The sequence below is a fragment of the Psychrobacter immobilis genome, assembly GCF_904846175.1.
GTDB lineage: Bacteria > Pseudomonadota > Gammaproteobacteria > Pseudomonadales > Moraxellaceae > Psychrobacter > Psychrobacter immobilis_E.
This window is the reverse complement of the sequence record NZ_CAJGZM010000007.1, coordinates 1-57,671: the sequence shown is the minus strand read 5'-3', so window position 1 is coordinate 57,671 and position 57,671 is coordinate 1. Positions and strand designations below refer to the sequence as shown.

Annotated in this window: 42 protein-coding genes and 1 tRNA gene (1 of these 43 running past the window's edge); 19 read left to right on the top strand and 24 right to left on the bottom strand. The window is 42.9% G+C overall.

Annotated elements, in window-relative coordinates; all coding sequences use genetic code 11:
• From JMW39_RS09940 to JMW39_RS09930, 3 genes are all read right to left on the bottom strand, one after another.
• Positions 1-164: the 5' end (the start) of an ABC transporter permease gene (locus tag JMW39_RS09940; protein ID WP_201546394.1), read on the bottom strand. It extends 610 nt beyond the left edge of the window; only the first 164 of its 774 coding nucleotides appear in the window; the start codon lies at positions 162-164; its stop codon lies beyond the left edge, outside the window.
• Between the two features lie 44 nt (positions 165-208).
• Complete coding sequence (locus JMW39_RS09935; protein ID WP_201546332.1) at positions 209-1,171, bottom strand: ABC transporter ATP-binding protein; 963 nt, start codon at positions 1,169-1,171, stop codon at positions 209-211.
• A 389-nt stretch (positions 1,172-1,560) separates the two neighbouring features.
• Positions 1,561-2,235, bottom strand: a complete 675-nt coding sequence (locus tag JMW39_RS09930; protein WP_201546331.1) for a c-type cytochrome — start codon at positions 2,233-2,235, stop codon at positions 1,561-1,563.
• A gap of 360 nt (positions 2,236-2,595) precedes the next feature.
• Between JMW39_RS09930 and JMW39_RS09925 the strand changes: the two genes are divergently transcribed.
• A tRNA-Arg gene (locus JMW39_RS09925) sits at positions 2,596-2,672 on the top strand.
• 163 nt (positions 2,673-2,835) lie between these two features.
• Here JMW39_RS09925 and JMW39_RS09920 read toward each other — a convergent pair.
• Positions 2,836-3,201: a hypothetical protein gene (locus JMW39_RS09920; protein WP_201546330.1), complete on the bottom strand. Its 366-nt coding sequence runs from the start codon at positions 3,199-3,201 to the stop codon at positions 2,836-2,838.
• Positions 3,202-3,236: 35 nt separating this feature from the next.
• Between JMW39_RS09920 and JMW39_RS09915 the strand changes: the two genes are divergently transcribed.
• Positions 3,237-4,037, top strand: coding sequence for an SIR2 family NAD-dependent protein deacylase (locus JMW39_RS09915; RefSeq protein WP_201546329.1), 801 nt, complete (start codon positions 3,237-3,239; stop codon positions 4,035-4,037).
• 112 nt (positions 4,038-4,149) lie between these two features.
• Here JMW39_RS09915 and JMW39_RS09910 read toward each other — a convergent pair whose 3' ends face one another.
• The 4 genes from JMW39_RS09910 to JMW39_RS09895 form a co-directional block, all read right to left on the bottom strand.
• Positions 4,150-5,148, bottom strand: a complete 999-nt coding sequence (locus JMW39_RS09910; protein WP_201546328.1) for an adenosine deaminase — start codon at positions 5,146-5,148, stop codon at positions 4,150-4,152.
• A gap of 279 nt (positions 5,149-5,427) precedes the next feature.
• On the bottom strand, positions 5,428-5,952 hold the full coding sequence (locus JMW39_RS09905) for a TPM domain-containing protein (protein ID WP_201546327.1): 525 nt from the start codon (positions 5,950-5,952) through the stop codon (positions 5,428-5,430).
• Positions 5,953-6,029: 77 nt separating this feature from the next.
• Entirely contained in the window at positions 6,030-7,214 is a 1,185-nt protein-coding gene (locus tag JMW39_RS09900; protein ID WP_201546326.1) for a TPM domain-containing protein, read from the bottom strand.
• Between the two features lie 138 nt (positions 7,215-7,352).
• A complete protein-coding gene (locus JMW39_RS09895; protein ID WP_201546325.1) occupies positions 7,353-7,985 on the bottom strand; it encodes a LemA family protein in 633 nt (210 codons plus the stop codon).
• A gap of 939 nt (positions 7,986-8,924) precedes the next feature.
• On the opposite strand from JMW39_RS09895, the gene JMW39_RS09890 reads away from it, so the two are divergent.
• Entirely contained in the window at positions 8,925-10,475 is a 1,551-nt protein-coding gene (locus JMW39_RS09890; protein WP_201546324.1) for an alanine/glycine:cation symporter family protein, read from the top strand.
• A gap of 231 nt (positions 10,476-10,706) precedes the next feature.
• Here the strand turns inward: JMW39_RS09890 and JMW39_RS09885 are convergent, their stop codons facing one another.
• Positions 10,707-11,315 carry a fasciclin domain-containing protein gene (locus tag JMW39_RS09885; RefSeq protein ID WP_201546323.1) on the bottom strand — a complete coding sequence of 203 codons (609 nt, stop codon included), beginning with the start codon at positions 11,313-11,315 and terminating at the stop codon, positions 10,707-10,709.
• Positions 11,316-11,700: 385 nt separating this feature from the next.
• Positions 11,701-12,255, bottom strand: a complete 555-nt coding sequence (locus JMW39_RS09880) for a fasciclin domain-containing protein (protein WP_201546322.1) — start codon at positions 12,253-12,255, stop codon at positions 11,701-11,703.
• 694 nt (positions 12,256-12,949) lie between these two features.
• On the opposite strand from JMW39_RS09880, the gene metH reads away from it, so the two are divergent.
• The gene (metH, locus tag JMW39_RS09875) at positions 12,950-16,783 is read left to right on the top strand and encodes a methionine synthase (RefSeq protein ID WP_201546321.1); all 3,834 of its coding nucleotides are present in this window, start codon (positions 12,950-12,952) and stop codon (positions 16,781-16,783) included.
• Between the two features lie 166 nt (positions 16,784-16,949).
• On the top strand, positions 16,950-18,599 hold the full coding sequence (locus JMW39_RS09870) for a DUF262 domain-containing protein (protein ID WP_201546320.1): 1,650 nt from the start codon (positions 16,950-16,952) through the stop codon (positions 18,597-18,599).
• A 95-nt stretch (positions 18,600-18,694) separates the two neighbouring features.
• Here the strand turns inward: JMW39_RS09870 and JMW39_RS09865 are convergent, their stop codons facing one another.
• From JMW39_RS09865 to JMW39_RS09855, 3 genes are read right to left on the bottom strand one after another with little or no spacing between them, the layout of a single operon-like run.
• On the bottom strand, positions 18,695-18,835 hold the full coding sequence (locus tag JMW39_RS09865) for a DUF2256 domain-containing protein (protein WP_201546319.1): 141 nt from the start codon (positions 18,833-18,835) through the stop codon (positions 18,695-18,697).
• Positions 18,836-18,874: 39 nt separating this feature from the next.
• Positions 18,875-19,045 carry a DUF2256 domain-containing protein gene (locus tag JMW39_RS09860; protein ID WP_201546318.1) on the bottom strand — a complete coding sequence of 57 codons (171 nt, stop codon included), beginning with the start codon at positions 19,043-19,045 and terminating at the stop codon, positions 18,875-18,877.
• Between the two features lie 55 nt (positions 19,046-19,100).
• The gene (locus JMW39_RS09855) at positions 19,101-25,289 is read right to left on the bottom strand and encodes a DNA repair ATPase (protein ID WP_201546317.1); all 6,189 of its coding nucleotides are present in this window, start codon (positions 25,287-25,289) and stop codon (positions 19,101-19,103) included.
• A 175-nt stretch (positions 25,290-25,464) separates the two neighbouring features.
• Between JMW39_RS09855 and JMW39_RS13335 the strand changes: the two genes are divergently transcribed.
• On the top strand, positions 25,465-25,587 hold the full coding sequence (locus tag JMW39_RS13335; RefSeq protein WP_265088453.1) for a hypothetical protein: 123 nt from the start codon (positions 25,465-25,467) through the stop codon (positions 25,585-25,587).
• Positions 25,588-25,623: 36 nt separating this feature from the next.
• On the opposite strand, the gene JMW39_RS09850 is transcribed toward JMW39_RS13335, so the two are convergent.
• The 6 genes from JMW39_RS09850 to JMW39_RS09825 all read right to left on the bottom strand — a co-directional run bounded on the left by JMW39_RS09850 (position 25,624) and on the right by JMW39_RS09825 (position 33,308).
• Positions 25,624-27,681 carry a flotillin family protein gene (locus tag JMW39_RS09850; protein ID WP_227679481.1) on the bottom strand — a complete coding sequence of 686 codons (2,058 nt, stop codon included), beginning with the start codon at positions 27,679-27,681 and terminating at the stop codon, positions 25,624-25,626.
• A 159-nt stretch (positions 27,682-27,840) separates the two neighbouring features.
• Positions 27,841-28,497 (bottom strand): OB-fold-containig protein, encoded by a 657-nt coding sequence (locus JMW39_RS09845; RefSeq protein WP_201546316.1) that lies wholly within the window; start codon positions 28,495-28,497, stop codon positions 27,841-27,843.
• Between the two features lie 343 nt (positions 28,498-28,840).
• Positions 28,841-29,833: a PD40 domain-containing protein gene (locus JMW39_RS09840; RefSeq protein WP_201546315.1), complete on the bottom strand. Its 993-nt coding sequence runs from the start codon at positions 29,831-29,833 to the stop codon at positions 28,841-28,843.
• Positions 29,834-30,086: 253 nt separating this feature from the next.
• Positions 30,087-30,581: an META domain-containing protein gene (locus JMW39_RS09835; protein WP_201546314.1), complete on the bottom strand. Its 495-nt coding sequence runs from the start codon at positions 30,579-30,581 to the stop codon at positions 30,087-30,089.
• A 377-nt stretch (positions 30,582-30,958) separates the two neighbouring features.
• Complete coding sequence (locus JMW39_RS09830; protein WP_201546313.1) at positions 30,959-32,065, bottom strand: lipase secretion chaperone; 1,107 nt, start codon at positions 32,063-32,065, stop codon at positions 30,959-30,961.
• Positions 32,066-32,237: 172 nt separating this feature from the next.
• Complete coding sequence (locus tag JMW39_RS09825) at positions 32,238-33,308, bottom strand: lipase family alpha/beta hydrolase (protein ID WP_201546312.1); 1,071 nt, start codon at positions 33,306-33,308, stop codon at positions 32,238-32,240.
• Positions 33,309-33,742: 434 nt separating this feature from the next.
• Here JMW39_RS09825 and map point away from each other — a divergent pair, with 434 nt between their 5' ends.
• A complete protein-coding gene (gene map, locus JMW39_RS09820) occupies positions 33,743-34,534 on the top strand; it encodes a type I methionyl aminopeptidase (protein ID WP_413786230.1) in 792 nt (263 codons plus the stop codon).
• A 172-nt stretch (positions 34,535-34,706) separates the two neighbouring features.
• Entirely contained in the window at positions 34,707-37,427 is a 2,721-nt protein-coding gene (gene glnD / locus JMW39_RS09815) for a [protein-PII] uridylyltransferase (RefSeq protein ID WP_201546310.1), read from the top strand.
• A gap of 192 nt (positions 37,428-37,619) precedes the next feature.
• Here glnD and JMW39_RS09810 read toward each other — a convergent pair whose 3' ends face one another.
• Positions 37,620-38,288, bottom strand: coding sequence for a hypothetical protein (locus JMW39_RS09810; RefSeq protein WP_201546309.1), 669 nt, complete (start codon positions 38,286-38,288; stop codon positions 37,620-37,622).
• Between the two features lie 312 nt (positions 38,289-38,600).
• Between JMW39_RS09810 and dapC the strand changes: the two genes are divergently transcribed.
• The 6 genes from dapC to JMW39_RS09780 all read left to right on the top strand — a co-directional run bounded on the left by dapC (position 38,601) and on the right by JMW39_RS09780 (position 46,445).
• A complete protein-coding gene (gene dapC / locus JMW39_RS09805) occupies positions 38,601-39,875 on the top strand; it encodes a succinyldiaminopimelate transaminase (RefSeq protein WP_201546308.1) in 1,275 nt (424 codons plus the stop codon).
• 271 nt (positions 39,876-40,146) lie between these two features.
• A complete protein-coding gene (locus tag JMW39_RS09800; protein ID WP_201546307.1) occupies positions 40,147-42,240 on the top strand; it encodes a DUF294 nucleotidyltransferase-like domain-containing protein in 2,094 nt (697 codons plus the stop codon).
• Between the two features lie 97 nt (positions 42,241-42,337).
• On the top strand, positions 42,338-42,949 hold the full coding sequence (locus tag JMW39_RS09795) for a 3'-5' exonuclease (protein ID WP_201546306.1): 612 nt from the start codon (positions 42,338-42,340) through the stop codon (positions 42,947-42,949).
• 65 nt (positions 42,950-43,014) lie between these two features.
• Complete coding sequence (locus tag JMW39_RS09790) at positions 43,015-45,123, top strand: D-alanyl-D-alanine carboxypeptidase/D-alanyl-D-alanine-endopeptidase (RefSeq protein WP_201546305.1); 2,109 nt, start codon at positions 43,015-43,017, stop codon at positions 45,121-45,123.
• A gap of 80 nt (positions 45,124-45,203) precedes the next feature.
• Entirely contained in the window at positions 45,204-45,734 is a 531-nt protein-coding gene (locus JMW39_RS09785) for an ABZJ_00895 family protein (protein WP_201546304.1), read from the top strand.
• A 150-nt stretch (positions 45,735-45,884) separates the two neighbouring features.
• Positions 45,885-46,445, top strand: coding sequence for a DUF421 domain-containing protein (locus JMW39_RS09780; RefSeq protein WP_201546303.1), 561 nt, complete (start codon positions 45,885-45,887; stop codon positions 46,443-46,445).
• A gap of 115 nt (positions 46,446-46,560) precedes the next feature.
• Here JMW39_RS09780 and JMW39_RS09775 read toward each other — a convergent pair whose 3' ends face one another.
• Positions 46,561-47,007: a DUF2147 domain-containing protein gene (locus JMW39_RS09775; RefSeq protein WP_201546302.1), complete on the bottom strand. Its 447-nt coding sequence runs from the start codon at positions 47,005-47,007 to the stop codon at positions 46,561-46,563.
• Positions 47,008-47,256: 249 nt separating this feature from the next.
• Between JMW39_RS09775 and rlmH the strand changes: the two genes are divergently transcribed.
• Together rlmH and JMW39_RS09765 are read left to right on the top strand one after the other, a co-directional pair.
• Positions 47,257-47,745: a 23S rRNA (pseudouridine(1915)-N(3))-methyltransferase RlmH gene (gene rlmH / locus JMW39_RS09770; RefSeq protein WP_201546301.1), complete on the top strand. Its 489-nt coding sequence runs from the start codon at positions 47,257-47,259 to the stop codon at positions 47,743-47,745.
• A 98-nt stretch (positions 47,746-47,843) separates the two neighbouring features.
• Positions 47,844-48,767 carry a DODA-type extradiol aromatic ring-opening family dioxygenase gene (locus JMW39_RS09765; RefSeq protein ID WP_201546300.1) on the top strand — a complete coding sequence of 308 codons (924 nt, stop codon included), beginning with the start codon at positions 47,844-47,846 and terminating at the stop codon, positions 48,765-48,767.
• An 87-nt stretch (positions 48,768-48,854) separates the two neighbouring features.
• Here the strand turns inward: JMW39_RS09765 and JMW39_RS09760 are convergent, their stop codons facing one another.
• On the bottom strand, positions 48,855-50,348 hold the full coding sequence (locus JMW39_RS09760) for an amidase (protein ID WP_201546299.1): 1,494 nt from the start codon (positions 50,346-50,348) through the stop codon (positions 48,855-48,857).
• Positions 50,349-50,608: 260 nt separating this feature from the next.
• Positions 50,609-53,905 carry a DNA translocase FtsK gene (locus JMW39_RS09755; RefSeq protein WP_201546298.1) on the bottom strand — a complete coding sequence of 1,099 codons (3,297 nt, stop codon included), beginning with the start codon at positions 53,903-53,905 and terminating at the stop codon, positions 50,609-50,611.
• Between the two features lie 547 nt (positions 53,906-54,452).
• Here JMW39_RS09755 and trxB point away from each other — a divergent pair.
• The 3 genes from trxB (at position 54,453) to JMW39_RS09740 (ending at position 56,926) form a co-directional block, all read left to right on the top strand.
• Positions 54,453-55,475, top strand: coding sequence for a thioredoxin-disulfide reductase (trxB, locus tag JMW39_RS09750; protein ID WP_201546297.1), 1,023 nt, complete (start codon positions 54,453-54,455; stop codon positions 55,473-55,475).
• A complete protein-coding gene (gene aat, locus JMW39_RS09745; RefSeq protein WP_201546296.1) occupies positions 55,476-56,312 on the top strand; it encodes a leucyl/phenylalanyl-tRNA--protein transferase in 837 nt (278 codons plus the stop codon).
• 176 nt (positions 56,313-56,488) lie between these two features.
• A complete protein-coding gene (locus JMW39_RS09740; protein WP_201546295.1) occupies positions 56,489-56,926 on the top strand; it encodes a MerR family transcriptional regulator in 438 nt (145 codons plus the stop codon).
• Positions 56,927-56,953: 27 nt separating this feature from the next.
• Here JMW39_RS09740 and rimI read toward each other — a convergent pair whose 3' ends face one another.
• Complete coding sequence (rimI, locus tag JMW39_RS09735) at positions 56,954-57,442, bottom strand: ribosomal protein S18-alanine N-acetyltransferase (RefSeq protein WP_227679480.1); 489 nt, start codon at positions 57,440-57,442, stop codon at positions 56,954-56,956.
• Positions 57,443-57,671 lie beyond the last annotated feature (229 nt).

The window sequence follows — 57,671 nt, the reverse complement described above, 5'->3', positions numbered from 1 at the left end:
CCCATGTCCCCCACTCGCGAGCCAATCATCTTACCAAAGATGATAAAATATAAAGCCATGGTAATGACCGGTGGCAATAAGGTTTGTGGCCAGATACGCAGAATGCGACGAATCTCTTTTACCAAGATAGTTTGAAAAGCAATCCACTTTTTGGCGCTAGACATCGTCTTATTAGGATCGATAGTAATTTCATGAGTGACGTCCTGTTTCATAATCCTGCCTCCTTCATACTGTCCTCATTCTGAATATTTTTATCCACTAGGCGCATAAATAACTCTTCTAGGCGGTTAGACTTATTGCGCATGCTCGCAACCTTAATATCAAGTTTGGTCAGTTGCTCAAAAACACAATTGAGCGTCTCTCCTTCACTCAACGTCACTTCGACCGTCAGCTCATCGGGCTGGGTAATCTTTGTTACCTTATCAATGAGTAAAGGCTGGGTAAGCGGTTTAGTCAAATCCAACACAAAAGTCTCAACCGACAGCTGCGCCAGTAAATCTTTCATCTCAGTATTAATCCGAATCTCACCATGATCTAAAATAGCAATGCGCTTACAGAGCTGCTCCGCTTCTTCTAGATAATGCGTAGTCAGAATAATCGTGGTTTTTTCTTCGATATTAATTTGCTGCATGAATTCCCACATCGAGCGCCGCAGTTCAATATCTACGCCAGCAGTAGGCTCATCAAGAATTAATAATTTGGGCTTATGAATCAGCGCACGCGCAATCATCAGGCGGCGCTTCATACCACCTGATAGCTCACGCGATTTACTATCACGCTTATCCCAAAGACCCAATGCTTTTAGTAAGCGCTCAGCACGTGGCTTTGACTCTTTGGCAGGTATACCAAAGTAACCCGCCTGCGTTATCAGAATATCTTCTACTTTTTCAAACTGATTAAAATTGAACTCTTGCGGCACCACACCTAAGTATTGCTTGGCAACTGAAGGATTGGCTAATAGGTCAACACCAAAAATGTTTACACTACCGCTGGTTGGCCTAAATAACGAACTAATAATCCCAATCATCGTCGATTTACCAGCACCGTTTGGCCCTAGTAACGCAAAAAATCCACCTTGTGGCACCGTTAAACTGACATCTTTTAATGCCGAAAACCCGTTATCATAAGTTTTGGATAAGTTCTGGATAGATAGCGCTGGTACTTCAGACATGAATACCTCTTTATTAGTAATTTATCTATAAAAGAATATAAAAATTGAGTTGAGCAAATTAATTTTTCTCATCATTGCTCTCGTGTCTTGATGTGAGGCTAGTGCCGGCAAATTTCAACGCTAGTATGGCATAACGACTACATAACCATAATATTAACGATATTAATAATATCAATCATCAGCCATAAAAAAACGCCTACCTCATTAAATGAAATAGGCGCTTTATAAGCTGACTATATATAAACGCTATTTAAAACATTTATATTTGAAAACAAGCTAAAGAATATTACGTTGAGTTTAAACTGCTGAAAAGAATAATGATATGAAAACAGAACAAGAGACGATAACTATTTTATCGTCTCTTGTTCTGCTATATATTAATTGGCTAATTAGCTCGCTTCACCAACCATATAATCAACTGCGCTTTGTACTTCTTCGTCAGGGATATCCGCGCCGCCCTTAGCAGGCATGGCATTGAAGCCGTTAATAGCATGGGTATACAAAGTCTCTTTACCTTTTGCGATACGAGGTCCCCAAGCACCAGCATCACCTAACATAGGCGATCCAAGTAAGCCTGACGCGTGACAAGTTTGACATACAGCACTATAAACGGCTTTACCATCACGAGGACCATCGCCCGCTGCTGGACCAGCAGAACGTGCGGTCACGTCACAGACTTCATCGTCTTCAAAGCATACTTTAGCGACAGGCTGGATACGGGCAATCAAGTTAGGATACAAAGCAATCAGCTTTTGTACTTGCGGCGTATCCTCTGGAATTGGCTCTTCAGCAGCAGGTGCTGCAGCGGCCATTGCTTCAGCTGGCGCATCTGTAGCGGTTGCGTCTGCTTGCGCAGTTTCATCAGTAGCTGTAGCGCTATCTGTGGTATCTGCAGCCGCTTGGGTATCGTCACCCAGCTTTTGCGGTGCATTTTCGACAACGTCTTGCCCTTCTGCGACGTCAGATACGGTTACAGGCGTGTCTACAACACTTTCGGCTTGGCTCACAGCGATACTAGCGATTCCTAGAATGGCAGCTGCCGATAACATAACTACTTTTCTCATTCGTCACGTTCTCTTATTGCGTATACAAGGGCCAACACGGCTTAGACATTCTGTCTGTCCTCCTTTGATAACCAAACAGTTATCAATAGCAAACAGCCATCCTGCATGCAGGCGCGCTTGTAATCGGTGATTATAAATATGCATTCTCCCTGACATTATAAGGGAAAAGACAGGTAGATTGCCATGCCTGTTTACCGACTATGGTGTTTTTTCTTAAAAAACCTCAATAGCGGCCTTCATTCATTGGCTTTATGGCTTTTATTTGTTAGACTAAGCGGTCTTAATTTTACACGCCTTGTAGTTCTAACTGCGACTGATTATATTCAGTGTTAATTGGTTTGGCGGTAGTCGATAAATTATGCGCTCGTAGCTCAGTTGGATAGAGTATCGGTCTCCGAAGCCGAGGGTCGTGGGTTCGATTCCCGCCGAGCGCACCAATCACCATAATCAGTACTCTTTTACGTTTTTCTAGTCCTACTCATCATCTCTATAACACTTTAACAGCAACGCTTGGCGTTCTTAATTGCTGCCTATAACCGTGCGCTAACATCTATGGAATGTTGTACATAGAGTTGTTAAATTTACTCAATTTATCTAACCCTATTCTGCATCTTGTAAATTTGCCGTTAATTGGGCGCGGCTAGGTACACGGTGGTAATTAATCACGGGTACGTCACCCAAACGGCGCTGACCGGCGGCAATCTTTTTATCAATCGTAATCATAGCAATTTTTTTATCTTGCTTACTGATAAGCAAATGATTGGTTTTACGGTTGACACGATAGTCAGGAAAATACTGCTGCACCAGAGCTGAGGTTTTTTGCAGCGCATCATTTATCGGTGTTTTCGTGCGTTGTGACTTTAGACTGTGCTTATCAGTAGCTTTAGGTGCGCGCGCTTTTGCTAAAAACCATAGTCCAACAACCACCGCGAGCAATATGACAAGCCACCACATTCCATCTATCATAGAAGTCTATATCCATTGTTAATAAGGGTTAGGTCATGTTAGCAGAATTATCAGCAGCGTTAATAGCAGAAGTCGAACGTGCTGCCAAACTACTTGGCACAAAACAGCGTATTTGTATTTTAACAGGCGCAGGGATTTCGGCAGAAAGCGGTATTCCCACTTTTAGAGATAAACAAACCGGCCTATGGGAAAATTATGGTGCTGAAGACTTGGCAACGCCTGAAGCTTTTGCACGTGGCCCAAAGCTGGTTTGGGGATGGTATCAATGGCGCAGACAAGTGGTTGCTGATAAAAAACCAAACCCTGCTCATGAAGCCTTAGCGCAGTGGCAGTACCATAGTCAATCAACTGGCCAGCATGTAACGCTTATTACCCAAAATGTCGATGATTTGCATGAACAAGCTGGCAGTACGGCAACCCATCTGCATGGACATCTATGGCGTAATCGTTGTAGCCAATGCGATGCGCCCTATCAAAATCAATCTAGAGGCTCATATAGCAGCGCTGACACTATGGATTATAGTGACGCACTGATTAGCTGCTCGCATTGTGATGGTTATATCAGACCGGATATCGTGTGGTTTGGCGAAGCGTTACCTGTGCAAGCATGGCAGACGGCAGAACAAGCAGCGGCTCATTGTGATGTCTTTATCAGTATTGGCACATCAAGTCTCGTCTATCCTGCTGCTGGGCTGGCGCAATTAGCAAAGGATAATGGTGCCAAAATTATCGAGATAAACCCAAATCCGACACCCAATACTATCGTTGATATTACCTTAGCGGAAAAAGCAGGAATAATCATGCCGCTACTAATCCAAAAAATCACTGCGCTATAATCGTTTCCTCCTAAAAATAATAGTAGCTAGCAAAAAAAAGGCTTAACGATTTATAACCGTTAAGCCTTTATAATTAAAAATGTATGTAATCAGCGCTTTATTCAGTCAGTGCTTATTGCAGCGCCAGATCAACTCTTGCTAAGTACGCTTCTTTTAATTCATCATCTATAAATGAAGATCTAAAAGAGTTTTTTACCAAAGTAATGATATCGTTTTCCGTTAGCGGCAGATTCTCAACTAAATTGATAAAGTTTTGATTGATATAGCCTTTGAAATAAGCAGGATCGTCGGAGTTGACACTGACATTAAGACCATAATCTAGCAGCGCTTTGATATTATGCGCTTGATAGCTGTCAAAAACTTTGAGTTCGATATTAGAGTTCGGGCAAACCGTCAGCGGCATTTGCTCCTTTCTTAGACGTTGCATCAATGCGGCACTTTTTATCGATTGCACGCCGTGATCGATTCGATTGATATCCAACAAATCTAACGCTTCATAAATATACGAAAAATCTGCTTCTTCGCCAGCATGAGCGACCAGCTTAAAGCCTGCTTCTTTAGCCTTTTTAAAGACCTCTTTAAACTTGGCAGGAGGGTTACCCAACTCCGAAGAATCCAGACCAACCCCGATAATGTCGTCTTTAAACGCTAGCGCTTGCTCTAAAGTCGCAAACGCCTCTTCTTGCGATAAATGGCGCAAAAAACACATGATAATACAAGAAGTAATGCCATATTGTGCTTTAGCATCAGCGAGCGCTTCTTTGATACCCGTAATAACCGTTTCAAAAGGCACGCCTCTTGCGGTATGCGTTTGCGGATCAAAAAATATTTCTGTATGAATGACATTGTCTTGCACACACTTCAGAATGTATTCCCACGTCAAATCGTAGAAATCGTCTTTGGTCATCAGGACATTGGCGCCCGCATAGTAGATATCTAAAAAAGTTTGCAGATTGGTAAAATTATAGGCGCGGCGTACGTCTTCGATATCATTATAAGGGATGGCGATATTATTCTTTTTTGCCAATCTAAACATCAGTTCTGGCTCTAATGAGCCTTCAATATGCAAATGTAGCTCTGCTTTTGGCAGTTTCTTTATTAATTCAATCATAGTGTTCCAGTGAGGGCATTTATTAAGCGCTTCATTTGTCGGCACGCTCTATTTTTAGAGGCAGTATTATATTTCAATAAATCATGAAACCCTATAGACAAACACCAAACTCTTTCCTTTATGCTAGTTACAAATACACTTTCATAAAGATTATTAGGGCGTGTCCTCAATTCAATCGATGGACATCTAAATGGGCTAAAAATGAGGACACGCCCTGGATAAAAACCATTCAAAATATAAATATCAGAACACTATTTTAAAATCACAACTTTAAAGCCGCTATTTTAAAAATACCACGGTATCAGACAGCTCATTACCGGCGGGATCATGTTCAAGATGATAGTACTGACGCAATAACTGACCTACCTCGTCCAGTAGCTCTAATAAACTCTCTTCCGTTTTTTGATTGGCGATACCTGAGACTGCTTTTTCACACATAGCGCTCCACACGGTTGGACTCACGTGCGTGCTGATACCACGATCAGCGACTATTTCTAGCTTATGCTCGCAGATATTGACGTAAATCAAAACGCCAGTATTTTCTTCAGTATCCCAAACGCGATATTCACTAAACAAATCAATTGCCCGATCGCGACAGTCATAATGATAGGCATCTTGGATAGGTAAGTGATTTTCTATAATTAAAAACACCTCGCCGCGATGCCCGCGCTCAGCGAGCGTCACCTGCTCTGTCAACCGAGCTTTAGCCGCGGGCGTTAGCCATTTGCTATGTAGCATAGGGACAAACAGTACTTGACGCCACCAACGAGCAAAACTTGCCTGCGACGAATTGCTTTTTACCATTATATTATTTCCTCAAGTACGCCATTGCTGGCAGTCATCTAATGTCTGAACCTGACTTTCCCTTATCAAAACCGCCTTTACCAAGAACCGCCCGCGCCGCCGCCGCCAAAGCCGCCGCCACCTCCACCGAAGCCGCCGCCACCAAAACCACCGCCGCCGAAGCCGCCACTACCACCGCCCATACCTGGTAAGAACACCATACCACCACCGCCGCCGCGTCCTCCACGCCCGCCACCTGAGCCGCGCGAAATTAAAAACAGCCATAAAAATATCGCCATAATTAAAGTCATAAAGAAACCGCCGCCCAAGGCCAGCGAGCCTACAAAGAAGCCGCCAGCGGTCAAAATAGAGCCAAATATACGCCCAAAGATACTGGTAATAAAGCTGCCAAATATCATCGCCATCACGAATAAAAACACTGGTGATGGACTGTCACCAATGTCATTTTGGCTTTGACTACGTTCGGCTGCTTGCGCATCGGCACGCGCTAAAACTTCAGGATCAGCGGTCAAACGTGTTTGCAGAGCGCCAACGCCCGCCAATATCCCAGCGCCGTAATTATTTTGCTTAAATAGCGGCGTAATATCTTCACGAATAATGCGGTTAACCGCAGAATCGGGCAACACCCCTTCTAACCCATAACCCGTTAAAATATACATATCGCGATCATTAACGGCGACCACCATTAGCAAACCATCGTCGATATCTTTATTACCTAGCTGCCATTTTTCTGCAACCTTTAGCGCATAATCAAAGATTGGTACGCCATTGGTCGTCGGTACAATAACAACTGCGGCTTGCGCCAAGCCTTGCTGATAGATACTTCTTAGCTGCGCTTCTAAACGTTGTTTTTCTTGCGGGTTTAAGATATTGGCTTGGTCAATAACGGGTGAATTTAATATGAGTTTATCGGCATCGACACTTTGGGCGCTTGATTGTACCGGTGGTCGATTAGAGTTTGGCGAGGTAGTCGTATTATTATTAGAATTAGTAGCATTGGGATTAATAGCATCATTGCCAAGGATAGCTTCATTAATCGCTTCGTTACCTAAGACGGCATCGTTAATGGCTTCGTTAGACTCGGCAGCTTTTGCAATAGCCACCAAATCCTCGACACTACGACTTTGCATATCTGAGGCGCTATCGCTAGCAACCGCAATATTATTATTAACATCGGCATTGGGAGCAGCATGCAACACAGAGCTACTACTAATGCCTAATGTGAATAATAATGCGGATAAGAGTGCTTTTGAATGATTCATCTAATCTATACCACCTCAAATAACATCTGGACTAAATTAATGGCTGCAAAACCAAGCTAACGGCAAAGCGACGGATATGAAAGCGTTCAATAGAAAAACTCACTATAAACACTCATTTTTATCCGCCACGATTTTACTTTACTGAGCTGTCTTCGTATTGTCATCACCAAAGTTTACGCTTGGTGCAGTCGAGATTTCTTTCTCATTGGCAACGCTAAAGTTTGGCTTTGGCGACATACCAAATACTTTGGCGGTAATATTGGTTGGGAACTGGCGCACTGTGGTGTTATAGCCTTGAACTTCTTGGATATAACGGTTACGCGCGACGGCGATACGGTTTTCCGTACCTTCAAGCTGAGCTTGTAAGTCTTGGAACAACGCATCTGACTTTAGGTCAGGATAACGCTCAGACACTGCCATAAGGCGTGATAACGCGCCAGTCATCTGGTCTTGGGCGGCAGCGTAACGCTCCATCGCTTCTGGGTCATTGAGCAGCTCTGGGGTGATGGTGATGCCGCCAGCTTGTGAGCGCGCGGCAGCAACTTGGGTAAAGACCTCTTGTTCTTGCTTAGCATATTGCTGTACGACTTTGACTAAGTTTGGTACTAAGTCCGAGCGGCGCTGATATTGGTTGACAACTTCTGACCACGAAGCGGTGACCTGCTCATCTTGCGCCTGTAGATTATTATAACCACAGCCGCTCAAACCAACGGTAGAAGTAGCTAATACGGCTGATAGCAACATAGGTTTTACAAAAGATTTACGCGTCATCGTTGACTCTCCTAAAATGATAAATAACAAATAAGACGTTTTTTTAATGGCTTTTTTAATCCGACACATTTATATAAACTTATATTTTGTACGCTACAAATGTGTCGCTTACTATACATTGTGCTAATAATGGCGCTATCAGGTTACTTTTACAATTCATCGTTACCAAAACACAACCGCAAAGCGCGGATTTTAGGAAAGTCATTAGCGCATTTTTAAAGATTTATTGATGGATAAATCTTGACGAAGTCTGAACAATCCATCAAAAAACCGGTAAAACATTGGGTTAGATACGAGAGTCTATCGGTCTTTATCATAATTTAAAAGCGACCGAGCACTGAGTTATGAACGTCCTGATAAAGAAAATTCTAGTAATTAGCTAAAAAATATGGCAAATTGCAGTTACGTAGCTGTACGGTTTGAATACATTTGGTAGTGGACTTATAACCTTTTTGATACTAGCAAGTCTTCAATGCCTTATTAAAAAGGCCTGATAGACGCATGCAGGTTGCTTTATTACCCTACTACTATGCAAGTGTAGTCAGCTGATATGACTCATAAAAAGTTAAGTACCATCCTCTCAATGACTGAGGTGATGGCTATTTATATGAACTATAACCGCCTGTTTTATCCGCTGGTCTATTTATAACTGCTCTGCCTTATAATCAATATGTCGCTTATGACATTTATTATGATGTATAGATAAGCGGTTGCCTACGATTAATAAGGCTAATAATACAAGCGGATAAAAACAGACAACCACAGTCCATTCTTGGTGGCTAAGCACGTATGAAACTTAAACAAGACGAAAGATTAACGACTATGTTTAAGTGCATGCAGATTATTTGAGGGGTTTGCTTTAATAAGGATATTAAATAGCAAACTTACTTTTAGCATCATCATATATAGCCACTTTGAGACAGTACTAGGAATATACATATGGAAGGTTTAGTCAATTTAGTAAACGGAATTATCTGGAGCCCAGCACTGATTTATTTATGCTTGGGTGCAGGTTTATTTTATTCCATCATGACGCGCTTTGTACAAGTACGTTTATTTGGTGAGATGATCAGCTTATTGTTTAAAGGTAAGTCGAGTGCACAGGGTATTTCATCATTTCAGGCACTTGCCGTATCCTTAGCAGGTCGTGTGGGCATGGGGAATATCGCAGGGGTAGCCGCAGCTATCGGCTTCGGTGGTCCTGGTGCCGTATTTTGGATGTGGATTGTGGCGTTTTTAGGCGCATCTACTGCTTATGTCGAATCAACCCTGGCGCAGATTTATAAAGAGAAAGACGTCATCACTGGCGAATATCGCGGTGGTCCTGCCTATTACTTTGAACGTGCGCTTGGTCAAAAATGGTACGGTATACTTTTCGCAATCGCTTCTATTTTATCATGTGGTATGTTCTTACCTGGTGTACAGGCGAATGGCGTTATTAGTGCTTTTGCCCAAGTCATGGGTGAAGGAACTATCATGAATGTGGCAGGATTAGAAGTCGGCTCTATGCGTTTGGTCGGTCTCGCTATCATTTTGGTCATCTTAGGTATCATCATCTTCGGTGGTATCAAACGTATTGCAACCTTTACTGAGTACGCCGTTCCATTTATGGCAATCGGTTATATTTTGTTAGCTTTAATTATCATGTTCAGTAACTTCAGTTTGATCCCAGATGTATTTGGTTTGATCATCGGTGATGCCTTTACTGCGCAAGCTGGTTTTGGTGCCGCCATTGGTTGGGGTGTAAAACGTGGTATTTACTCTAACGAAGCTGGTCAAGGTACAGGTCCTCACGCTGCTGCTGCTGCTGAAGTTGAGCATCCATCACAGCAAGGTTTGGTACAAGCATTCTCAGTTTACGTTGATACGTTACTGGTTTGTTCTGCTACCGCATTTATGATTTTGTCTACTGGCATGTATAACATTCAAGGTACTTTACCAGATGGTCAGTTCATTCTACAAAATGTAGCTGCTGCTACTGAAATTAACTCACCAGCCTTTACCCAAATGGCAATGCAATCGGTATACGGTACTTTTGGTAATATCTTTATCGCAATCGCTGTGTTCTTCTTTGCTTTTACCACCATCTTGGCTTACTACTATATAGCTGAAGTTAACGTTACTTATCTAACACGCTTTATCGGTCGCGGTGCTCATAAAACAGGTCTTTTCTTAGCTAAAGTCTTAATCATGGTGATGGTTGCCTACGGTGGTCTTAACTCAGCAGGCTATGTTTGGGCTATTGGTGATATCGGTGTTGGTCTTATGGCTTGGCTCAATATCGTTGGTATTTTGGTCATCTTCTTCGTGGCGCGTCCAACGCTTACCATGCTTAGAGATTACGAAGCACAACGTAAAGCTGGCGTGAAACACTATACTTTTGATCCAGCAAAATTTGGTATCAAAAACGCCACGTATTGGGAAGAGCGTCATCTAAAACAACAACAAAGAATGGCAGCACAAGATCCACTACATAAAGAGCGTCTATAACCTACTCGACTGTAGTGTTATCTAAGCAGCATTAATAACATTGATATTATTGCATTGATAACATCGATAAAAACAAAAAGCCCGAGGCTAGAGTCTCGGGCTTTTTTATGGGCGTAAATGACTCATAAAGATAGCGATATATTTTGCGATAAGTTAGTAGTCACAAAAAAGCCTAGCTCAGTGGCTAGGCTTTTTATATTGTTAACTGTCAATATTTTTGATGATTAAGCCTTATTTAGGCAATAAGACCGTATCGATTACATGGACCACACCATTGGTTGCCATCATATCAGTTCCAGTGATGTTTGCTGTATTACCGCTTGCGTCAGTAATAACATTGGCATCGCTAATCATGATGGTTTGACCATTGACCGTTTCAATAGCGGTGTTATAAGGAATGTCAGCGGCTTTCACTACCATAGGAACAACATGGTATGGGAGGACGCTTTTTAGCAAATCAGTATTAGCCAATAATTCTTCTTTGGTAACGTTCAATTTAGTCAATACAGCAGCAAACGCTTCGTCGGTAGGTGCAAAGACAGTATATGTGCCTGCGTCCATCATCATACCGTCAAGACCAGCCGCTTTCAACGCAGCAGTTAGTATTGATAAATCCGGGTTTGCAGCAGCCATTTCAGCAATACTTTGGGTCGCTGCAGCTTCAGGCATAGGTGCTGCATCAGCTTCTGCGACTGCTTCAGGAGCAACTTCTGGCTCTACGACCACATCAGTGGTTGCTGCTGGCTCAACTGGCTCAGTAACAGCTTCTTTATCGTTACAGGCTGCTAACGACATAGCAGCGGTAACAACGGCGATAGATAACAAATTCTTTTTTAACATAGGGCATTCCTTTGAGGTAACTGGTTTATGGATGGAGCTGTTTAGGTTTAAAGCTTTATGAAAGGACAGTCTTGGTAAACGAGTAACACATTAATTACTATGGTTCAACGCCTATCATCTTAGCTGATTATTTTTTACTTAGTGCTTACTTAGGTAGCAACACTGTATCGATCACGTATAGCACACCGGCGCTAGCTTAAAAAATCATTAGTTTACAGACCAGTCTTGGCTTATAGGCTATTAATGGCTTATATACTATATGACCTTGAATACTACCTAAGTGAGTAAGGTATAAAATGCTTTATAACAGTTATGCTATTTATTCTTGTGCTGTTTATTTATTCAACAGCTTTAAGTAAAAGCACCTTATTTAGGCAATAGTCCTTTATTTAGGCAACAGCACTCTATCAATCACATGTACCACGCCATTACTCGCTGCAATATCTGTTTTTAGAATCTTGGTTGTACGACCATTTTCATCCAGTAATCTGCCTTGTGGCGTGATCACTAGCGTGTCATTACTAAGCATGGTGTAATTACCAGGTCTGACGTGTTTTTGATAAACAGGCGTATTACCTTTTAGCACATGATAAGTCAGGATTTTGGTCAATAATGGCTTATTAGCAAACAGCTCAGCTTTGCTCATGCCCGTTTCTTGCAATACCTGTACAAAGGCTGCGTTGGTTGGCGCAAGTACGGTATAGCTGGCACTGGTATCAGATAACGCGCCTGCCAAATCAGCGGCGACCACTGCTTCAACCAATAGAGAAAAATCAGGGTTGCTCTGGGCAATTTGTACTACGTTCATACTGGCCATAGGTTGGCTTTGCATTGGCGCTTTTGTGACCGGAATTTTGGTTGGCATCATATTATTACAAGCGCTAAGACCTACAATTGAAAGTGCTAAGGTACCAAGAGTGGCGATTTTGATCAGTTTCATAACATTGTCCTTAATGATTAAATGACTACAATTTATTGATTTTTTATCACGGCCTTACGGTCAGATTGTCTTTCCTTAGAACCCTTGCTTATACCGTTCTCCATTTCTAATTGTTAATCACTCACAAATAAAAATCATTAACAGTTACTAATAAGCATTGCTTATGAAACGTCAATCCTTCTGAATTTAAATTAACATATAGCAAGACATTATAAATTTACGTTTACGCTACTTTTTGTAGCGTACGTGTAAACTAAAGTGGTTTAATAAACCATTAGCGCCAGTAGTGGCTTTTAACAATGCAAATCAAAGCTTTAGGTAATAATCAGTTGAAATGATATTCATTTGTACCAAGTCGCGTTATGCAATAGAATTTGAGGTGATAACGAGGCTTTTAATGCAACACTAACTTAGTGCAACGATGATCGGTCATGGCAATAAATTGCTAAAATTTTTCAATGCTATGCCGTCAGTTATATTGCCAAAGCAGAATAAGCACAATCCCGCGGGTAATAGCTGTTTCGTGCTAGAATAATCCAGATTTGATGATGAATTTTTAAGCCAACTTTTTATGAATCGTCTTGTTTTACATGCCCTATTCTATGAGTAAGCTAACTTACCAAGCTAACCCTAAAAATCTTGAACGACTTTACCTCTTTCCTTTTATTATCTTCACTCTATAAGCAGCGCTCCTATGACTCAAAACACCACCACATCACAGACCTGTTCTCATGCTCATAGTCATACCAATGTAGCTAGTGCCAATATAACCAATGCAGCAAACACGGCTAGTGACTTTATTTTGACGCCGCCTGAGGTGTTTCCTTATAAAGCGCAGCAACTCACCGCGCGCGCTCGTATTACCGAGCAAATGGCGTCACGGATTATGATGTTAGATGGCGCGATGGGCACGCACATTCAGAATTATAAGTTGGAAGAGGCGGATTATCGCGGCGAGCGTTTTGCTGACATTGAACAAGATGTACGCGGTAATAATGATTTGCTGGTACTCACGCAGCCGCATATGATCAAAGAGATTCATATTGCCCATCTTGAAGCGGGTGCGGATATCATTGAGACCAATAGTTTTAACGGTACGCGGCTGTCGATGGCAGACTATGATATGCAGTACCTCGTGCCTGAGCTAAATAAAACGGCTGCTAAAATCGCACGTGAAGCTGCTGATGAATTTACCGCCAAGACCCCAGAAAAGCCCCGCTTTGTCGCAGGCGTCATAGGACCGACATCGCGTACTTGCTCATTATCTCCTGACGTCAATAACCCCGCTTTTCGTAATATTACCTTTGATGAGCTGGTGCTTAATTATCGTGAAGCGACGCTGGCATTAATAGAAGGCGGCGTTGATATCCTGTTAATCGAGACCATCTTTGATACGCTAAATGCCAAGGCAGCAATCTTTGCGGTAACGGGCGTTTTTGACGATATTGGTTTTGAATTACCGATTATGATTTCGGGTACGATTACCGATGCGTCAGGTCGAACCTTATCAGGTCAAACAGCTGAAGCCTTTTATAACTCGATTCGCCATGCCAAACCCCTATCCGTTGGCTTTAACTGTGCATTAGGTGCTGATGCGCTACGTCCGCATATCCAAACATTATCTAATATTGCCAATACTTATGTTTCCGCGCATCCAAATGCTGGTCTACCCAATGAGTTTGGCGAGTACGATGAATCTGCCAGAGAAACTACCGCACTGTTAGAAGGCTTTGCCAAAGCAGGTATCTTAAATATCGTTGGTGGTTGCTGTGGTACAACGCCTGAGCACATTCGCCAAATCGCTAATATGGTGGCCAATTATCCACCACGCGTGATTCCTGAGATCCCACCTGCCTGCCGCTTATCAGGACTTGAACCTTTTACCATTAATAAAGACAGTTTATTCGTGAACGTCGGTGAACGTACCAACGTGACGGGTTCAAAGAAATTCTTACGTTTAATCAAAACAGAAGCCTATACCGAAGCACTCGATGTCGCCCGTGACCAAGTCGAAGGGGGCGCGCAAATCGTCGATATCAACATGGATGAGGGCATGCTTGACTCCAAGCAAGCGATGATTCACTTCGTTAATTTGGTCTCGGGCGAGCCAGATATCAGCCGTGTGCCATTGATGCTAGACTCGTCAAAATGGGACATTATCGAAGAAGGACTTAAACGTACGCAAGGTAAATGTGTCGTCAACTCAATCTCATTAAAAGAAGGTCATGCCGAGTTCGTTGAGCGTGCCAAACTCTGTATGCGCTATGGTGCGGCTGTTATTGTCATGGCATTTGATGAAGATGGACAGGCGGATACCTTTGAGCGTAAAACTCAGATTTGCAAACGTAGCTATGATGTCTTGGTTAATGAAGTCGGCTTCCCTTCTGAAGATATCATTTTTGATCCAAACATCTTTGCGGTTGCGACCGGTATCACTGAGCATAATAACTACGGTGCGGACTTTATCAATGCCACCAAATGGATTACCGATAACTTGCCCAATGCCATGGTATCGGGCGGCGTTTCTAACGTGTCCTTTAGTTTCCGTGGTAACCCAATTCGTGAAGCCATCAACTCTGTATTCCTTTATCATGCGATTCAAAATGGCTTAACCATGGGTATTGTTAACCCTGCCATGCTTGAACTGTATGACGATATTCCAAAAGAAGCACGCGACGCCATCGAGGATGTGATGCTCAACCGCAACCAAGGCGAGAGTGGTCAAGATGCCACCGAACGCCTGATGACCATCGCTGAAAGCTATCAAGATGGTGGGAAGAAAAAAGACAGTACTGTCGATATGTCATGGCGCGAAGGCACGGTAGAAGAGCGGATTGCCCATGCTTTAGTGAAAGGTATTACCACCTTTATCGAAGCCGATACCAAAGAAGCGTGGGAGAAATATCCGCGTCCGTTAGAGGTTATCGAAGGACCGTTGATGGATGGTATGAATATTGTCGGCGACTTATTTGGTGCCGGTAAAATGTTCTTACCGCAAGTGGTGAAATCTGCGCGCGTCATGAAGCAATCGGTTGCTTGGTTAAACCCGTATATCGAAGCGGAAAAAGTCGAGGGCGAAAAGAAAGGTAAAATCCTCATGGCGACGGTCAAAGGTGACGTTCATGATATCGGTAAAAATATCGTCGGCGTGGTACTTGGCTGTAACGGCTACGACATCGTCGATCTGGGTGTCATGGTACCGTGTGAAAAAATCCTTGATACCGCAATCAAAGAGGAAGTCGATATCATCGGGCTATCAGGTCTGATTACCCCAAGCCTCGATGAGATGGTCTATGTCGCCAAGCAAATGCAAGAGCGCGGCATGACTTTGCCACTGATGATTGGCGGGGCAACGACCTCTAAAGCGCATACCGCGGTCAAAGTCGAGCCGCAGTATCAAAACAATGCTGTCATTTATGTAGCGGACGCTTCACGCTCAGTCGGTGTAGTCACTAAGCTGCTGTCTAAAGAGCACCGTCAAGGTCTTATCGATGAGACGCGCGAAGAATACATCAAGGTACGTGAACGCCTTGCTAAGCGTCAACCGAAAGCGGCAAAAATATCTTATGCTGAGTCGATAGAGCTTGGTTTTAAAGATGATTGGGACAACTATGTACCGCCAGTACCAAATAAACTTGGGCAGGTAATACTAGATGATTATCCCATCACTAACCTACTACCTTATATAGACTGGACACCGTTCTTTATCTCTTGGGGTCTGGCAGGTAAATATCCAAAAATCTTGCAAGATGACGTGGTTGGTGAAGCGGCACGTGATTTATTTGATAATGCGAATGAATTGATGCAAAAGATGATTTATGAGAAATTAATCGTTGCTAAAGGTGTCTTCAAACTCATGCCAGCTCGTCGTACTGGTGCCGATACCGTCACTGTCTATAACAAAGCTCCGACTGAGGACGGCACAGCAGAATATCAATTTGAGCATCTGCGCCAACAAAGCGATAAAGCCAGCGGCAAGCCAAACTTTAGCTTAGCGGACTTTATCTCGCCATCAGAGACACATACCGATTATTTGGGCGGTTTTACGGTTTCGATCGTTGGGACAGAAGCGCTCGCTGAACAATATAAAGCCGCTGGTGATGACTACAATGCCATTATGGTACAGGCATTATCTGACCGTCTAGCTGAAGCATTTGCTGAGCATTTGCATGAGCTGATTCGTAAAGAATATTGGGGCTATCAGGCTGAAGAGAGCTTAACCAATGATGAAATGATTAAAGAAAAATATGTCGGTATCCGTCCAGCGCCTGGCTACCCTGCTTGCCCTGAGCATACGGAAAAAGGCAAACTGTTCGAATGGATTGGTACAGGCGATGCTATCGGTACGATATTGACCGAAAGCTATGCGATGTGGCCTGCGTCTTCGGTCAGCGGCTTCTACTACTCGCATCCTAAAAGTGAGTACTTCAACGTCGGTAAAATAAGCACCGATCAGTTAGAAAGCTATGCGGAGCGTAAAGGCTGGGATATGAAAACGGCTGAGAAGTGGTTGAATCCGAATTTGTAGGTCAATACTAACTTCTTACGCTTTTTATAAGTAAAAGAAGTACGCAGATAAGTCAATTATTTTTTTAAAAGGTGCGAGCATTTTGCTTTGCACCTTTTCTCTTGTGAAATATATTACTTAATGACACTATTGCAGTCTACTCCATGACATAAAGGTATCTATCATAATGTATAACAATGCATTGGAAAACCCAAGAACCATTAGACAACTTTTCCAAAACTTAGAAGAAATCAGAATACCAGCATATCAACGCGCATATAGTTGGGAGCAGAAACATTGTGAACAATTTTTTGAAGACCTTATGGAGCAGAATGGCAAAAGCTATTATTTAGGTCAACTGTTATTTGAAAAAGATGAGAGTAAATTTTTTATTATTGATGGACAACAGCGTCTTACTACTACCCTACTATTTCTTTCTGCCCTAAGCAAAGTGAAATCTTTAAGAGATGAAGATGTTACCACTATTAAAGACACCTACTTAACTGATGTTTTTAGAACGATTGAAGATGATCAGGTTATATTCAAGAAAGTAACCCAAAAACATCTAGTATCAAAAATTGATAACACTGAAACCCTTTCTCAAAAGCGAATTATTGACGCATTTGTATTATTTGAAACTAAATTAAATATTTTAAATACTGATAGGTTATCCCAATTACAGTACTCTCTTGAAACTGCCGTTATAAATACGTTTTATATCTCAAGTAAAGTTGAAGCAACGCAACTTTTTGAATACCAAAATAATCGAGGTAAATCTTTATCTACATTTGAAATAATCAAAGCTTATTTAATGCATCAGCTTTATATCTATAGCCCGGATGATAATGAAGCAAATAACGCAGTAAAAGACATCCAAAATAATATTTCTAAAATCTATAGATATATTGAATCTGTAGAAGGTTATTTTAGCGAAAGTGAACTTCTTAATAATTATTGCCTTTTGTTTTATGGAATCCAAGGTACAACCGAAGACATCAAGAAACAACTATCTAAACAAGCTGAAAGAGTAGCTTGGATTCAGTTATTCTTCGAAAATTTTGTAGAATTCACTCATAGTGCTAAGAGTATAGTTACAAATAAAGATGACAATACGTTAGCTAATCTTTTCTTACTTGGTAATGCTGCCAACTGGAAGATTATTACTCTAGCCTTATATTATAAAGGTGACAACTCGGGTGATAAATATCGAGATATATTAAAACTACTCGAAGTTCTATGTTTTAAGTTAAAGCTAGGTGACTATCGTACTGATAGACTTCCTACTTTTGCCAGACATTACTTTAAAGACATAAATGACTATAAACTTAACTCTCTTTACGACGAAATAAAGCAGGCTGCTGAAGTAGGCTTTAAGTGGTATTGGAACGATAATGATAGATTCAAGAATATAATTGATAACTATTTTGATAATAATAAAATGCATTATAGTGGAAATAGAATTAAGTTTGTATTATGGCAATATGAAAATCATCTACGCTTACTGAATCGTTCAGGGTCATTAATAGATAAAGCGCTATTTGATGATTATACAATTGAACATATTAACCCTCAAAACCCTAGACAAAAAGAACATTCAGAGTTATTCAAAGAAAACTATCTACATCTATCGGGAAATTTGGCTTTATTGACAAAAAGTCAAAACAGCCAGTTTACTAATAAGTCTTTCGAAGATAAAAGAGATTTATTCCAAAATACTGCCTTGACTAGCTATACCGAGATCAGAAATAACTCTCAATGGGAAGAAAGTGAAATTCTAAATCGTCATGAAAATATCTCTAACTTTGCTAAAGCCTATTTTGATACATCAAAACTATAACTGACTTAAGAGTAACAGCACCGCCGCCACCGTCTTCCTCCTCTAGCAATATTAGATTAGAAAGCGTGACGGTTTTCTATTGTTCTAATTTCATCTTAATCCTTTTTAGTCCGCCGACACTTCTCAGAACAATAAATTACCTGCTCCCAATCCTTTTCCCACTTTTTACGCCAGCTAAACAGACGCTGACAGACGGGGCAGATTTTTTGCGGTAGGTTTACTTTTTTATGTGCCATCGTCTGCTCCCTTCTATATCTCTACTTCACTATTAACGTTTATCTATCTTCTTTTTTATGATCCAACCCTTCATACTTTTTCACGCGGCGACATTGGTCTGAGCAATAAACCATACTCTCCCAGTTTTTATCTAGCTTTTTAGTCCAACTAAACTCACGCTCACAGACTGGACAGAGTTTTTTTCGAACATTCTTTTTCTTGTGCGCCATATTTTTCTCAGTGGTTTATTTTATACATCGATAGTTTACCTCTATTACCAACGCCCTAGTCATAATCATCAAATATTTTATTCAGCCGATTGAGGCTATTTACGATCAGCTTACCTGATTGATCGGTGCTGCTATCGATTGCTAGCTTTTCATCCATGCGCATATTGAGTGGTGCAAGCGCCTCTTTGAGCGCATTTACCATGAGTGCCATCTGTGTTGTAATGTCAGGCACATCGATAGCTGGCGTTTGCTTCGCTATGTTCTCCTCATGCTTAAGCAGGCTTTCCGTTAAGCTATTAGACAAGCTATCAGCCATTTTATGTGCCAGTTGCTCGACGGCATCCACCAACTGCACCATCAGCTGTTTTTGCATCTCTTGGTTTTGCTTGAGCTGCTCGCCTTCCGCCTTTTCAGCATTGTGATCATGCTTATAGATTTGCATCAGCTGATTCATGCTCTTCTCAAAGCCATTATCAATGCTGTCGCTGACGGCTTTAGCATTACTGACAAAGCTATCGGCGAGGATTTTTTGTAATTCTAGTTGCGCGTCTAGCTGAGTCTTTAACTGCGCTTGCTGTCCTGCTTGTCGTAAGCGAGCGATTTGCTCTGGATTGTTTTGGGTTAAATATTTCTCAAACTGGCTGCTGATGGCATTGAAACCACTGGCTAGATCAACCAACTGAGCGACAATGCGCGCGCCTGTATCACCGTCTTCGCCGCCCATGGCTTTGTTACGTAAGAAGTCAGCCTTGATTTGCACCCAACGTTCTTTTTCTGCTGCCGTTAAGACACCACGCATCTCGGCAAGCTTGAGTAAGTTACTCTCAGCGCCTTGGGTTAATAACTGCGATTCACCTAGATAATGATCGTCGATTAGTTGATTCAGCTCTTCTTGATTCATGACCGCCGACAATTTCTCAGTCATCTTATTCATATTACGATAACTACCTTGCAGCTTAAATATCGGCTCAACGCGGTATTTATCATCTTGCGAGGCGGACGCAATATAGGCTTGATTGACGTCGAGAATAACTTTTTGCACGGTAAACATATGGCGCAAAATAGCGATAATCTCGTTAATCTCCGAGGTGCTATACGGATAAGTCAGCTCGCTGCTTTGCGCTTGGGCAAGGTTGGCATTGTCAGTTTTCGCCATTTTAATGAGGCGGTGCACATCGCTCAAATCGCGGTTGGCAAGTGGTGCTAATACTGCGTTTGAGGTGAGCGAGTTTTCGATATAACTGAGGGCAAATATCTCTTCCATGCCGCTCATGATATCGCCTAAATTATAGATATCGGCACGGTTGGCGAGCATATCAGGGACTTTGAACGCCTCACCACTTTCGGTATAGGGGTTACCCGCCATGACGACGCAGAACTTTTTGCCGCGCATATCATAGGTTTTAGTTTTGCCTTGCCAAACGCCATCGATACGGCGCGTACCATCACCGAGCGATATAAATTTCTGCAAGAATTCTGCATGGGTATGCTGGATATCGTCGAGATAGAGCATGACGTTATTGCCCATCTCAAAAGCTAAGTTAATTTTATTCAACTCTTCTCGTGCGGTGGCATTGGGTGCTTTTTCGGGATCTAATGAAGTCACGTCATGACCGAGGGAGGGACAATTAATTTTCATAAAGATGAGGCCAAGACGATTGGCGACGTATTCCATTAAGGTGGTTTTACCGTAACCTGGTGGCGATATCATCATGAGGATACCCATCAAGTCGGTACGTTTATCATCGCCAACCGTGCCCATCTGTTTGGCAAGGTTATCGCCAATCAAAGGTAAATAACTTTCATTAATCAAACGGTTACGCACAAATGAGGATAAGGGACGAGGCATAAACTCATCAAGTCGCAATGTTTCTTTTGAGTCATGCAAAATCTCTGAGCGCACGGCTAAGTAACGCTTATAAGCACGAATGACTTGGGTATCATGATGATGCAAACGGCTTAAGAAATCATCGACGGCAAAGGTCAAGGTTTGCTGCTGGATACGGGTATGATCGCCCAGTAAATGCTTGACCTGACTCTCAAGCGACACCTTACCTGTGCGACGCTCGAAACTTTGCACTTGATTGAGTGGGTTATTGAGGCTAGTTAACGAGGGCGCTGAAAACGAAGTGCTTGTTGCGCCTGACTCTATGAGGCGTTGCACTAACTCCTCACGCTGGGTGTCATTAAATTGAGTGAGTAAGATCGCAATCGCTTCGGGCAAGTAATGGCGACCACTCTCCAACTGCTGTTGGCGTAAGGTTTCTTTTTCTTCAATACTCGTCAGCTGTTCTTCACTAAGTGCATTATCGCCACTTGACTCACTCTGACTGTCAGCCGTTTTGGTATTGCCATACATTTGATCGAGCAGCGCGTGGAACCATGTAGCGAGCAATTCATAAGCCGATTTTGGCTGCAAACCAAGCTTGCCAACTGAGGACTGTAATTGCTCAAAGCTTGCATTATTTGACACGTTTCCTGATGAGCTATTGAGTGTTTTACTCAACTGCGCGCATAATTGCTGGGCTTGTTGGCTGGTTTGCCACTCGATGTTGCTATTGGGCACAGTGACTTGCCCCATGACGCTGACCAAGTATTCACTGGCAAGCTGGACATGGCTTTGCTGAAAAATGTTAGTGTTATGAACATCACTAGTATTTAAATCTAGTTCTGAGTCTGATGGCTTATCAGCATTGCTATTACTGTTATTACTACTAATCCTGTCATCATGATAAGCACTCACAAAGTGACGCATCACATGGGTCATATCTTCGACCAATAGCGCTTTTGCACTGTCACTACCTAACGTGCGGCGTAGTTGCTCGGCAGTGATGGCTCTATCCGTCCAGTTATTGACTCGCGTCAGCACCGAATCATTAAGCCAAGTGTCATAACCAAATTGCTGTAGGCCGTCTAAACCGAGCGCTTGTACTAGGCTCAATTGCCAATAGAATAACTGCGCCAATGCGCGGACTTGCGGGGTATAAATCAGGAGCCCAGCTTCACGAAGCGTGGGTAGTATTTGCATTAACAACCGCGTGGCATCATGGTCATGAATGCCCTTCTCATAACCGAGCTGATAGCGCGGTGTGGCATAAGCTTTGACCAATTTGGGTAGCGGGCTGTCATCGTCAATCTCGCCATTGCTGTCTAAGGTCAGCAAAGTCTCATCATAAGCTTGATATAACCGCGCTTCCGTCAATCCATCTTGGCTGTTTTTAGCACTCTCAATGATGCTATACGCTAAATACTCGGCACGATACACGGTGTCAGACTCGGAGGCGATATTCACATCCCAATACGGGCGCAAGGCGTTTAGCTCAGTATTATTGAGTACTTCATAATAATCGGTGCCCGTTAGATGTAAATTGAGAATGCGCTTGCCATCTGACTGCTGACGACTGAGCAACGTTAAATCTAAAGGCTGGGTATTGACTGAAAAGCGGTGCTTGCCCAATTTAATAATCTGACCGCCATCTTCGAATAAGTCAGACTTATCTTTTAGACTCTTATAACTCTCTATTTGTATGGCTTTTAGGCGGGCATCAATATCATCTGCTTTGACACTAAAGCCCATCGCTTGCAAGTCTTTGGCGATAGCACGTACTTTTTGTACCAGACCGTCTGCCGCAAAATAGGTGTTTAATGCCTCCTCATCGACAAAACCTGTCACGCCTGTACTTTGGGTACGTTTTTTAATGCTCTCAAGCATTCGTAATGCGCCATCACCTAAGTTCTGGGCTTTACGATTACGAGTATCAAGCAGTTGCTGCTTATGATTTTCAAAGGTTTCGTAAATCTCTTCACGCTTGGCTACGATATCCACTAAAAATTGATCACCACTACCGCTCTCTGGATCAGCGAACTGACTTTCCAATTCTTCTAACTGTACCAATAGCTTTGCCATTTGCTCGTCTGATTTCTCAGGCGTATTAGCAATCGATAAAGCGTTAGCAATCGACTGACCAAACAGCTTAAACTGCGCACCAAACTGCGCAACTGCTTCGGCAGAGCCTAAGTTTTTGCGCTTATGATTGAGCTTGGCTTTGCTTTGATTGAGACTCGAATAAATGGTCGATATGTCATCGATAATTTGGGTGCGTACCGTGGCATCAGCAACATCTAACGTGCCTAATAGCTCAGTCAACAGATCTAAGCCTTGCGCCGTATCATCAATTTTTTTGAGTACTGGCTTTAGCTCAGCATTGGTCTCGGCCGTGTTTAAGCGCTCACTGACATCTACTAATATAGCTTCGTAGCTTGATAGCGCTTTTTCCCCGCTTAAAAATAGGACGGTTTTTTCGGCAAGCTCGCTTTCTGCCTCTTCTAACTGTCTCCGCAATGCCTTTAGCTTATCGCTATCTAAATAACGCAAGTCCTCCAAGCTGACCAAGCGGCCTTTTTGTCGTCTTAACGCCGACAGCTGCTCCACATAATCACCGGCAGACTCAAAAGTAGTCACACGTATTTGCCGTAATATCTCATTTTGCTGAGTGTCGGCATCACTTAAAGCGGTTTGGGTTTGCTTTTGGATGCTTTGTACTTTTGCAAACTCATCAATGACTAATTCAGCTGTCGCCGTTACTTCCTTGATACTACTGGCGACGTCGTTAAGCTCAGGATCGGACAACCAGTAATAACTATCAAATAGGCGGCTGGTATTATCCGCTAGCTCTTCATAGAGCTTTTGTGACACGCTTTGATTATCAATCAGGCGGGTGATACTATAAAGGTCGGAAATACCACGTACCAATTCTTTATTGCCGATTTTGCCATAAAAACTGGTGCTTTCAGGCAACTCACTGACATATTCAGGTGAAGCATAAGGCGTATGCCATATCTGCATCGGGTGAATACGTGACGGCTCACTTTGGTCATTAAACAGTACCAAACACCCATTGTCAGCCAATGCCATACCATTGCAGTAAATGGGATTTGCCAGTTGTTTTTTAATGAGGTTATAAGGAAATAATCCTGTGATGCCTAAAGCGACATCGTAAAATAAAAACAACACGTCTTCACCATTAGGCGATACGATTTTACGTTTAAACTTTAAGTCTTTAGCACCGGCGCTATTGGCATCGAACAGCTTATACTCACCGGTTTGCAGATAATAACCACCGGGAAATATAATACCGTGATCTTCTGGCAGCTGCACACACGACTGCCCAATCGCATCCAAACGCAATACGGCTTCGGTCAAAGTGTTATAAACAAAATAACGATAGCTGTCTTCGCGATACGGCCGTATTTTCAGCAGTATTAAACTGCCAACTTTGGCATAAGCAATCTCGGCATCGGTCAGCGATTGGGTGCGATCATTTACAGGCTCACTATAAATACCCTGCCCTGATTGGGTGTTATCCTCAATCTTAATGGTCAAATCGCCACCAATGGTTTCCACAAATATGGTATCTAAGATATTCATATGCGGATATTTACCATTGATCATCTGATCACGCGTGGTATCTACCCAATCAAAATCGTAGGCAGGAGGCAACTCGATATCACGCTCGCCTCGATTATCTACATAGGCAATTTGAGCTGACTCTGGTATGCCTTGGCTAAAATCTAGGGCAAAACGAAAGACGCGAATATCGGTGATACGCTCGCCAATTTGAAACGCCAATAGCAATTTGCTGTCTTTGACGGTCAGCTGAATCAGGCGCGTTTGCCTGTAATATCGATATAACTCGTTAAAATCTTGGACAAATGCTTCTTGATCTAAAAAGGTATTTTTTAAATCTACTTCTTCCAGCTGATATTCTTGCTCAGTATGTTCGCTGCTATTACTGTTATCGGCAGTACTTTCAGTGTTTGCTGTAGTTGCACTGTTCTCAGTATCAACAACGTTTTCGCTATTATTATCACCATTTTTATTAGCAGGATCTATCAATCGATATAGCGACAACACATCTTTAATATTACTCGCCCGCTTTAGCCCCATAAAGACATTGTAGCCAAACAACAGATAATCGCCAACTTGTACCATATCTTGCGCCACACAGTTGTATTCGGTGCGAATACGGGTGCGGGCGATGACTTGCATTTGAGTACTGCCAAATTCCGCTAGTCGCGCCTGATTCAGCTTAGCGGTCTGTTGCTCTAGCCGACTACCTTGCTCACTAAGACGTTTTTTAATAAGCTCATAAGCATTACCTGAAGCGACCGCTTGATCCGTTTGCTCGGATTGGTGCTGGCTATTGGTATTATTTGAATTGGTTGCGTTTTGCGTGTCCGCCATCGTTGCTCGTCCATTTTATTTTCAGGCAATAAGATAAATCTAAGTTTTTTTAATCAAAGAAGCGCTTGGCTAATCTAAGAAAACGAGTGGTCATCGCTGGTTTTCTTAGATTAGCCAACTCATTGTCTTAAGTTGGCAAAACTACTTCATAGAAATGCTATTTAAAGAGTTTCCCTTGCAAAGCTATGAGCTAGGAAATAATAAAGATCTGGAAGAGCTTTATCCTAATACAAAAGAAAATTTATCATTTTCCAGTAAGGTAATCTTAGCTTCTCAGGCTAAAAAATCTGCCGCCTAAGCATAAGCAACAGATTTGTTATTAACCTTAAAATGACTAGTCGTTATATTGAGCTGTTTTATTAGACTCATCATTAGCTTTGTTGGCGTTATTGGTATTGTTGGTATTGTTGGCTTTGGTCATTATTTGATTGGCCATCATCGTATTGATAATGCCGCTCAACGTATCTGACTTACCAGCGAGACCATCAATGGCTTTACCGATAGATAGCGACTTGGCAAAGTTATCGAAGAAGTGCGCTTCACCGCCAACGATATCGATTTTGGCTTTTTGTAGCGCAACTGCCAAGACTTCAGCATTTTCTTTGGCAATCTCTTTACCAGCTTCAATAGATGCCATGGCTTCTTGTAGCGCAGTTTCAAGCCCCATACGGAACTCTTCGTGCTCGCGCGCTTCTTTGGTCATGCTGCCCATGGCATTGAATTTCTCGACCAGACCATCGGCTTCGGCTTGGAAATGCGCACGGGTAACTTCTGCTTTTGCCAGTCCAACTTCACGTTCTGCCTTGGCATCTGATTCACCACGAGCGGCAATCACTTGCGCATTTGCCATCCCGATATCACGTTCGGCTTTGGCATTGGACTCACCGCGAGCGGCGATAATCTCAGCAGCAGCCATACCTTTTTCACGTTCTGACTGTGCTTCCGCTTGTCCAGTGGCTTTAATGACATTAGCTTTGGCAATGCCTTCTTTTTCTAAAGATACTGACTTAGCTTCTTGAATGGCCGCTTCAGCAAAGCCATGTGCCGACTCTTCTGCTTTGATACCTTCCGCCATTTTAATTTTGGCTTCTGAATCTTTCGCCGAGGCGTCAAGATTGGCCGTCGCAAGCGTGGTAATCTCAACCGCTTTATGCTTAGCAGACAACTCTTCTGCTTCGGCTTTTTTGACTTGACGCACTTTGATTTCTTCGGCATCGGCTTCGGCGGCTAGGACGCGCGTTTGCTTAGAACGTTCGGCTGCACTGATTTCACGGACTTCTTTGATACGTTCTTCTTCTTGTGCAACCGTTTTATCTACCGCAATACGCTCACGTATGACGTTCGCAATTTCTTTTTTCTCAAGCTCAATCGCGCGTTCAGCTTCGATACGTTGCAAATCAACTTCCCGCTCACGCGAGACGATTTCTAAATCACGAGCGCGCGTGACTTTTTCTTCTTCAATGACGACAGCACGTAGACGATTCTGTCCGGCCACTTCAATTTCACGCTGTTGATTTTCACGCTGAATCGCTAAATCTTGCTCAACCATGATAACGGCTGTCTCTGACTTTTTACGCTCTTCTTCTTCAATTTTGCGCGTTTCAGCCGTTTCACGGGCAATCACTGACGCGATTTCACGGCGCTGTTTGGCTTCAGCATCGGCTTGTTGACGCTCAAGCTCAAGCATCGCCTCTTTAGTCTCGACGTTTTTCTTCTTAACAGCCAGCTCTTCGTCACGCTCAAGCTCATTGGTAATGATGTTTTGGAAGGCCGTTAGCTGCGTAATCTTTTTGATACCTTCAGCATCTAAAATATTGTTTGAATCAAGTGACGCTTTTGGCGTTTGTTCTAAGTAATCAATCGCCACATCTTCTAAGACATAACCATTAAGATCATTACCTATTTCTTGCACGATACTGTCACGGAACTCGCTGCGATTTTCAAAGAGTTTGACAAAATCAATCTGCTTGCCCACTGTTTTTAATGCTTCTGAGAACTTAGCATTAAACAGCTCATTGACGGCAACTTTGTCTGAAGCTCTTTCAACCCCAACCGATTTGGCAACTTTAAGGACGTCTTCTTCGGTTTCATTAACACGCAAGTAAAACGCCACCGTGATATCAGCACGCATATTGTCGGCGCAAATCAACCCTTCTTTACCGCGTCTATCGACTTCTAAAGTGATAAGGGAGATTCTCATCAATTCTTTTTTATTGATGATTGGCCAAACAAAACCGCCATCAAAACGTACGGCGATTTTACTCACGCCGTTGATAATCAGTGCTTTGCCCTGCTCAACCTTAAAATAAAAGGCTTTGAGCATCAAAAGCGCTGCCATAATAAAAACAAACGCCAGCACCACGACCACGCCGACGATAATGAGTATATCCATATTCATTCCTTTAATTAAAACATTGCAACCAAATTTAAACAGGTAATACGACACTTAAAAACAAACTATTAGCTATCTCTACATCGCCAATCAGCCAACTTATAAATCTAATGTATAAAGATTATTTATTTCAATTTTAAAATTATTTATAGCAGCGGTTTATGGCGATTTTTCTTTTACAGGAGCGACTCGGTAGGTATTGGCTTCTTCTAAATACTCTACCAACATCACTCTATTGCCCTGTCTTAGCAAATCATCCTTGATGTCTGAACGAATTTTGAGTATCAAGCCTGCGCCGCCATCATTTAATTCTGCTTCACCATGTTTGTCAGTCACACTCAGGGTACGTACTACGGCGATTTTACCGATATTACTAGACGCGTTATGTTTGGGGGTTTTGGCGATATTTTTGCGCATGGGTGCAATAATCATACCTGTCAGCCACATGGATACGACCAATACAAAAATGAGCGCCCCTGTACCGAATAGGTAATACAAAAGACCAGAGTCAAAATATTGATGTAAAAAGCTCGTATATAAGTAGCTTAATAGCCAGCCGATTAAGCTGATTAAGCTTAGTATGATGATGAGGGGCACACCATAAAGACCAAATTTGAGCATGAGACCGGTAAAAAAACCCGTCGATGATAAGGTAGAAACATCACCATCTGGCTCACCAAGGTCTACGCTATCCATATCTACCATGCCGAGTAAAGACACCAGCCAATATAGAGTCACGAACATGACAAGCCCCGTAAAAATAATCGTGGGGTACAAACTGATTTTAGTGATAAAAACTAAAAAAGACTCTTGCATGAACCGCTCTCTCCTTTTGCTTGCCTAATCCAACATTTTGATGACTCGGTTATACAATTTGTTATTATATGACTGAAATTTACTCGACGTTTCTTTACTGAGATTTACTTTATTTAGATTTATTCTTTCAGCTTTGGTCTATCGCCTTTGCTCCAAAAACTTTGTTCCAAAAACTTTGCTTGTTGTACTTTAAATACTAAGAAGGTATTGCCATACAATCATTGGCTCTAAGGAATTTAACCTACGACTATGCCACCTCTAAATTGCAGGCTATTTAATCAACTTATGTTTCTTTGATAGTGATTATATATACATTCCATTACATAATACATAGGTCTTGCTCTTACCGACCCCAAATGGGTGAGCGCACGACTCCGCCTGTTTTACTGCTAATCGCGTAGCTTGAATTGCCTGTTAAAGAATGAATCACTAAGCTGCCACCATTTTGACCGTTCACTTGAGAAAGCTTTGTGGGATAAACGGCATACTGTGCAGAAGGCGACAGACGCGCGGGCTCATCGAGTCCTGTCTCTGCCAGATTAATTACCTGTTTTGTAGCAAGTGTCATCACCGCTGCCTTGCGACCATTAAGATACGCCAAATACTGACCATCCAAGCTCAGTTGTGGACTGGCCGCATAGCCTGCGGTCGGTATCAGCGCAGCATTGCCAGTGGCAAAGTTATAGCGATAAATACTTGGCCGACCAGCGCGGACTTTATCGCTGGTATAAACAAAGCTTTGCCCGTCGCTGGCGTAGCTTGGCTGCACTTCCGTGCTCGGTAGCGTGGTAAGCTGCTTGGTATGACCGTCACTTAGGCGCATCTCATAGATATCAGCATTACCGCCGACGGTTGAGCTATAAAGCAGTTTTTGCCCATCAGGCGAAAATGACGCTGATAAATTACTGCCCTCGGCATTGACGATTAGATTTTGGGTATTGCTTTTGCGATCATAAATATAAATTTTGGGATGCTGGCGCGCTTCTTGTTTACTATAGGCGAGCATTTGACCATCGGCAGACCACGCCGGCGCGTAGATATAACCATTGAGCTGATCAATCAATTGGCGGTCGCTACCATCAGGACGAATGCTATAAAGCGTCGATATCTTTGCAGCGCCAAACCCTTGTTCCTCGACATAAGCAATGTGCCCTTGCCGATCTATCACTGGCATGCGTGCCGTCAGCGGATTACTCGCACTCATATCAGCAGGCGTTTTAGTGAGCGTGCTCGGCAACGTCTGACAGCCCGTTAACAGACTAAAAGCCGTTATCGCCGTGACACTACTTATCATGCGTATATTGACAGATGGCTTTGATACAAAGGTTTTTAACATAAGATAACGTCCAATAAAGCGTTGATTATTGCGGGCTGAGAATTTCGATAAAAAAGGTTAAAATTAATAGTATAAAAAACATCATAGCAATCTGAATATTTTGCCTCAGTAGACAATGACAGTGTAGCGTAAACCATGGCAAATTTTAGATAAAAAAATGCCCCACTGATTAGTGAGGCATTATTTATATTAGAATTTAAACACTTCTATTTAATAGTTATCTATTAAATAAATCCGTTATTTAAAGACTACTTTATTTAGAAACAGCTTTAAAATGAGCAACTTGATTGCTATTAGTAATGGTCAGAATAGGCGTGTTATTGGCATTATTATTGATGCTGTATTTACCTTGTACCGTTGCCATTGTAGCCGTATCAAAGCTGGCTTGTGGTTCAGGGCATGCCATCATCGTTGACATCACATTACCTAATACAACATTACCATTCACCACGCTATAACTAGCGCCCATGTTATTACAAGTATTAGCAAAGGTTACACGGTTGTTCGTACCGTCTTTAAAGAATTTTAGCGTTAATGGTTTACTTGGATCAAAGAATAATTGGCTGACTTTGTCGCCATTGGTACGCTTAGCATCGACAAGCTGCCAGTTATACGCTTGTAGCGCATCAACTGTAATTGGTTGCGTCACAGGTGCAGTGACACTAGGGGTAGTGGTTTGGCAACCTGCTGCAGCAAGTGTACCAACAGCAAGGGTCGCAGCCATCATCATTTTAGTCATGTTTTTCATATAAACTCCTAGAGGTTTCAAGTATAAAAGTGCAAAGGTAAAAAATATTGTTTTTTATCATATTAAGTAGCATTTGTTCAGGTTAATGTCCTGATTAATACGCTCTGATTAATATGTTTTTATCATTAGTCTAAACAATGCGGTTATTATGCCCATTTTTCATAAGCCTGTCATGATAGATTGAGTACCAATTACCGCTATATTTGTTCTACTTTATAGCTTTTTTGCTAACACACCTTGTTACAATCATTATTCCCTGCTAGCACTTTAGCTAAAAACACTATTTAGATCATTGATACTTTAGACCTTTGATACTTCGATTTCACCCTTAATTGCTCTCTTTTATCTACCTAAAAGGTCGTAAATTTCTATAGAATTTAATTGGGGCTTGCCGTCTTTTTTTGTTGCAAAGCCGCATAGCCTGCTAAGCGTTTGCGTTCCGTCTCATTAAATAATTGCTGCTCCATTTGAGTGATTTGGGTTTTCGCTTGGGCCTTATCGGCATTTTGACTTAACAGCTGCTGTTTTTGGGCTTGATACTGCTTAAAACGCTGATCAAAATTAGCATCTTGCTGATCGACTTGGGCAAGCCTTGCTGCTGCTGGCGCGCCAACCAATTCACGTCGCATACTGTATAATTCTTCAGCCGTCGCGCCCTTAGCTTGCATCTGTTCGGTACGACTGATTAACTCATCTAAATTTGCCTGCTGAGCGATATTGGCTTTGGTCGCATTATCAGGCATACGGCTAATATAATCCTGTCTAGCCGCTTCTCTTTGCGCATCAGACATCTGCTTATCTTGATTGATTTTCACCATCGCAAGACTATAGTCATCATACTCATCCTCTGCACCAAAAAAGGCTTTAATGGTTTCTTTAGAAAAGTGCTGTTGGCGTAATTTGGCGACATCTTGCTGCTGCTGTGTCACTACATTTAAATCTAGCTCGCCATTCTTTGTTGCTTGTAATTGCAGGTTGCCATAACGGCTTTCTATAGCAGGAATCGCTTTAAGATAGGCCACATATTGGTCAAATATCGTCACCGCTTGGCTGGCGGCAGGCTCTGGCGTATGACCGCGGATATAACTCTCCACCCGCGCATAAATAACCGCTTCATCCTCTTCACCTAGCGCCGATAAGAAATAATCAAATAAGCGTCGTAGCCCTTCGGTGACGACCAACTGTTTATTTTCATCGATGATAATCTCGCCATCGACATCCGTCCCTTGCAAGGAGCGCGGTAGATTTTCAAGGCCTGTCGTAAATTGAGAAGCGTCTTGCTTAGATAATGCGCCAATGTCATTATTAACATTTTCATCATTTATCGAGCTGGCATTAGCTTGGCTATTCAGCGCCGTAGAATCTGTTTGAGAAGAAGGTTTACGAGCATTATCAGGTTTAAACCACCAAATAATCGCCACGACTAAAACGATTATCACGGCGATAATAATGAGCAAAAATGGCGAACGGCGATTATTTGACATAACAACAATATCTTATTTAATGAATCGATGTAATAGGAAGTGACTATCTATAAAATGGGACAAAATAAAAGGGCCAGTTAAGTAGTGACCCTTTTAGGTAAATGCGGTTAATTTGCTAATTTATATTCAAATCCCAACCACTAGATTTAGAAGCTAGCTTTTTAAATTGGCTTTATAAATTAGCATTTTTTAAACGGTTCACCTGATCACGATAGACAGTTTTAGGATTAGGTTGTCCCCATGCAACTAAGCCTAATAGTTGATTGACCGAATCCATATGGTTCATTTTGTAATCGTCTCTAATCACATAACCTAGGCGGCTCGAACAAGCAGAAACCAACCCATCATTTGGGTCGTTTTTAAACACTTGTGATGTCGCTAATAGCACATAATCTATGGGGTCTAAGACGTTGGTCACTTGACCAACACCACTGAATGAATAGTAGTTGATGCCGTTTACTTTAGTGTCTTTTGGTTGTCCACAATAGCTTGATGGCATGGCAGCAGGGAACTCACGGTTAAAATCGACCATATAGTCAGTCGTTAGCGCCGTAACTGCACCAAATCCGTCTTGTTCTTGCAGCTTATCGATAGGGATACCAGCGTTCAAATCCATGAAGTTACCTAAGAAGCCAAACAAGCTAAGCGCGGCTTTGGTGGCGGTATTATACTCGCCATTGACTCTGTCATTATCAATCTGCTCAACCACCCAATCTGCTAATGCCGCCCCTTGCTCTGGACTGGAAACCGCCGTCACTGACGCCACGTATTTTGGCTCAACGGCAGCGACATAACGAATATCATGGCCGCCATGACTATGACCAATTAAATTCACCTTGGGGCTACCAGAAATCGCACTAATGGTTTTTACTTGTTGTAGTAGCTGCTCACCGCGCACCCGACTGTCATTAAAAGAAGAGGTTTTGGTAGCATAGACTTTTGAGCCGCCGCTCATGAGTGTTTGCGGGATACCATAAAAGTAGTCGACACCGAGTAGCTTGGTAAAGCCGACCAGACCATGAGTCATGACAATAGGATATTTGGTATCGGTATGGTTTGAGGTGAAATATTTGCTATCGACCATCTTACAGCCCGTGGCATTGGCACAGTTATAATACTGTCCAGCTGCTTGAGCAGAAGTGGTTTGCAATGTCATCATCAGGACACCGGCAGTGATAGCACCCAGTGAGGGGACAAATACGCTGGGCGTTAAGGCGGCGCGAAAACGGTTTTTGAGAGTCATAACAACGTCCTTGTTATTTCGAGAGTTATTGTGAAGAAAGGGAGTGTAAATGGCTTGCTTGATGCTGATGGCACCAGTGTCATGTCACTATTTTCATATCACCAGTTCCATATCATTATTTTCATGGCATGGATTTTATAGCGCTTAACTATTGCATTCTGCATTAAGCGCCAAATCCCTACCAATTTATTTAGCAAACAAAATTACAATACTTATATATCCTGCAACATTCAACTGCTTTTTTGCTTATAAACGCTATTATAATGACTCTATAGTCACGTATATGCATATAAATAAGCTGAGACGATTGGTATCAGTATATTACAAGGATTTTAAAAAATGCCTACAAAGTTGCTAAGTGTTAGCAAAACAGTGCCTACTACATTTATGGTATAATTGACAACCTAAATTCTATAACTATAAGTACGACCATGATGACAAAAAAATCCCTTATCCAATCTCCTGAAGCCATAGAAAAAATGCGCGTGGCCGGTAAGCTTGCCAGTGACGTGCTTGTGATGCTCGACGAACACGTCAGAGTTGGCATTAGCACTGAAGCATTAAACCAAATCGCTCATGACTATATCGTTAACGTGCAAGAAGCCATTCCTGCGCCCCTTAACTATAACGGCTTCCCAAAATCTATCTGTACCTCTATCAACCACGTGGTTTGTCACGGTATTCCAACCGAAAACAAGCTGCTTAAAGATGGTGATATCATCAATATCGATGTCACGGTTATTAAAGACGGCTATTACGGCGATACTTCAAAAATGTGGATTGTCGGCAACGGTTCTATCATGGCGCAGCGTATTTGCAAAGTGGCACAAGAAGCCCTTTATGCTGGTATGAGCGTGGTCAAAAACGGCGCGCGCTTGGGCGATGTCGGCGCAGCTATCCAAGCAGTAGTCGAACCCGAACGCTTTAGTATCGTGCGCGAGTTCTGTGGTCACGGTATCAGTAATGAGTTCCACCACGAACCACAAGTAATGCACTATGGTAAGAAAGGTACGGGTTTTGAGCTAAAAACAGGCATGACCTTTACCATTGAACCTATGATTAACGAAGGTAAATGGCAGACCAAGATTTTACCGGATGAATGGACGGCAATCACTAAAGACCGCAAGCTGTCAGCGCAGTGGGAACATACTATGGTAGTGACGGACAATGGCTGTGAGGTGTTTACCACGCGCCCAGAAGAAGACTTAAGCTTTTTGACCCAGTAATATCATAAAAGATCGCCTAGGCGGTCTTTTTTTTGCCTGATAATTCAGGCATATTAACGATGCCCTTTATTGAGTTGCTACTTTGAGAATTCCAATAATAATATTCTTTATATTTTCCATGAAATATTCGTTTTAATACCACTATCTACAAACTTCTAACTGGATAATCCTCATGTTTAATTGTGATGTCGCTGCTATTGATTTGACCCCCATGCCGCTAGTGTCAGACCATCGCTCGACCACCAATACGATGGATATAGCACTATCTGATATCCCTGATTGGCTGCTCCAAATCAATGACGATATCAGCCGCGCGCTCGAACGCGGTGTCAATATTCGCCAACTGGTCGCAGCGCGAGCCTGCGTCATCGATGACTTACTGATTGCTTTGTTTAACTGGTTTGAGCTTGATAAAACAGATTTAGCATTGTTTGCCACTGGCGGCTATGGTCGTGGCGAGCTATCGTTACACTCAGATGTGGATATTTTACTGCTGACACCCAACGATATTGACGCGCATAGCAGGGAAAAAATTGATAACTTAGTGGCGCTACTGTGGGACATTGGACTTGAGCCTGCCCTATCAGTACGCAGCGTCAGTGAATGCTTGGAAGCGGCGCTCGACCACACCGTTGCTAGCACTTTGTTAGAAGCGCGGCTGTTAATTGGTAATGAAGAACTAGAAGAAGTACCGCATAAAATCGTCAATACGCAATGGTCGCCACGTGATTTTTATGAAGTAAAAATCGCGGAAGCAAAAGCGCGCTATTTGCAGCACAATGCCACCGAGTACAACCTTGAGCCTAATATCAAAACTGCCCCCGGTGGTCTGCGTGATATTCATATTATTGGCTGGGTGACCAAACGTTATTTTCGGGTCAGTAAACTGTATGACTTGGTACAACAAAACTTTTTGACCGAAAAAGAGTTTGATGAACTGAACTTTGCCGAAGGTTATTTATGGCAAATACGTCATTACTTGCATGAGCTGACCGGTCGCAATGAAAACAAGCTGTTGTTTGATTATCAGCGTGAAATTGCTCAGCTGATGGGCTATGAGACACAGCCAGATGACCAGCCGAATGCTGCCGTTGAGCGCTTTATGCGCGACTACTATCGCTGTGCCATGCAGATATCGACATTGTCTGAGATGCTGACCAATCATTATTACGAGACGATTATAGAGCCGCAATTGCCGGATGAAGAACGGCCGAAAAAACATCCAATTAACGCCCGCTTCAATCAGGTCGGCGAACAAATCGCAATGTCACATCATCGCGTATTTGCTCAGCACCCTGAGGCGATTTTGGAGATGTTTTTACTCATGGGTCAATATGGCATCAAAAATGTCCGTACCCATACCCTGCGCGCGCTAAAAATAGCGGCTCGCGGTATCGATCAGGTTTATAGAGACAATCCGACCCATCAAGCGCTGTTTTTAGCCAATTTAAAAGAACAAAACTATTTATTTCATCGTCTGCGTACCATGAATCGTTATGGCATTTTGGGCAGCTATATTCCAGCTTTTGCTCAAGTCACTGGGCTGATGCAGTACGATTTATTTCATCGATATACCGTCGATGCGCATACATTATTTTTAATTCGCATTTTACATCGCTTTACCGATCCGCGCTTTTCTGAAGACTTTCCACTGGTCAGCGCTATCTTCCAGCGTATCGAGCGCAAAGAGATTTTGGTGTTGGCTGCGATGTTTCATGATATCGCCAAAGGTCGTGGCGGCAATCATAGCCAACTTGGCGAAACGGAATCGATTGAATTTTGTCTTGCTCATGGCATGAGTCAGGCGGACGCCCATTTGGTTGGTTGGCTAACTCGCTATCATCTACTGATGTCGATGACAGCGCAGAAAAAGGACATCTCAGACCCAGAAGTGGTGACGCTATTTGCCGATTTAGTCGGTAACGTGACCCACCTCAATCATCTGTATGTACTGACGGTTGCCGATATGAATGCCACCAATCCACAGCTTTGGAACAGTTGGCGCGCGACCTTGATGAAACAGCTCTATTCACAAACGCGGCGTATCCTTCGCGCTGATATCGATGCCCCAACCAACCGCCAAGATATGATTAAAGCCACGCGTAAACAGGCGCTAGCGATGCTTGATAATGTCAATAATCATCATATGAATCGCGAAGAGGTTTTAAGATTGTGGGATGACTTGGGCGATGAATATTTCTTGCGGGAAATTGCAGAAGATATCTTGTGGCATACCGAAGCTATCTTAAACCATCCTCCTATAGGTCGCGCCTCTGATGCTGATAGCGCACCACTTGTGGTGTTACGTGAGCACCGTGAGCTGGCGCTTGATGCGGTGCAAGTGTTTGTTTATACCCAAGATCAGGTCAATTTATTTGCCGTTACCATGGCAGTGTTTGACCAGATGAATCTCGATGTTTTAGATGCGCGTATTATTACTGCAACCCGTGATTTTGCTTTGGATTCCTACGTATTGCTCGACCGCAGCGGCACGCTATTGGTCGATATAGACAGCCAACAAGAGCTTAAGCAGCGCTTAATCGATGCCTTTAAAAATCCAACCGTTCCCAAGCTTACGCATCGAAAAATCCCGCGTCAGCTGCGTCATTTTGATGTGGCAACGACGATTAACTTTGAGTTTAATGAAGCCTCAAATCAGCATATCATGAGTTTAGAAACCCTTGATCAACCAGGCTTACTTGCCCGCGTTGGTCAGGTATTTTTACAACAAAAGATTGAGGTACATGCCGCCCGCATTACTACGTTAGGCGAGCGAGCAGAAGATATGTTCTATATTAGCGATCAAAACGATCAGGCGTTGTCTGCGGATAAACTTGAGACATTAAAGGCAGCATTGATAGCAAGTCTTAGCATTCGTAAAGAAAACACTTAGCCTGTATTTAGACATTTATGCTTTCATAGCTTACTGTCAAAACCCTACCGTTTAAGCTTTACGAATTAAACATTAAACATTAAAAAAACGCTTGCTAGTTAAATCTCTAACTATCAAGCGTTTTTTAAGACAAAACATAGATTATGATTTTTGGCAGAGTATGTTACAAGCTACTTATATAAAACCTATATTTTATAAGACGCTTTTATAAACCATCTCACTTGCATGGTCTTTCAGCTCCTCATCGGCGAGCTCCAACGGCAAAACCTCTGCTCCTATCTGCTGCTGCCCGAGCATCAAGCGCCCAGCTTCCACTTCTCTTTGTAGCAGGCGATGCAAACTGGCTAAATGAAATTCGGCATCGTGGTACTCATATATTTGCTGTAAGGAAATCGGTGTTTTGGCATGAACATCAGGATAAAGACTATCGGCGGCTAAGATGGTCATTTCATTAAGTGCTTCTTCACGCAATACATCGGCTTGGTTAATCTTATTTTGTAGATGATTGGCAATACGACTTTTAAAACTCAGCATCCCAATAAAAATCAGCGTTTGGATGGCAAATAAACTCATATACTGCCATAGAGGCAGTGACATATTTAACAGTTTACTCAGTAGCATCAGTATCATCGCTACCACGACATAGCTGACCAACTGCCAAAGTAGCCACATCATAAAGCTGTTGTCCCCGAACCAAAACATCTGCCGCTCTTTTAACAACGTCAGCTGTTGCCGCGCTTGCCACCAATTTTGCTCGCGCTGTTTTAGTTGCTCGTATAGCTCAACACGCTGACTACCATCAAAATGTTGCACATTGATATCTTTAGCGCCACGCTCATTGGTTTTTAAAACACTAGACATATCAAGATTTCCTTAAATAATCTGTCGTTGCTGCTGACAGTTATTTTTACTTGGTAAATAAATGACACTATTTTAATTTTATCCATGCTTAATATCATGATAAAAATTGGCTAGACTCAAAACTCGTTACCATTTAAAAATTAGCTATATACCTAGCTTAAAGCGATATAAATTGCTTTAAGCGCTTATTTTAAATTGACAATAAACAGCTTGAGAAGAAAAAAGACAAAAAATAAGAGAAGTGCTACACTGCTTAAATGTAATTTTTCTTTATCACTTTATTATTAATTGTCTATTATAGTTAGCCTACTTATGAATCACAACTTAACGACTTTGCACCCTTATCCGTTCGCTAAGATGGCAACCTTGCTTGCGGACAGTACGCCAGCCCATAACTACAGTGAAATTAAGCTGGGTATTGGCGAGCCAAAACATGAGCCGCCGGCATTTGTGTTGGACGTATTACGCGAAAACTTGGACAAAATAAGCCTATATCCAACCACTAACGGTATTTTTGAGCTGCGCCAAACCATTGCTCATTGGCTGGAGAAGCGTTTCTTTTTAAATCATCTCAGCCCTCATAGCCAAGTATTACCGGTTATGGGTACGCGCGAGGCGATTTTTAGCTTGGTGCAGGCGGTTATTGACCATTCACAAACCGAATTGTCCGAAGCTGAATCCAATCAACTGGCGCTTAATAATCAGCCAGCCGCTCAACAATTGCAGAAAGCAGCTCAAGCACCCACGATTGTGATGCCCAATCCGTTTTATCAGATATACGAGGGCGCCGCCATACTGGCACAAGCAACGCCGTATTTTATGCCTTGTACCATTGATAATAATTTCAAAGGTGACTATCGCTCGGTACCAAAAGATATCTGGACAAGCACACAGTTATTGTTTGTCTGCAGCCCGAACAATCCAACCGGTTCCGTCATGACCCTAGACGACTGGGAGCACCTATTGCGCTTATCAGACCAATATGGCTTTATCATTGCCAGCGACGAGTGTTATAGCGAGCTGTATTTTGATAGCGCACCGATTGGTTTATTACAAGCTTGTGCGGCGCTTGGTCGCCATGATTTCAAAAATTGTGTGGTATTTCACTCTTTATCCAAGCGTTCAAACTTGCCCGGTTTACGTTCAGGCTTTGTAGCCGGTGATGCCAATATTTTGCAGCCTTATTTGCAATATCGCACCTATCAAGGCTGCGCGATGCCGATACCGCATCAGCTGGCCTCCATCGCCGCTTGGGAAGATGAAAAGCACGTGGCGCACAATCGGGCGCTCTATCAAGAAAAATTTGCCTTATGGATGTCAGAGCTCGGTGAATTACTTGATTTACGCATGCCAGAAGCGGGTTTTTACTTTTGGATAAAAGTCCCTGAGCAGTTCGATGGCGACGACGAAATTTTTGTCAAAGCCTTGTACGAGCAAGCAAATATTCACGCGCTGGCTGGGCGTTACTTGTCACGTGAGGTCAATGGCAAAAATCCAGGACAAGGTTATGTGCGTATTGCCTTGGTTGCTAGCGTTGAGGAAAGCCGCGAGGCCATCAGTCGCATTCGTAAACTGCTTGGCGCTTAAAAGCTAGTTTTAAAACATAGCTTAAAAACCTGTCTCAAAAATTGGCCAAAAAATCTAATTATTAAACGATAAACAGTACCTCACACTCAATATAATGTCAGAGAACCGCATATAACCTTAATAACATCATGGTTATATGCGGTTTCTCGCTATGCTGATTGTCAAAGAGTGCTATAGTAGAAATAACGCTACGCTATTCTTATATTTCTTTATCATTAATAAATCCCTTTCTCCCAGAATTTTTGCTAAATGTGCCATCAAGGATGATGCCATGCCCCATCTCGATTTTACCCAACCGCCCTTTGATGTATTGAGCGCAGCTGAACGTCAAAGTATCAGAAAAAATACCCAAATCCGTTATCTTGCTAAAGATGAGCGTTTGCCTGCCGACGATTTAAAATACTTTTATGTCGTCATTAAAGGACAAATCGAGCAACTGCTTGCTGACGAGTTTGTCGCGACTTATTTAGGCAGCAATCATACCGACCATCTAAATAGCAATGACTGGTTTGACAGTCGGCGACTACCAAAATCGCTTATAGAAAATGATTGGCAAGAAAGCAGCCATTTAACCAACCCACTCCACACTAATACCACCCCTTCAAACGAAAACACTCTATCGCCCTACGAGTTTCGCGCGATTGAAGACACGCTGCTGCTGCAAATAAATGGCGCAACGGTTGATAAAATCAGTGCGCAAAACCATCTGGTGCGCCAATTACTCTCAGAAGATTTACCTGAACGACTAAAAGCGTTGCAGCAGCGACGTAGCGGGCAAAGCTTAGATGCTAGCTATCATGGCTATAATGAGCAGCAAGAAGTCCAGCAAATCATGATGCAGCCGGTAATTGACGTCAGCTTATTACCAGTGCATATCATTGACGCCACTAGCAGCCTATATGAAGCGGCGCATATCATGACCAAAGCAGGGCTCAAGCACGTGTTGGTGCGACCGCTCGACCAATTAAATCCTGCTGAAAAGCAAACATTAGATAGTGATTTAGACAGTGACTTACATACCAACTTAGATAACAATTTAAATAGTAAATTAGCTGCTCATAGCGCCAATGCGCAAACTCCTAACCGCTACTCTGGTCGCACATTAGGTATTTTAACCGATACCGATATCTGCCGCGCGGTGAGCGAGCAGCAAAATCCTGCGACGACGCTTTGCCAGCGTTATGCAAGCTTCAACCTGCGTACTATTGATGCTGACGATGAGATTGGCGATGCGCTATTGACGATGACACGCTACCGTATCCATAGGCTGCCAGTGATTGATGCCAATGGCGAGGTTGCAGGCGTACTTGGGCAAAGCGATATGCTTGCTCATATTGGGCATCATTCGCAGCTGATTAGTCTGCAGATTGAACAGGCAAAAGACTTGCCTAGCTTAGATACTGCGGTTGAGCTCATTGGGCGCTATATTCGCGCGCAGCATCAAAACGGTATCAAAATCGGTAACGTCAGCCGCATGGTACAGACGCTTAACGCCCAAGTATTTACCAAACTGTGGCAACTTATCGTGCCTGATGAAGTAATGGCAAATACATGCGTCATCGTTATGGGCTCAGAGGGTCGCGGTGAGCAAATTATGCGTACCGACCAAGATAATGCACTGATTATTCGTGATGGTTATAGCCATCCTAATTTAGCCCAGTTCGCTGAAACCTTTAACAATCACCTAGCAGCCTTGGGTTATCCGCTCTGCGATGGCAATATCATGATGACCAATCCGATGTGGCGACAGCCGCTCAAACAGTTTGAAGCGCAAATTAGCTTATGGTTTAGAAATACCGACCCGATACACAGTATTTATTTGTCTGCCATATTTGATGGCGAGTACGTCTGCGGCGATGAATCGCTACTGACTAGTGTGCGTGAGCATTTAAAAACTGCCCATCGTCAGTCAGATCTGATGTTTGTACGCCAGTTCGCCCGTGCCGCTCTACAATTTGGTGATGTCGGACAATGGTGGCAAAAGTTTGTGCCACTACTCGGTGGTAAACCAAGCTCTTACGATATCGACCTTAAAAAAGCCGGTATTTTTCCGCTGGTGCATGGTATTCGTACTTTGGCATTAGAAAACGATATCTTTGATGCGCCCAGTAGTAAAGGACGCCTCAAAGCCTTGGTGCAAGCGCGCGCCTTGAACCAACAGCGCGCTGATACCTTGCTTGAAGCATTAGAGTTTTTTATGGCGCAGCGTTTGTCAGTGGCGCTATCGACAGATGATAAGCATGCGCGGCAAGTTGATCCGACCACTTTATCGGCACTCGAACGAGATTTATTAAATGAATGTTTAGCAGTGGTCAAAAGCTTTAAGGGTCAACTGAGTCGCCATTATCAGCTAGAATTTAATTAGAGCACGTTTATCAAAGCACGTTTATTAAAGCACCTTGATTAAAGCAACTTGGTCAACGTTCAGCAAAAAGGCCGTAAAAGAAAGGAGTCGAAATAAGATGCGTTGGCTAAAGAAGTTATCTTCTAATTGGCAAAAAAACCATTTGCAGCGCCCTGAGCTGGCATCGATGTTTAATGATCCTTTGGCTGATAAATGGGTCGCGATTGATTGCGAGATGACGGGACTCAATCCAAAAAAGCATCACCTGCTATCTATCGCTGCCATTCATATCAACGGCGATAACATTGATACGGGCAACGGTCTACATCTGGTTTGTCGGCCGCCTGTGATGCCTGACCGTGACACCATTGTCATTCATGGGCTGCGTACTGCCGATGTTGAGCATGGCATGAGCTACGATGAAATGCTAGCGTTACTGCTACCATTTATCGACAATCGACCCATAGTTGGGTTTTGCCCGCAGATAGATACAGGATTTTTGAATCCTTTAGTCAAGCGCTATATGGGAACGCTACTACCGAACAAGGTCATTGATATACGTCAATTATACAGTCGGCGTATGGGCGATCGTACGCAGGGCATTCCCAATCAATCGCAGCATTTGACCAATATTTTAGCGCATTATGATATTCCTGAGCTCGGCACGCATGACGCTTATAACGATGCTATCATGACAGCAATGGCGTTTTTGCATCTACGCGAACGCTGACGCTACGCGAAAATAGCAACTCATGTTACCATAGGCTGTTTTTGCCACCTGATGATAGACTGCTCATGCTACCCACTTCTAAGACTGATAATCGCCCTACCACTATTACCAAATTAACGCCTTTTACTAAGCAACTATATACGCTAAATAAGCCAGCCAAATGCTTACCCACATTATCCTCGCTTGCCTTATTTGTTGGTGCTATGCTGACGCCGCTCTGTGCTCAAGCTGCATTGCCAGAAGCCATACAGACGGCGCTTACGCATGCACACTTAAGCACCGCCGATATTAGTATTGTCATCACCCCCGTAGGTGATAAAAACGCTAGCCGCTTGCCTGCGCCTATTCAGGTAATTGATAGCACTAAATCCGCTAATCAGCCAGAAACGTTAACTACTGACGATGGCACTGCTGAACCTAGTAGCATCCAAAAACAAGCGCTTAAAAACAATAATGCTAAAGAAGTAAGCATTCATCAAAGCCCATTGATGACTATCGAAAAACAGACGATTAAACAACATGCAAGACAGCTGCATGCTTATACCGATGATCCTTATACCTATCAAAGTATAGAAAGCATTCCATCGCTACTGCCAGACAAGGCTTTAGTAAGTGCTAAAAATCATAATGGCAGCATTAAAGACAGCGCTAAAGACAATGAAAGCAGCAAAAACAATAACGACAAATTGACTGCTCACAGCCCCGTTATTAAAATCTCTTTTTCACCATTATTAAGCCATCAAGCCGATATTGCGCGCACGCCTGCCAGTACCATGAAGCTGGTACCAAGCTTTATTGCCTTAGATACTTTGGGCGCTGACTTTGTCTGGCATACTCGTGTCTATCATACGGGTATTATCATTGGCGATAAGCTCTATGGCGACTTGATTATTCAAGGCAGTGGCGACCCAAAAATGACCCATGAGCGCTTACAGCAATTGCTTTATAAAGTACAAACCGCTGGTATTCGCCATATCAACGGCGATATTATTATCGATAGCGCCGTCTTTAAAAACGTCACAAAAGACCCTGCCGCCTTTGACAACTCACCGCTACGTCCTTATAACGCCAGCCCCGATGGTTTTTTGGTCAATTTTAGCAGTATCGGTATTCAAAGCTATCCGCTAGACAATACGCGCGCGCAGCTGACTTACACGCCGCAGTTAGCAAATTATCAATTGCCTAGCATAATAAATATACGCTCGGCTGCTTGCGGTCAAGCACGTTATAGTATTGCCCCGCAGTGGCAACCGACACAATTAACGCTTAATACCAATTTACCAGACAGCTGCGGCGAGCATGCCTTTTATGTCGCCTACCCTGACGCCAAAGACTTTGCTGCCCGTGTCATTGCTTCTAAATGGCAAACACTTGGCAACACCTTAAGCGGTAAAGTCATCAGCCAAGAAACGCCTTATAGTGCCAATAACACTAGCGATAAACAGACAAAATTGCCCCGTGGTTTGGCAGCTATTGCGATGTCACCCTTGCCCATTGTCAGCTATCCTTCTTTAAACCTTACTCAGCAGATTTATGATATCAATCACTTCTCTAATAATGTAATGACAGAGCAAGTGGCGCTATCTATAGGCTCTTATAACAGTACTAATAATCCTATTAATAATGCTGGCGTCAATAAAATAAACACTGATAAAGAAAGCGTTAATAATAAAGGCAGTGATACGAATAAAATCATTAACAATCAAGTAACGAGCTTATATCAATTTGGTCAGCCAAAAGCAACCGACTATCCGCAAGCGCTGCAAACGATTAATCAATGGTGGCAAACCAAGTTGACTACCCCGCCGCCGCATCTAAGCAACGGCTCAGGACTGTGCCGCGACTGTAGCATCAGTGCCGCCAATTTAAACGAGCTATTGACCTACGCTTATGAGCAACCGAGCTTTGATGCTTATGTGAGCTCGCTAGGCATTGCTGGGGTTAGTGGCACCATTAGCGCCCATAGTGACCGCTTACCCAAATCGCAAGCCATCGGTCGCGCTTGGATAAAAACAGGCACATTAAATAACGTCACCTCGATGGCAGGCTATGTTAAAGGGTTATCTGGGCAAGACTATGTGGTGGTCGGAATGATTAATACGGATCAAGCGCTCAACGCTTATAACGCCCGAACCGTATTAGATACCATGCTAGATTGGACAGCGCAGCATTAAGGGTGATTCATTAACTGCTCTTTTTCTATCGCTATTTGCTTTAAAAATCTTATGCTCACCCCTTTATAAAGGTCATTTTTATGTCACGCAAACCAATGCAGCTTAGCAAGTCTCCTAGTCCGTCAAAAGAGGGCAAGGCAGCAGGTAATACTCAGCCTAACAGTCCAAAAACAATGCCACCTAAAATGGCGCAATATGTCGGCTTTTTTGCGGTTGGTTATATTCTAGCTAGCGCCATATTTATGATGATTCAAACCAAATTTACCTTAAACTCGCAACTGGTCACTGTCATCTCTATCGTCATCGGCGCTTATATCGCGGTACATAAATTTATTAAGCATCAACAGCGCGCGCTAGATAGAAGCGAGATTAACCGTTTAATGTTTGGCGGTGTCGCGGTGGTTTGGCTGCTTACCATTATCTATTTCTTAGGTATCTGGTTTTTCTTATTTGATGCGGTGAGCCGTGAAGTATTGATAGAGATGACCATACAGCAGCCGCTACCGCTACTTTCGGCATTGGTGATGATATTGGTGCTGAGCTTAGTCAGTGCGCGCGTTAGCATTTGGATGATTAATCGCTTACTTGACCCCAAGCGTAAAACTGTTTAATTATTATTTAAATGTTTAACGCTTTTAAACAGACAGTAACCTGAACTATTTAACGGGTTAACAGTGCATACAAAATTTTGTTCTATACCTGAGTAAATTACGTTACGCTATCTTAACGCTAATGAATTTTGCTAGATAGGAGCGCAAGCAATGGAGATGCTTTTTTTCGACAATATAGACAAACTCGGACGTATCATTGTGACCGCGGTCATGGTTTACGTTTTGATTGTGATTACCACCAAAGTCTCTGGAAAACGTTCGACCTCGCAGCTTAATAACTTTGATTGGATTGTCACCGTAATGATTGGCTCACTCGGTGCCAGCACTATTTTGCTTAAAGACATCCCTTTTATAGAAGGCGCTTCTTCTATTGTGGCGCTGTATGTCATGCAGTTTTTGGTCACCAAATATGCGTCTATTTCACCAGAATTTAGCAGTTTTATTTTATCCGAGCCGCGCATTGTCTTTTATCAAGGACAGTTTTTGCCCGATGCGATGCGTGCTGAGCGCTTAACCCGTCAGGAGATTGAATGTGCGATGCGTTCTGAAGGCGTGAATAGTTTCGATGATATCGAGGCGATCGTTTTCGAATCAGATGCTAAGCTGACCATTATCCCAAGACCTGCTTCTTCTGATAGTAAAGATAATAATCAAAGCGTAGAGAACACGATATCGGAAACCATTGCACCGCTTATGCAAGATGACTCATAAAGGTTAAATCATAAAAAAGGATAGCCGATATAAACCGACTATCCTTTTACTTTTATCTTCAATTAATACTAACCGCTATAATCGTTATTTATCAATAACAATCCTAGTGCAAAACTTATTTAATACGCTGCCACGTTTGCGAACGCCCAAAGACTGGTGTACCGACAAAGCCGCGTAGTTTTAGGCTTTGACCATTATCACTTAGGGTCAACTTGCCAGAATAGGTTTTTCCTGACTCAGGATCGACCAGCTTGCCGTCACTCCATTGGTTATTACCATCCGCTTTGAAGCCTGATAGTATCTGCAAACCTTCAACCGGTTTGTTTTTTAAGCTGCCAGGACACTTGGTACAAAGCGCATCTGACTTTTCTTTATCGAGCACCTTGAGGATTTTTCCTGTGACTTTACCACCGCTTTCAGTTAACTGCATGACGGCCTTTTTCTCACCGGTTTTATCATCGATGGTTTGCCATTGCGTGCCATTTAACGAAACAGCAAACACAGAAGTAGAGAGCAGCGCACCTGCGCTAAGAGCAGCTAGACTTAATATAGTACGTTTCATGAACGACTCCTTTCGTTTAAAAAAATGCTTCAAATTGTCTTTTGGTTTATCATAAAGACCTCACAGTGTTAGGCGTTATTATATTATCGATAGATTTATCATTAAGAAAAATCAGCATAATAAAGAACAACTGTTTGTCGAATGCTAGTAAAGTATAAAAAAATGCTTTGTAAAAGGTCTGTTTGTTACAGCAACTTAAGCGTAGAATTCTTTTGTTACATTTAATCAATGATCAAAGTGGTAGGTATTATGAAAGTAAGAATATTGACCGTCGGTAATAAAATGCCCAAGTGGGTGCAAACCGGTTTTGATGAATATTTCAAACGTATTCAACCAATGCTTAGCACCGAAATCGTAGAAATTGCGGCGGCTAAACGCGCCAAAAATCCGTCAGACGCCAATTTGGCGCAGTACCGTGAACAAGAGGGTCAGGCAATATTAGCTGCTCATGCGGCAGGTGGGCGTGAGCAATTGTGGGTGCTAGATGTAAAAGGTAAGATGCTTTCTACCGAACAGTTGGCCGATAAATTGGCGGGTGGCATGCAGCAAGGCGACGATATTGCCTTGGTCATCGGCGGCGCTGACGGCGTATCACCAGAGGTATTGGCAAAAGCCGATGTGAAATGGTCATTATCCGCCCTGACCCTACCGCATCCGCTGGTGCGAGTGGTGCTGATGGAGCAGCTATACCGTGCTATGAGTATCAATCACAATCACCCTTACCATCGTGGTAATTAAAACTTTTATAAAGCAGCCCTTACCTGATAAAAAACCAGCTTGTTATTAGTAATGACAAAACAGATTGAAAAACAGCCGCGCGCCCTAATAAATGCTACATGAAACATTCTAAACCTGCAGTACCTAAAGCCTCAGGCACGCATCCGCAACCTGATGACAAACGCCAACCTCTCACGACCTCAAGGCCGACGCCTATCACGGCAGCGGCTGCTTGGGCAGATGCGCCTGCGATATCACCTAGAGCAGCGAAAGTATCGAAGCGACCCAAATTGCCCGCGCTATTTATTTCGCATGGAGCGCCGACGCTTGCAATCGAACAGTCAGCGACAACTAGCGCGTTGGCACGTATGGGTCAAAACTTACCTATGCCGCGCGCTATCGTCATTATGTCGGCGCATTGGCAGTCGGCTAAACTTGAAATCAGCAGTAATCCACAACCAAAAACTTGGCATGATTTTTCTGGCTTTGCGCCAGAGCTGTATGAGTTGCAATATCCTGCAGCGGGTCAGCCAGCACTTGCCGAAACCCTGGCGCACCAGCTAACGGCGCGTGGTATCACCTGCCGCGTAAATCCTTTGCGTGTCAGCGACCACGGCGTTTGGGCGCCGCTTTTGCATCTGTATCCAGAAGCCGATATTCCTATCGTTCAAATATCGCTACCACGGCATTATGACAGTGTCGCTTGTTATCAATTGGGTGCGCAACTGGCGCAATTGCGTGATGAGCAAATCCTTTTGATTGGCTCAGGGAATATTACCCATAATTTACAAGCATTACGTTGGCAAGCAGAGAGTATTGATAAAACCGCTAAAGACTTTAAGGTTTGGCTATTACAACAGCTCAAAACGGACATTCCAAGCGCCTTAGACTGGCAGCAATATCCTAATTATCAAAATGTACATCCAAGCGATGAGCACCTATTGCCGTTATTCTTTGCCTTAGGTGCCGGTCAACGCGTCTCTGTGGTGCATCAAAGCATGGCGCACCATAGTTTGGGTATGGATATTTATCGCTTTGATTAACCTTTTTTAAAACGTTAATAAAAGCACTTTTTCTTAGCTCTACCTTCTAATGCAGCATTTATCAAAAATCATTTCGAGCATATAAAATTACTTCTCAAAGGCAGGCTTAGTAAACATTCCAGCGCGTTCCATCTCGCCAGCAATGCTAAATAACGTCGCTTCATCATTCATACGCCCAATCAGCTGCATCCCAATCGGCAGACCTTTTTTGCTCATCCCGACTGGCAACGACATTGCCGGCAGTCCAGTGATATTACCCAATAAAGTAAAGCCCATTTTACCAAGTACGGGTGCGCTGAGCTTTTCAATCACGCCCGAGCTAAAGGCAAATCTGCCCATATCAATGCCTTTATTAAGCACCCCTGCGCTACGCATCAACATCTCATCCATACAGCTTGGCGGCAATACACCATGCTTAACCGCAGGTGTCGGTACCGTTGGGCACAAAATCATATCGTAGGTCTCAAGCAATAAACCTGTTTGATATTGGCTATCATGCCAGCCATGCTTAGCATGCGCCAAATCAACGGCGGATAACGAGCGTCCAAGCATCGCCATATTATAGGTTTGCGGCTCAAGGTTTTGGATATGCTGCGCGCCGTGACAGCGCTCGATATTATCAATAGTAAATGCCGTATGGGTGCAGACTACCACCAAAAAATTATGCCAAAACTGCTCAATATTAATATTAGGCTCAGCCGGCACCACACGATGACCCATTGCTTCTAGTTGCTTAGCGGTCTGCTCTAATACAGCAAGTACCTCTTTATCAACGAGCGTATTGGCAACCAATGGCTGTTGATGCAGCGCGATGGTTAATTGCCTCGGTGCTCGCATCGCTGCTTGCAAAAATGTCCCATCGGACGGCGCAATGACATAAGGCGCACCGACTTCTGCACCGCTGGTAGCATCAAGCATCGCCGCACTATCGCGCACACTACGCGTAATCACATGGTCAGCGACCGCTCCTTCCCAACCTTCGCCAAATTTAGGGCCCATAGGGTTACGACCACGGCTAGGTTTAAATCCAAACACACCGCTCCATGCCGCAGGAAAGCGTATCGAACCACCGCCATCACCAGCACCTGCCATCGGCACGATACCACTTGATACCGCCGCTGCACTACCGCCCGATGAACCACCAGAGCTATAGCCTTTTTTAAATGGATTATGGGTGGCGCCATGAGCTTTCGGTTCGGTAGTGATAATTAAACCAAATTCTGGCGTATTGGTTTTACCAAAAGTATTCACGCCGGTAGCTTTCATACGCTTAACGATTTCGCTATCGTCATCAGGCACAATATTGACGCTACGGCTACCCATGGTAATGGGCTCATCCGCAAAATAAAATGACAAGTCTTTAAGCAAATAAGGCACACCGTTAAAGATACCCGTTGATAAGCCTTTTTGTGCTGCTGCATAAGCGCGCTCATCAAAACGATGGATAATAGCGTTTAATTTGGGATTAAGCTGATTGGCTTGCTCAACTGCCGCATCGAGCAATTCTTTGGCGCTGACTTCCCCTGCGTTAACCAATGCCGCCAGCGCTATCGCATCGTATTGGGTGTATTCTTTAAACATAACCGACCGTCCTTGGAGAGTAATTTAATTGACAAGTATTTTTAGAATTTATGGATATTTATCTGATAAACAATCACCAGTTTAGTCTAAAAAACTACTGTTTATAATTGATTAACAAACTCATTGGTCATTTGAAAACATAAGCGTCTATTATCAATAATAAAGATAATCGTGAATAACTATCTATATTCTAATAACAAAAAAGCGAGCTACTTTATTGAGTAACTCGCTTTTTTAGTATTCAAGTATGCGTTATATGTTTACATCAACAGTTCACGCTTGCCACTTTTCCCCATTGAGCTGACCAAGCCAGCTTCTTCCATCGAGTCGACAATACGTGCGGCACGATTATAGCCAATACTGAATTTACGCTGAATACTAGAAGCAGAAACTTTGCGCGTTTCCATAATAAAACCAACGGCTTCATTATAAAGGTCATCATCTTCGCCAGAGGCGCTAGCTGTACTACCGCCACTGGGACTAGACAACTCAAAATTGCCAGCCATATTATCGATATAATCAGGTGCACCGCGCTCACGCCATGCATCACAGACGCTATTAACCTCTTCGTCGCTGACATAAGCACCATGCACACGATCCGGTTCAATCTGCCCAGGCCCTAAGAACAACATATCACCATTACCAAGCATATCTTCTGCGCCACCACTATCCAAAATAGTGCGCGAATCGACTTTCGAGTTCACGCGTAGCGCCGCTCGTACGGGAATATTGGCTTTAATCAAACCAGTAATGACATCGACTGAAGGACGCTGAGTGGCAAGGATTAAGTGAATGCCTGCTGCCCGCGACTTCTGAGCTAAACGTGTAATTAACTCTTCTGCCTGCTTACCGACCTGCATAATCATATCGGCAAACTCATCGGCGACGATGACAATCATGGGCAAGGTTTTTAACTTTGGCGCTTGGCTAATACTTACGCTATCATTAGGTCGCCATAATGGATCCAGCATTGGATTACCTGATTTTTCAGCAGCGATCACTTTTTTGTTAAACTCATTTAGCTTACGAACCTTTAATAGGCTCATCAGCTGATAACGACGTTCCATTTCTGCCACACACCAAGACAAAGCACTGGCCGCTTCAGTCATATCGGTAACGACTGGCGTTAGCAAATGCGGAATATCATTATAGTTAGCAAGCTCAAGTTGCTTAGGATCAATCAAAATCATCCGTAGTTCGTTCGGGGTATATTTAAGCAGCATTGACAGTAACATCGCGTTAACCAAGACTGATTTACCGGAGCCCGTCGTACCAGCAACCAACATATGCGGCGCTCGTGCAAGGTCAGTAATAATCGGCTTACCACCAATATCTTTACCCATCGCCATGCTGATTTGCGCTTTAGGATCTTTAAATTTCTCGGTATCTAATAGCTCAATCAAACGCACCATTTCGCGCTGTTTGTTGGGTACTTCGATGCCAATATAGGGTTTACCAGGAATAACTTCCACGACACGTAAAGATGCCATTGATAATGAGCGTGCCAAGTCACGTGAAATTCCTGTAACTTTACTGGCTTTTATCCCAGGAGCGAGATCTACTTCAAAACGCGTTACGACAGGACCTGGAATAGCATTGACGACATTTGCTTTAACATTGAATTCTTGTAACTTAATCTCTAGCAGCTCTGATAACTGTTCAAGTTCAGCCAATGTATAGCTTGGCTTACGGTCAGGGTCAGGCTTATCTAAAATAGAAAGTTCTGGAATTGGTGTCAGACTGCTACGATAGGCAGCCGTTTGCATCGAGCGTGATTTTTGACTGAATGCAATATCATCACTAATATGCGGCATAACAGGCGCAGCAATATCGTCAGCGATGTGGTAATCATTGTCGTCTTCCGGCATCATATCGGTAATATGATTGCTACTATCGCCTTCTGGCACCGCAAAACTCATGGTTGGTTTGGTTGCTATAGCTGATTCAATACTCGATATGATAGCCATATTTTCTGCTATTGGTGGCTCTTTTGGATTTGCAGGAGGCGTATTGGTCGGTGTCATATCAGTAACTTTAGCAACGTCACTAAATGTATCGACTGGCGCAGCAAACTCTACTGCCGATATACTGATTGTTTCAGTTTCAACTAAAGGCTCAGCATTATAGGAAAAGTCTGGTTGTTCGATAGACCAACTTTCAGACAAATCATCTATTGAGTCAGCAACCATATTATTTGATGAATTATCGTTTAATAAATTATCAGTCTTCTGTTCCTGTGCCACGGTGTCAAACGAGGTTTCTAATACTGGCGCTTCAATCAAAGTTTTATATTCTTCTAACTCAGGCTCTACTTGAACCGCCGCATGTTCTGCTAGCCAAGCATCAACTAAAGTATCAACTGCTAAGCTATCAACGCTTTCTGTCATTTCATCTTTATCAGCAGTATCGTTAACAACGCGATCAAAATTATTAGGCACAGCAGTAGATTTCTCGAAGTCTTGGAAGTTAGTGTTTGAAGCAGAAGTTGCCTCATACACAAGCGTATCTTGTCCAGCAATTGCCTCACTTGCCAATAAATCATCGACCGTATCGGCATCATTCCAAGCAAAACTTGGTTCAACTTTGCGTGCAGGTGCCATAACCGGAGTTGTGGCAGGCGCTGATGCTTGCGGTTGGTTAACATGACTAAAACTGCTTGCATTAGCTGAAGCGGTTTGTAGTTGCTCATCCTGCGCTGTGCTGTTGGTAGCCGTTTGTGCCACTGCTGACATAGAGGCTTTAACGCTAGCTCCAAGACCTGACGTTGTTAAAAAATCTTTCAATACGGTATTAAAACGACCACTTTTATCTGCTGTTTGAGAAACATTAGCATGATTAGCAACTGACAAATCTAGTGGTAACTGCTCAAAGCCTTGCGCCGCTTTTTCATCCGTTACACTGTCATTATCATTTTGCTGTTGCTCGAACGCTGTCTGCGCGGCTTGTCTATTATCGCGTTTACTATCATTATCTTGAACCGCAGCATCGCGCCATGACCATGTCTTAATTTTTTGATAAATCGCCAGCCAATGAATATTAAAGGCAAAAGTGGCGGTAATCACCACAAACACCGTCAAAAACGTCACACTGCCCCACTGCGATAATAGCTGTGCCAGACGTGCTTGCAATTCAAGACCAATAATCCCACCAGCCACGCCTTTAAGGCCTGACACCATAGGATCGGCCACTTGCTGTACTAAGGCTACCAATTGCGCAAATAAAGCACTGCTGCTCAATATTAAAAATACATAGGCAACTAAGCGTAATAACCAAAACGTTGGTTTATTATCCCACCAAATCAGCACTGACTCATAGACCAAAAACGCCAGCAACCACCAAGCACCAAAACCAAAGAAGCTATAGAGTAAATCTGATAGCCAAGCGCCCATCTCGCCGCCCATATTATTCACGGCAGTCATATCACTACTGATGTGCGACCAGCTCGGATCATTACCGGTATAAGTCATCAAAATGACGAATAAATAAACTGCCAGTATTAACCCAAGCAGGGTAAATATGCCCTTTTTTAAATACTCAATAAGTGGTGCTGATATCACGTAAGATCTGCCTTGTTGTTAATACTCGTTATTAATAATAAATGGTCGCCAGTTTATGAATAAAATTAATTTTCTTACCATGCTGAAATGGCTTTATATTGCTAAGTACACATATAAATAAAATGCTTAATCTAGCCACTACTACCCTTGCATAACTTCTTATAATAACAAATACATAGGCGTAGTGGCGACAGTGTTATCAAGAAAGAGGGTAAGAAAATAAATCCATCAGTGATTTAGCAAAAAATACGGTCATTAACCGAACATTCGCCACACTTTCGAGTAATAAATGACTGCCTTATAAAAGAAAGACAGTTATTTTTGGGCATCATGTTTTCAAGCTTATGGTGCTTTAATTCTAATGATACCCATATTCATTTTAGCAAACTTGCACTTTTTGCCATCTAGCCTTATGTTATTATCACATAGCAATAAGAAAAACCATATTCATCGCTACTTTTAGCGACTATCTTTTATAACATTTATAATTTGTAAGACGTATTTTAATTCTTATATTTCTCATTTAGATAGCGAGCAAGGAAATTTTATGGCAACTGATAATACGGCTCCACGCCACGAAAAATTGATTATTTTAGGTTCAGGTCCTGCCGGTTACGCCGCAGCCGTTTATGCTGCACGTGCCAATTTAAAGCCTGTGATGGTGACTGGTATGGAAGTGGGCGGTCAGCTGACCACCACTACTGAGGTCGATAACTGGCCTGGTGATGCTCATGATTTAACCGGTCCTGCGCTTATGGATCGCATGAAAGCCCATGCCGAGCGCTTTGGTACTGAATTGGTTTATGACCATATCAATGAGGTCAATCTTAATGAGCGCCCTTTTACCCTAATCGGTAATAACGGCAGCTATACTTGTGATGCCCTAATTATCTCAACGGGTGCCTCTGCGCAGTATTTAGGCTTAGAGTCAGAAACCAAATTCCGCGGCCTCGGTGTATCAGCTTGTGCCACCTGTGATGGCTTCTTTTATAAAAACCAGAAAGTCGCCGTCATTGGTGGTGGTAATACCGCCGTTGAAGAAGCTTTATATTTATCAAATATCGCCTCTGAAGTCACTTTGGTCCATCGCCGTGATAGCTTACGCTCAGAGAAAATTCTGCAAGATAAGCTGTTTGAAAAAGCCAAAAACGGTAACGTCAAAATCGAGTGGAACCATAAAGTCAAAGAAGTGTTCGGCGATGATATGGGTGTCAATGGGTTGATTATCGAATCGATGATTGATGGTAGCACCAAGCAATTAGACGTGTTCGGCATGTTTGTCGCTATTGGTCATAAGCCAAATACAGATTTGTTCAAAGGTCAGTTAGAAATGAAAGACGGCTACCTTATCGTTAATAGCGGTCTAAATGGCAATGCCACCCAAACCAGTATCGAAGGCGTCTTTGCCGCAGGCGACGTTGCCGATCACGTTTATCGTCAAGCCATTACTTCTGCAGGCACGGGCTGTATGGCAGCGCTTGATGCTGAAAAATACTTGGATGCTATTGGTGAAGCTGTTGCTCAAGACCATACGTATGCCTCAACGTTGACTGCTGATAAAGAAGCATAAATGAGCGATTTTGGTAAAGACGACGGCCGCATTGATATCGATGCGGCTAATATAACGCCTGAGACTTTCAGTAAAAAAATCAGAAGTCTTGGGCGTTATAAATTTCCCGACCCTATGATGGTTGATCCTGATGGTATCGGTATCGTTGCTGTCGGAGGGGATTTAGCGCCTACAACGCTGATTTCTGCTTACGCGCAAGGGTTGTTCCCGTGGTTTAATGAAGATGAACCTATCGCATGGTGGTGCCCTGAGCCACGCTGTATCATCGTACCAACTGACTATAAACCAAGTAAATCACTGCGTAAACAAGCAAACCGCGCTCGCTGGCAATTGACCCTAAATCAAGCGTTTGATGATGTTATCCATGCTTGTAGTTTACCGCGTAGCGATGCTCTCAATGATGACCTGCCCGAGGGCGAACATACTTGGATTCATAGTGAGATGATTGAAGCCTATACCGAGCTGCATACCCAAGGCTTTGCGCATAGCATTGAAGTTTGGGATGACAAGCAGCAGTTGATTGGCGGTTTATATGGCTTAAAGATAGGCGGTATTTATTTTGGGGAATCGATGTTTCATGTCGCATCGAATGCGTCAAAGCTCGCCTTTTGGGGCTTAATGCGTTTGTGTGCCCAAACCAATGTCGAATTGGTAGACTGTCAGCTGCCAAATGAGCATCTGATGAGTTTGGGGGCTGAAACCTTGCCGCGTGCTGATTTTTTAGCACAGTTAGATATCCTTATTGGCAGCCGTTCAGTCAAATGGCAAAAAGACTCTCATCAACCTTTAGCCGTCTCATTACTCGATAAACCACAGCCGTGGCAATTAAAAATATAAAGCAAATTGATAACGCAAAACTTATCGGTTTAGACAGTGAGCGTACTTAGTGCTTTCCAATATAACTTTAAACAAACTCTCTTTAAGCAAACATAGCTTTAAAATAACAGCGCTCTAAACAGCATTTTCAATCATCATAAAGTCAGTAAGTTAGATATTTTACTTACGAGGTTAGCATGGCACCTGATACCGCATTTTTATTGATTGGTACACTGGCAACAAAAGCCAATACTACCAAAGACACTATTCGTCATTACGACCAATTGGGGCTACTAAAATCTCGCAAACGCCAAGCGGGCTCACGACTTTATACCGAGTTTCATCCACAATGCGTTGAGCGTATCGAGCTGATTAAAAGTGCCCAAGCGATTGGCTTTACTCTGACTGAAATCAAAGATAGCCTTAATGATTATTATGATGGCCAGCTCGATATTGATTTGCAGCTAAATCTTACCCAGCAGAAACTTGCCCAAGTAAAAAAGCAGCAAGCGACCATTAGCTTAATGATAGAGATGTTGGCTGAACGCATTGAGATTCTTGAGCGCATGAAAATGGATGAAAAGTATCTATCCAATACCACTATCTGCAAAAAGAAAATACCGCCACCAGTATAATTCAACTATCTTCTAAACAACCAATCCCTAATGATAAATTTTCTGCATAATCAACGCATCAATCACTGGCTGGTGTGGCACTTGATAATAGCCCTTTCGCTTATGAATTACAGCAAACGCTTGCTGCTCGTATAAGGCAATCGCAGGCGCATTATCTGCCCGCACCTCTAACAATAAGCTTTCTACCTGATTGCTGATTAACTCTTCATTTAATTGTGCAAAAATTTGCGAGGCGATACCTTGACGCTGATAATCAGGATGGGTGCCAATACGTAATATCTCTGCTTGCTCGAAAATAACTTGATATAAACAATAACCGACGAATTTATTATTATCGGCTTTATCTTCTTGTTTATAAACTATCAGCATATGCATACTTTCTTGCACAAGCATCTCAACTAGCGTCTGCTCAGTCCATGCGTCGTGCGGCTGTACTAGTAATTCAATATTTGCAACTGCTTGAATTATTTTTTGCAGACCTGATACATTTGTTGCTAGCTTCTCGATAATAAACACAGCGTTTCCTTTTATTGTTCTTATTCACGTCTACTAGATTCAATCGCATCTATTTTATCTTAAATATTTATTATCATTATTATTTAACTACCTGCTTTTAAGATAAAGCGCAAAAAAAAGCCACCCTTTATCAGGATGGCTTTTTTCTTAGAGCTTAACACTGTCAGATTGCTCTGATAGTATTAATGCATCAATAGTTACTGGGTTACTTAGCTAAGTACGTTAGCAA

What these genes read in the sequence shown, in the direction of transcription:
- JMW39_RS09935 (WP_201546332.1), bottom strand. Translation starts at nt 1,171, where the DNA reads ATGTCTGAAGTACCAGCGCTATCTATCCAGAACTTATCCAAAACTTAT.
- JMW39_RS09930 (WP_201546331.1), bottom strand. Translation starts at nt 2,235, where the DNA reads ATGAGAAAAGTAGTTATGTTATCGGCAGCTGCCATTCTAGGAATCGCT.
- JMW39_RS09920 (WP_201546330.1), bottom strand. Translation starts at nt 3,201, where the DNA reads ATGATAGATGGAATGTGGTGGCTTGTCATATTGCTCGCGGTGGTTGTT.
- JMW39_RS09915 (WP_201546329.1), top strand. Translation starts at nt 3,237, where the DNA reads ATGTTAGCAGAATTATCAGCAGCGTTAATAGCAGAAGTCGAACGTGCT.
- JMW39_RS09910 (WP_201546328.1), bottom strand. Translation starts at nt 5,148, where the DNA reads ATGATTGAATTAATAAAGAAACTGCCAAAAGCAGAGCTACATTTGCAT.
- JMW39_RS09905 (WP_201546327.1), bottom strand. Translation starts at nt 5,952, where the DNA reads ATGGTAAAAAGCAATTCGTCGCAGGCAAGTTTTGCTCGTTGGTGGCGT.
- JMW39_RS09900 (WP_201546326.1), bottom strand. Translation starts at nt 7,214, where the DNA reads ATGAATCATTCAAAAGCACTCTTATCCGCATTATTATTCACATTAGGC.
- JMW39_RS09895 (WP_201546325.1), bottom strand. Translation starts at nt 7,985, where the DNA reads ATGACGCGTAAATCTTTTGTAAAACCTATGTTGCTATCAGCCGTATTA.
- JMW39_RS09890 (WP_201546324.1), top strand. Translation starts at nt 8,925, where the DNA reads ATGGAAGGTTTAGTCAATTTAGTAAACGGAATTATCTGGAGCCCAGCA.
- JMW39_RS09885 (WP_201546323.1), bottom strand. Translation starts at nt 11,315, where the DNA reads ATGTTAAAAAAGAATTTGTTATCTATCGCCGTTGTTACCGCTGCTATG.
- JMW39_RS09880 (WP_201546322.1), bottom strand. Translation starts at nt 12,255, where the DNA reads ATGAAACTGATCAAAATCGCCACTCTTGGTACCTTAGCACTTTCAATT.
- metH (WP_201546321.1), top strand. Translation starts at nt 12,950, where the DNA reads ATGACTCAAAACACCACCACATCACAGACCTGTTCTCATGCTCATAGT.
- JMW39_RS09870 (WP_201546320.1), top strand. Translation starts at nt 16,950, where the DNA reads ATGTATAACAATGCATTGGAAAACCCAAGAACCATTAGACAACTTTTC.
- JMW39_RS09865 (WP_201546319.1), bottom strand. Translation starts at nt 18,835, where the DNA reads ATGGCACATAAAAAAGTAAACCTACCGCAAAAAATCTGCCCCGTCTGT.
- JMW39_RS09860 (WP_201546318.1), bottom strand. Translation starts at nt 19,045, where the DNA reads ATGGCGCACAAGAAAAAGAATGTTCGAAAAAAACTCTGTCCAGTCTGT.
- JMW39_RS09855 (WP_201546317.1), bottom strand. Translation starts at nt 25,289, where the DNA reads ATGGCGGACACGCAAAACGCAACCAATTCAAATAATACCAATAGCCAG.
- JMW39_RS09850 (WP_227679481.1), bottom strand. Translation starts at nt 27,681, where the DNA reads ATGGATATACTCATTATCGTCGGCGTGGTCGTGGTGCTGGCGTTTGTT.
- JMW39_RS09845 (WP_201546316.1), bottom strand. Translation starts at nt 28,497, where the DNA reads ATGCAAGAGTCTTTTTTAGTTTTTATCACTAAAATCAGTTTGTACCCC.
- JMW39_RS09840 (WP_201546315.1), bottom strand. Translation starts at nt 29,833, where the DNA reads ATGTTAAAAACCTTTGTATCAAAGCCATCTGTCAATATACGCATGATA.
- JMW39_RS09835 (WP_201546314.1), bottom strand. Translation starts at nt 30,581, where the DNA reads ATGAAAAACATGACTAAAATGATGATGGCTGCGACCCTTGCTGTTGGT.
- JMW39_RS09830 (WP_201546313.1), bottom strand. Translation starts at nt 32,065, where the DNA reads ATGTCAAATAATCGCCGTTCGCCATTTTTGCTCATTATTATCGCCGTG.
- JMW39_RS09825 (WP_201546312.1), bottom strand. Translation starts at nt 33,308, where the DNA reads ATGACTCTCAAAAACCGTTTTCGCGCCGCCTTAACGCCCAGCGTATTT.
- map (WP_413786230.1), top strand. Translation starts at nt 33,743, where the DNA reads ATGACAAAAAAATCCCTTATCCAATCTCCTGAAGCCATAGAAAAAATG.
- glnD (WP_201546310.1), top strand. Translation starts at nt 34,707, where the DNA reads ATGTTTAATTGTGATGTCGCTGCTATTGATTTGACCCCCATGCCGCTA.
- JMW39_RS09810 (WP_201546309.1), bottom strand. Translation starts at nt 38,288, where the DNA reads ATGTCTAGTGTTTTAAAAACCAATGAGCGTGGCGCTAAAGATATCAAT.
- dapC (WP_201546308.1), top strand. Translation starts at nt 38,601, where the DNA reads ATGAATCACAACTTAACGACTTTGCACCCTTATCCGTTCGCTAAGATG.
- JMW39_RS09800 (WP_201546307.1), top strand. Translation starts at nt 40,147, where the DNA reads ATGCCCCATCTCGATTTTACCCAACCGCCCTTTGATGTATTGAGCGCA.
- JMW39_RS09795 (WP_201546306.1), top strand. Translation starts at nt 42,338, where the DNA reads ATGCGTTGGCTAAAGAAGTTATCTTCTAATTGGCAAAAAAACCATTTG.
- JMW39_RS09790 (WP_201546305.1), top strand. Translation starts at nt 43,015, where the DNA reads ATGCTACCCACTTCTAAGACTGATAATCGCCCTACCACTATTACCAAA.
- JMW39_RS09785 (WP_201546304.1), top strand. Translation starts at nt 45,204, where the DNA reads ATGTCACGCAAACCAATGCAGCTTAGCAAGTCTCCTAGTCCGTCAAAA.
- JMW39_RS09780 (WP_201546303.1), top strand. Translation starts at nt 45,885, where the DNA reads ATGGAGATGCTTTTTTTCGACAATATAGACAAACTCGGACGTATCATT.
- JMW39_RS09775 (WP_201546302.1), bottom strand. Translation starts at nt 47,007, where the DNA reads ATGAAACGTACTATATTAAGTCTAGCTGCTCTTAGCGCAGGTGCGCTG.
- rlmH (WP_201546301.1), top strand. Translation starts at nt 47,257, where the DNA reads ATGAAAGTAAGAATATTGACCGTCGGTAATAAAATGCCCAAGTGGGTG.
- JMW39_RS09765 (WP_201546300.1), top strand. Translation starts at nt 47,844, where the DNA reads ATGAAACATTCTAAACCTGCAGTACCTAAAGCCTCAGGCACGCATCCG.
- JMW39_RS09760 (WP_201546299.1), bottom strand. Translation starts at nt 50,348, where the DNA reads ATGTTTAAAGAATACACCCAATACGATGCGATAGCGCTGGCGGCATTG.
- trxB (WP_201546297.1), top strand. Translation starts at nt 54,453, where the DNA reads ATGGCAACTGATAATACGGCTCCACGCCACGAAAAATTGATTATTTTA.
- aat (WP_201546296.1), top strand. Translation starts at nt 55,476, where the DNA reads ATGAGCGATTTTGGTAAAGACGACGGCCGCATTGATATCGATGCGGCT.
- JMW39_RS09740 (WP_201546295.1), top strand. Translation starts at nt 56,489, where the DNA reads ATGGCACCTGATACCGCATTTTTATTGATTGGTACACTGGCAACAAAA.